The following is a 57,019-nucleotide window of genomic DNA, read 5'->3' as shown; positions in this document are numbered from 1 at the left end:
GGCCGGTCCCGCCAGCAGGACGCACAGCACGTCCACCATGACGACGAGGAACAGCGTGAAGCCGTAGCCGCCGATCACGTTGAACTGCGGGCTGCTGATCGCGGCGCCCATGTGCTCGAAGGTGAGGCCGCCGAGCGGGATCGAGAACGGGTTGTCGAGGATCTCCGCCTGCGACTTGAACGCGTTCACGACCAGCAGATAGATCGGCACGACCATCACGACGAACAGCACCCCGAGCAGCACCCAGCGCACCGGCGAGCGGCTCTCCTCGCGCTCGGTGCTCCCGCCGTCGTCCTGACCGGCGGGCCGGGCCTTCGGCCGCTTGCGGGCAGCCGTCTCGGGTTCTGCCTCTAGTACCACCACCACCGGCTCCTCACCGACCTGTCGCTGCCTGGTCCTGGCGGTTGCGCAGCGCCGTCACGAAGAGGGCGAGCACGGCGGACACCACCATCAGGAACACGGCCTGTGCGGTCGCGTAGCCGACTTTGGTGCCCTCGAAGGACCGGGCGAGAATGAGATACGTGAACGTCTGCGTCGAGCCCGCGGGGCCGCCGCCGGTGAGGCTGACGACGATGTCGTAGGCCCGGATCAGCCCCACCAGGTTGAGCACCGTCGCCACCGTCACCACGGGCGCGATCATGGGGATCACGACCCGCAGGTTGATCTGCCGCCTGCTGGCGCCGTCGATCGCGGCGGCCTCGAGCAGTTCGGCCGGGACGGTCTGCAGCGCGGCCACGAACAGCACCACGTTGAACCCGAAGCCCGCCCACACGATGACCCCGATGAGGGAGATCACCGCGAACTTCTCGTCGAAGAGGAAGCCGACCGGCTCGACTCCGAACTTGGCGAGGGTGTTGTTGATGGCTCCGTTCGTCCCGAGGATCGCCGCCCACAGATAGCCGAGGATCAGTGCGCTGATCACGTGCGGGAAGTAGGCGACGGCCCGGAAGAAGGAGTTGGCGCGCGAGCGGGCCTTGAGCGCGAGCGCGTAGACCAGCCCGAGGCCCACCATCAGCACGGTGCCGGCCACGGCGATCAGGCCGGTCACGTACCAGGCGTCCGACGAACTCGGGTCGTCGAACAGGTGCTTGTAGTTGTCGAGTCCGATGAACGCGGCGGTCGAGAAGCCGTCCCAGTCGGTGAGGCTCAGATACACCGCCACGCCGACCGGCACGACCGTCATCACCGTGTAGAGCAGGACCGCGGGGCCCATCATCCCGAAGGAGAGCGCCGACTCACGCAGCCGGGCCCTGCGGCGCACGCGCCGCTGTGCGTCGGTCAGCCCTGCGAGTTCCACCACTTGTCCAATCCGTCGGCGACGTCCTTGGCGGACGCGCCCGTGTACAGGGACTGGACCTGCTTGTTCAGCTCGTCGCTGTACCCGGCGATCGGCTGGTTGGCACCCGACTTCACGATCACCGACGGTGTCTTGTCGAGGATCTTCTGCACGGAGGTGCCGAGGCTCGACATGGGGTACGTGAAGCCCGGGCGCAGATTGCCGTCCGAGGCCAGCTGGCTCTTGATGGCCTTGGGGTTCGTGGTCGCCCACTTCACGAAGTCGACGGCCTCGGCCTTGTGCGGCGACTTGTTCACCACGACGTACGGGTTGGAGATGTTGCCGAACTGGCCGGACGGGTAGGCCCCGTCGGTCGGCATGGAGAACACCCCGATGTTGTCGCTCTTCTTCGCGGCGTCGGCGGCGGGCACGAAGAACGAACCCATGATGTACATCGCCGACTTGCCGTTCAGGAAGGCGGTCTGGCCGTCCGCGTAGGTGACGCCGAGGGCGCTCTTCTCCAGGTAGCCCTTGTCGATCCAGCCCTTGTACCGCTTCAGGTAGTCGACGTACCCGCTGTCGGCGAAGGAGACCTTGCCCGCGGTGCGCCGGGCCGTCCACTCGGGGTCGTCGGTGAGGACGCCCGCGTCGGCCATCATCGAGAACTGCGAGCCGGTCACCCACTGGCCGGCCGTCTGCAGCGGCTTGAGGCCCGCGCTCTTCAGCATGCCCATGGCCGCCGTGAAGTCGTCCATGGTGCGGATCGTGGTGGCGTCGAGTCCGGCCTTCTCGAAGGCGGCCTTGTCGTAGAAGACCAGCGACTGTATCTGCTCGCCCACACCGGCCACGTACCGCTTGCCGTCCACGGCGTACTGGTCGGCGAGCGGGGTCTTGGCCGTCCACGCCTCGTCGCTCAGGTCGGCGAAGAGCGAGGCGGTGTCGGCGGTCGGCACGATCTGCTGGGCGACGTCCGGCGGGTCGCCCGCCGCGAGGTCCTGCCGCAGCTTCGCGTCGGCCGAGATGGTGCCGGTCAGTTCGAGCTTGACCGTCACCCCGGGATGCGCCTTCTCGTACCCGGCGAAGAGGTCGTTCCAGTACTTCTCCGTCAGGTTCGGCGTGATGTTCACGATGACGCGGAGGGTCGTGCCCCCCGCGGCCTGGTCGGATCCGCCGCCACAGGCGACGGCCGACGCCATCACCAGGGGAGCCACGGCGAGTCCGCAGGCACGGCGCCACATTGTTCTCATCGGGACACGCTCCGTTGCGTAGTCGTGAATAATCGATAGGTGGTGTGCAGTCGCAGGCTTCCCGGTGGAGCAGGGGATGGGAGGTGGCCCGAGGGTGGGGGAAGACGGGGACGGTGCCCGCGTCTCAGCGACTATCGTCTATCGATTGCTGATGCTAGGACGGGCACTTCGGTAGTTCAAGGGTGCTGCAGCAACCAACCACCGTACGCAGAGCCCGCCTTGGCTCCCCGGGGTGCGCACGGTCAGCGTGAGGCGGGTCAGCGACGTCCCCCAACTCCTGCTCAGCAGCGGGTCGTCGAGCCTTCTGCGCTCGACGGTGGCGGTGGCCGCGCCGGGTTCCCAGCGCATCTCCAGGCCGCGCCCGCCGTCCGGAGCGGTCACCGTGGCCCAGCCGTCCCCGGCCTCGACGTGCCCGGCCAGGACGTGCCGCAGCGCCACCTCGGGCGGCCCGTCCCGCCAGCGGTCCTCTACGCTCACGTACGCGGCCGGGGTGCCGCCGGACGTCCGCGTCAGGCCCGCCGTGCGGTCCCAGCGGGCGACCGTGCCCGGCGGATAGGCGGCGCTCAGCTCGGCGCTCAACCCGGCTCGCTCTGCGCTGAGTTCGACATCGACCTCGCCCGCCCGGAACGCGGCCCCCGGGACCTGCCCGACGCCGCCCGGCTCCGGCACGTTGTGCCAGGCGCTGGTGAAGGGCCAGGCCGCGTAGCGGTCCGGGCCGAAGGTCTGTGCCGTGTACGTGGGCCGGCCGACGTCGACCACCAGCGGCCGTCCGTCCACCGCCACCCAGTACGAGCCGACGTCCAGATGGTTGTGGTGCTCCCCGTTGTGGCCGGCCTTCACCGCCAGGGTGAGCCCGTCGGTGCTCCCGGCCGCCTCCCGGGCCACCAGGACCTGCAGCCGGGGCAGCCAGGTCTCACGGGCCGGCCAGGACGCCTCCGGCGCGGTCCCGGTCACCGCCCGGCACCACTCCGGATCGGCCAGCGCGGTCAGCGCCCGGCCCAGACCCGCCCGCGGGGGAGCGGCGCAGCCCTGGTGCCGTGCCCCCGCGAGCGCGTGCGCCACGGTGTCCGACTGCCCGAGCCGCCCACCCCAGCGGAACGGCACCTGCCAGGGCTGACGGGTGTCCAGCCGGGCGGGCGCGTCCCCGACGTTCACGTACCGGTCGGCGCCGAAGTGCATCCGGCGCGGATACTTCAACAGAGCGCCAAGGAGCGGAAGTTCACGGGCGTCGAGCGACGGCCCGCCGGCCTCGGCGAGCAGATCGAGGATCTCCAGGAGCCGGCAGGCGCCCGCCCACCAGTAGGAGATGCCCTCGTCGATGCCGCCGTCGTCGGGCAGCACGCGGACGTAGTGGTCCAGGCCCTCGACGATCAGGGTGACGAGCCGGGCGCGGCGCTCCGCGGCCCCGGCGCTGTCGCAGAGCAGCAGCGCGGCGGCCAGGACCGCCCCATGGATCCACGGATTCCAGTTGTTGGCGCCGCCGTCCACGCCCAGCCACGCCCAGTCCCTCCGGCGCTCGAACGGTCTCAGTAGCCGGTGGTCCACCTCCCGCCGCAGCCGCCGGCGCAGGCCCGGCGCGCGGCGGTCGAGGTGCGGGCCGAGCGCGTGGTCCGCCCAGGCGAAGAGCATGGCGACCTCGGCGGCGCCCAGGTCCGGGTACGGATCGTCGGGATCCGGCACGACCTCACCGCGGGCCGCCGCGAACCGCTCGTGCGGCGCCCAGCACCAGGTGCTCGCCTCGGCGAACGCCACGAGGCCGTCGACCGCCGCGTCCAGGCGCGGGCAGGCGCCGGGGTCCGGGTCGGCCGCGTCCGCCGACTCACCGGTCAGGACCGCGGCCAGACACAGCAGGGAGACCCGCTCCTGCAACCGCCAGGCCGCGTCCTCGTACGCGCCCCGGTCGCCGTCACGCAGCGCGCGGGCCCAGGCGCCGGCCGTGAGCCGGGGCGCCGGACGCCCCAACTCCTCCTCGGCGTCGCTCAGTACGCGCTCGCGCAGCGCGCCCGGCACGGCGTCCCACACATCGCGGCGGGTGACGTCCGGTACCGGAAGCCGCCCGGCAGGGTCGGTGAACGCCCCCGCCGGGAGGGGGAGCAGCCGCGCGCTCAGCGGGCCGGGTACGGGCTCACGCATCGCCGTCGCCGGCGGTCAGCTCCAGCTCGATGACCGGCAGGGGCACGTCCGGCCGGGCGATCGGCAGGGTCAGCGTCAGGGTGCCCGCCGGCTGGCTGTGCGGCGCCAGGTTGTTGTGCTCGGGCGGCGCCTGGTCGATCTCCTGGAAGCGGATCTCGGAGCCGTCGTGCAGGAACTGCGCGTACCGCACCCGCCCGGCGAGCCCCGGCAGATGGAGGTGTTTCAGCGGCCAGGCGAGCAGATGCAGATAGAGGTACCGGCCGCGCCGGGTGTACAGCGCGCCCGGCGGCGGCGCGTAGGCGCTCGGCCCGGCGCCGCGCACCGACCGGATGTTCAGCGCGCTCCACTCGGCGATGGCCCGCAGCGTGTCGCGGGCGCGCGGGTCCAGGGCGCCCCGGCCGGTCGGGCCGACGTTCAGCAGCAGATTGCCGCCGCACGCCACGGACTCCACCAGCATCCGCACCAGCAGCGCCGGGTCCTTGTAGTCGTGGTTGTCGCGGTCGTACCCCCACGAACCGTTGAGCGTGTGGCAGGCCTCCCAGAGCACCCGCTCGCCGTCGCGCTCCAGCGGCCGGTCCGGCTGGTACTGCTCGGGCGTCACGTAGTCGCCCGGGACGCCGAGCCGGTCGTTGACGAGGATGTCCGGCTGCAACTCACGGACCACCGACATCAGTTGCTCCGCTCCCCACGCGTCGGCCCCCTTCTCCGGATAGGTGAAGTCGAAGAACAGCAGGTCGATGTCGCCGTAGCCGGTGAGCAGTTCGCGTATCTGCCCCTCCATGTAGGAGCGGTATCGCGCCATGTCCCGCGGCTCCCGCTCGGCGTCCGTGCCGCGCAGCGGGTGGTGCTCGTCGACCGTGAAGTCCGGGTGGTGCCAGTCGAGCAGTGAGTAGTACAGGCCCACCCGCAGCCCCTCGGCGCGCATCGCGTCGACGAACTCCCGGACCAGGTCACGGCCGGTGGCCCGGACCGAGGTGTAGTCGGTGAGCGCCGAGTCGAACAGGCAGAAACCGTCGTGGTGCTTGGTGGTCAGCACCGCGTACCGCATGCCCGACTCCCGCGCCGCCCTGGCCAGTTCACGCGCGTCGAAGAGATCCGGGTCGAATCGGTCCAGGTAACGGTCGTACGCCTCCTGCGACATGGCCTCCCGGCTGCGCACCCATTCGTGCCGCGCGGCCATGCTGTACAGGCCGAAATGAACGAACAGACCGAACCGCGCCTCCTCGAACCACGCTGTACGGGACGGGAGTTGGGGCGGGTCGTTGAGGGGACCGGGCACGGCGGGCTCCTGACGCATGAGCGGGGTGAACAGCATTGACAGCACTAATCGATTGGCTGTTATCTACCATCGATAGGCGATGATGTCACTGGCGTTGCGTGCGACGAGCGCGCGGAGAGGCACGTGCATGCACCCGACTGGGGAGAACCACGGCGGCTACGAGTCGATGCGGGCGCCGGTCCACACCGCTTCCTACCCGCGGCCCACCGCACGGATGGTGGAGGCGCTGCGGGACGTGAGCGCGGCGACCGCCTGCGCGAAGCTGCACCAGATGGGCATCACCCGGACCTTCATCGACGGCCCCGTGCCGCTGCACCGCGAGCCGGACGTCAAGGTCACCGGCGGCGCCGTGACCCTGCAGTTCCTGCCGCAGCGCGAGGACGTCTTCAACGGCGCGGAGCAGGAGGACATCGAGCGCAAGACCCCGCTGTGGGGCGTCCTGGAGTCGGTGCGGCCCGGTGACGTACTGGTGATCTCGGCGCACGGCAGCCACTTCACCGGCTGCCTCGGCGACATGCTGGTGCGCTACTTCAAGCTGCGCGGCGGCGCCGGCATCGTCGTCGACGGGCGGGTGCGGGACGCCGCACGGATCAGGGCGCTCGGCGTCCCCGTCTGGTGCACCGGTGTCACCCCGCACTACGCCTCGCAGACCGAGCTGTTCCCCTCGGCGTTCAACGTGCCGGTGGGCGTGGGCGGTTCACTCGTCACGCCCGGCGACCTGATCGTCGCCGACGAGGACGGCGCGGTCGTCGTCCCGCAGGACAAGGCGGTGCCGCTCGCCGAGGACTCCCTGCTGCACCAGGACCGGGAGGCGTTCGCCCGGCTCCGCCTCGACCAGGGCGCACGGCTCTCCGACTACTACCCGCTCAGCGGCGACAGCCTGACGGAGTACCGCGCCTATGTGGCGAGCCGCGCCGCCGACTGACCGGTCTTCACATACCTATCACCCCGGGCACACGTGTCATTCTCGTAGGCGCGTGGGGTGACTCACACCTGTGTCGCCGGGTGTGTGCACACTGAACCGTTCGGCCGCCGCCCTGGCGTTCGTCGTGGTCCACCTGGTGCGCGGCCAGGACTCCGGGAAGGGCGCCGACAAGGCCGACCCGGCCACGCCGAGTCCCGAAGAAACGACCGATCCGCTGCAGGGGCTCGGGTGGTGGCCCCTGCACGGGTCGGGCACCGCGCGGGCCACCTCGCCGGGCGGCAGTCCGCTGCCCTCCGCCTCGGTGCCGAGCTGCAGCCCGGCCGCGACGACGAGATCGCCACCCCCGGCGACGCTCTTGAAGTCGGACCGGTCGCCGGAAGCGTGGTGGAGCGTCGCGGAGTTGCCGATCAGATCCGCGATGTTCTGGAGCTCCCTCGCCGTGTCCTTCAGGTCCTGCACGGGAACGCTGATGCGGCCCATCGGTCTCTCCTCTCCTGTTCCGCCGGTCCGGCCCCGCTCTCACGAGGGAGAGCGGGGCCGGACAGCGCGGGACACGTCAGCCGATGGCGCCGGAGGTCTGGTCGTCGGTGTCGACGAAGGCGTCGGCCCCTCCCGCATCTCGTCCGGGCTGATCTGGATGTTGCCGCCGGCCATCTCGGTTCCTTCTCTCGTCTCGGGTCGCCCGCGGCCACTGAACCGCGCACACCGGGCTCTACGGTGCGCCTGGTCAGGTGGTTCACGCCTGTTGCCGAACAGTGACGAAACCCGCTTCCGGTCCGTGGCGGGGGGCCGGCCGGCGGACGCAGCCCTCCGCGACGAGTGGAATAATGCGCGTATGCGTGCGTCCTTGCAGGTCACCGTCTACTGCGATCCGCAGCTGTCGACGATCGTCGTCGCCGGGGAGTGCGACGAGGACTCGGAGTACCTGCTCACGGACGCGCTCACGGAGGTCTTCGCGGTCGAACCTCGCGTCCTCGAGATCGACGTGAGCCGGGTGGAGTTCGGCGACTCCACCCTCCTGCACGCTCTGCTGCAGGCATGGCAGACGCAGACCGGCCGTCGACGTCGACTCGTTCTGCGCAGCCCGCTCGGCGACGCGGTCGACCGGTTGCTGACCCTCACCGGAACCATGGACATCTTCGCGTCCTGCGTCGAGGACGGGGAGGGGCCGGAGAGCGGTTCCCCGGGGGATCCCGGGGCGAATCTCGGAGGGCACGAACGTGCACGGTGAGGGATTTGCGCAGACCGGTGGCGCTCGTGGCCGACCGGGGCAGGAGAGCGGCATGAGGACAGAGCACGCCGGCAGCCTGGACGCCGTCCCTGCGGCTCCGCTCACCCTCTCCGGAGCGGAAGCGCGCGCCCTGGTCCGCCGCGCGGTCCTCAGCTGCCTGGACGGCGAGTCCCCGGAGACGCCCACGACGCGGCACCTGATGGCCGAGGCGCAACTGATCTGTTCCGAACTGGTGTCTAACGCGCACCGCCACGGCGGGGGTCTCTCCTGGTTCGAGGCACGTGCCCACGGCGGTCACGTCGTGATCGAGGTGGGCGACCGCAGTGCCCGTATGCCCCTGTCACCTCTGCGGGACGCCACGGTGCCGGGCGGCTTCGGCTGGGACCTGGTGCAGCGACTGGCCGAGCGGGTCGAGGTGACGATCCCGCCCGACGGAGCGGGGAAGATCATCCGGGCGGTCGTCCGCATCGCCTGACGCCGACGGCCGTTCGCGTCGGCGGTCAGAACTGCGGCGCGAGCGGCAGTGCCAGTGCGGCCGTGACCGTCTTGCCCCATGCGTCCGTGGTGACCTGGAGGCGCGTGCACAGGCGGTGCGCCATCTCCCAGCCGTAGCAGCCCGGCCGGCCCGCCTCGGGAGGCAGGGCGCGCGGACTCGTACCGCTGGCGTCGCTGACGCGCAGCTGAAGTTCCTTGCTGTTCAGGCGGATGCTGAAGCGGGTGACGCCTCCCGCGTGCCGGAGCGCGTTCGCCGTAAGCTCGCTGACCACCAGCAGGGCGTCGTCGCGCAGGCGCCGGGCCTGCGGCAGCGGAAGGCCGCCGCACACCTCCGTCAGCACCGAGCGGAGCTGAGATCTGGCGTCGGCGCTGCTGATGCCCCGCGTCTCCGTCGCGCTCGCGACGACCATGGCGACCTCGCTCTCTTCCCTACGGGCTCGGTGGCGGCCGGCGGCCCTCTGTCCCCACCCCTGCCCCGCATCGCCCGCCCCACACGGCCCGGGTGCTCCTGCGGCCGCGCGATGTGGCACCGGAATCCGTCATTCGCTCGTGTCATCGGCGCAAGTGCGGGCAAGGGCAGAACATGAACACGCACCCCGCCGCCCTCGAAGAGCAGCCGATGCCGATGGATGCCTTCTGGCTCCCGTCGCCGCTGCACGGCACCGACTGCATGTGGTGCGGCCTCGCGCGCGGAAGTGAGCAGCCTCATGGCGGGGCGCAGGGACCGTCGGTGTCCCAGGGGACCGAAGGCGGACAACCGATGCCCGGTGCCCCGGCCCACACGGGTGTGGAAAAGTACGAGTCATGACTTCAGGCAGAAGCGACACCCGCGTCGAGCAGCACGGAAGCGTCACCACGGTGGCGGTGTCCGGTGAGGCGGACCTGCACAACCTCGCAGAGGTCGTCGAGGCGTTCGCCCAGGCTCTGCACGACCCGCGGACCAAGGGCACCGTGATCGATCTGTCGGATCTCACGTTCGCCGACAGCGTGCTCCTCAACCAGCTCCTCAGGGCACAGGCCGACCACGGCGCCGAGGGCAGGCCGCTGCGTATCGCCGGCCCGCTGCACCCCGGCGTCGAGCGCCTGCTCCACATCACGGGGGCCGACGAGATCCTCGACGTCGCGGCGGACGTCGAGACCGCCCTGCGCGAACTCGGCGGGTAGCCGCGGGCGCGACCGAGCCCGCGGCAGTGCGGAGCCGCCCGTGTGCCGCCGTTCAAGGCGGGCAGGCGAAGCGGAAGCACGGCACGGACGGAACAGGGAGAACACGGCCGACACGGAGGAAAGGTGCTGGGGATGGCGAGCCCGCCCACACACGGGACCACGGATCTGACCTGCCCCGAAGCGCGCAGTCACGTCAGAGCGGTACTCAAGCCCTTGTCCGACACGCTCCCCGAGGCACAGGCCGCGCTGCTCCAGCAGGACGCCTGCCTGGTCACCAGCGAACTGGTCACCAACGCGATGCTGCACGGGGGCGGCGTCAGGGACTTCGACGCCGGTCTCCAGGGCCACGTACTGACCATCCGGGTCGGCGACCGCTCCACCACCCCGCCGACGCCGCGTTCCCCGGCGCCCGCGGTGCCCGGCGGACACGGCTGGCTCGTCATCCAGCGGCTCAGCACCGGTGTCACGGTCGAACCCGACGCACACGGCAAGACCGTCCGCGTCACCATCGACGCCTCCCGCATGTCTGCCTGAGCCCCCGCCGCACTCCGTGATCCGAGAGGCGTGCGGCAGCGGAACCCGGATGCGTGTCCGCGCCCCGAGGGGGTACCGAAGCAGCGTGCCGCAGCCCGGAGAGACCGTGGCCCACCTGCGGGACCGAAAAGGGAGGCTCGTATGTCCGCGTCGCTGTTGGAGACCGTCGATCTCGACGCACCCGTCGCCGTCGCCTGGGAACTGTGGAGCGACGTCTCCCGGTGGCCCGCCTTCCTGAGCCATGTCCGGCTCGTGGAACGGCTGGACGAGCGCCGGTTCGCCTGGCAGCTCGAACTGCCGGGCGCCGACAAGAACTTCGTCGCGGAACTGACCGAGGTCGTCGCGGAGGACCGGATCGCGTGGCGCACCGTCGAGGGCGTGGAGCACGCCGGGGTCGTCACCTTCCACCGGCTCAGCGCGACCACGAGCCGGGTCACGCTGCAGATCGAGTACGACCCCAAGGGGTTCCTGGAACGCCTCGGGGCGCTGACCAACCTCGACTCCACCCTGGCCAACTACGACCTCGGTGAGTTCCAGAAGCTGGCCGAGACGGCGGCGCGGGAACAGAAGTCCGGCTGAACCGGTATCCGGCGGAACCGGGGGCATCCGAGGTGTCTACGAAGGAGGCACCGATGAGCGCGGACGAGAGCGCGAGACGTGGGACGGCCCGGGAGGACACCCGGGAGGAGGCGCACGAGCGGGTCAACCGGCGCTGGGCCGAGGTGCTCCAGGAGACCCGCGTCGCGCAGACGGGGGTGCAGATCCTCTTCGGCTTCCTGCTGAGCGTGGCCTTCACCTCGCGCTTCGACCGCCTCGGCACCTTCGACACCAACGTCTACGTGGCGACCGTGCTGCTCGGAGCGGCCGCCACCGGAGCCCTGATAGCCCCGGTGGCGCTGCACCGGCTCCTGACCGGCGAGCGCATGAAGGACGACCTGGTGACGGTGGCCGGGCGCCTGATGGTGACCGGCCTGGTGCTCCTGTCGCTCACCATCAGCGGCACGGTGCTCCTGATACTCCACGTGGTGCTGCCGGACCTGCTCGCCGAGGTCTTCGCGGGAGCGATCCTCGTCTGGTTCGCCCTGTGCTGGTACGGCCTTCCCCTCTACCTCAAGAAGCGCTCCGCACGCCGTGCGCGCAGGACGCCGGAAGAGCCGCCCGGCGGGTAGGACGCATGTCCCCGGCCGCTGCGGACAGGCGATTCCTATGGACGCGACAGCGAAAAGCAGGAAGACGAGCCTCTGCGCGGCGGCCCTGATGACCGTCGGCGTCGTCGCCGTGACCGCGTGCGGCGCCGACGACGGCGGCGGGAAACAGGTCCACGCGACACCGCAGGGCCAGGCATCGGCCGCGACGACACGGTCCACCGCACCGTCGGCGGACGGGTCCGCCTCCGCGGCGGCCACCTCCGCCACCGGCACGACCAGGACGGACGCGCAGCCCGCCAGGGGCAGCGACTGCACCACCGACGACCTGAAGGTCGCGCTGAAGCCGACGGGACAGGAGATGAACAGCAAGTACTTCGACCTGACCCTGACCAACACCACGGACGGGACCTGCGCCCTGAAGGGCTACCCCGGCCTCTCGCTGACCGACGGCGCCGGCAAGCGCATCGGCAAGCCCGCCACGCGATCGAACAACGGCAGCGTGCGCGACGTCGTGCTCAAGGCGGGACAGGCCGCCCACGCGGTGGTGCAGACCCCCGACCGGGGAGTGACGGACGGCAAGTGCTGGGCCGTGCCCGCGCGCGTCAAGGTCTATCCGCCGAACAACACCGCGTCGCTGACCACGGCCGCTCCCCGCACGCTGGAGGTGTGCGGGAACACCTTCACCGTCGGGCCCTTCACCGCGCGGGCGCTCTGACCCGGAGGGCCGGCGCGTCCGTGCCTCCGGGTGAACGGGGCGGTCCCGGTGCCGCCGGAGCGCCACAGCCGGGTAGGGCAGATGAGTCACGACCTGAAAGGAGCTGGGACGCATGGCCTCCTGGGAGTACAAGGTGCTGAAGTACAAGCTGAGGATGAAGGGCTTCGACTACGAGCAGATCGAGCAGGACCTCAACGATCTCGGAGCCGAGGGCTGGGAGGCGTTCAGCACGATCGCGCCCAGCTACGGCACGGGCCAGGCCGTCGAGCTCGCCGTCGCGGTGAAGCGCCCCCGCCTGTGAGTGCGGCGACCCGCAGGGGCCGCCGGCTGCGCTTCGACGGCTGGATCGCGGGCGTCGGCACGGCCTCCGGCACCCGCCTGGTCGTCGGGTACTGGCCTCGGTCGCCCTGGGGCGCGTTCGCCGACGTGATGGCCGAACACCCCGACGGACAGCGCGAGTTGCTCGCCCCCACCCCTCGGGTCGCCGACTTCGTGGCGTCCACCTACACCTTCGACACCGTCACCCACTGCCCCGTGACGGTCACGCCGTCGGCCACCGCGTGGCGGGTGACCGCCGGGCCGCTGCGGCTGACCCTCACGCCGGGGCGCCGGGACCTCCTCGGCCACGTGCTGCGCACCGTCCCGCGCCGGGTCGCCGTCGAGCCGGCCTGGGCGGCCGCGTGCGACCTGCCCGCCCGGTGGCTGATGTCCGGCGTCCGGACGCGCGGCAGCGCCGGGGGAGGGCGGCGCGAGTGGTACGCGGCGCTCGACCACCACCGGGTCACCGCCGTCGACGCGACATGGGACGGCGCAGGCCTCGGGCCGCTGCGCGCGGTGGACCCTCCCGTCCGCTTCGGATTCGGGTCCGTGCCGCGCGGGCCGTCGCTCACCCGGGTCGTCTCCACCGTGGAACTGCCGCCCGAGCACCCTCCATCCGCGCAAAATCTCAACAGAAGTACGTAGATTGCTGATTCGGCGACGAAAACTCTTCGCTCTTCTCTTGTGGGAGCGGCCACGGCCGCCCTACTGTCACCGCACCCGTGAGAGAAACGAGGAACTGATGTCGTGGTACAGCACCCGCGCGGCCGCGGGACGGCTCGACGTCCCGCCGCGAAGACCCGCCAGGATCGCCACCGTGCTCGTCGCGGTGTCGGCCTCCCTCGGCCTCACGCTGGTCGGCACCGACGCCGTGGCCCGGCCGAGCAGCGACGCCCGGCCCGTCGTGACCCGCGCGGGCCTCGACCCCGCACTCGTCGCGGGCCGCGGCGCCGACGTGCCCTTCGCCGAACAGGAGGCGGAGAACGCCTCGACGAACGGCACGGTCATCGGCCCCGACCGCACCGCGTACACCCTCCCGTCCGAGGCGTCGGGACGCAGCGCCGTCAAACTCCGGCCGGGCCAGTACGTCGACTTCACCCTGCCGCGCACCGCCAACGCCGTCACGGTCCGCTACAGCATCCCGGACTCCGCGGGCGGGGGCGGCATCACCGCACCGCTGGACGTCTCGGTGAACGGTGCGCGGCGCGCCTCGATGACCCTCACCTCGCAGTACTCGTGGCTCTACAACCAGTACCCGTTCAGCAACGACCCGCAGGCGGACCTGCTCCACCCCGACTGGTGGATCACCGAGTGCCAGTGCGTGCCGAGCGCGACCACGCCCGCCCCGGCCGTCGACAAGCCGTTCCGGCCGAGCCACTTCTACGACGAGCAGCGGCTGAAGCTGGGCCGGACCTACCACGCGGGCGACACGGTGCGCCTGAGCGTGCCCGCCCGCACCCCGGCCGCCTGGACCGTGATCGACCTGCTCGACTCGGAACTCGTGGCCCCGCCGCGCGTCGTGCCCGTCGCCGCGAACGTGCTGGCCTTCGGCGCCGATCCGCTGGGCCGCCGCGACTCCGCCGACGCCCTGGACAAGGCCATCGCCTTCGCCCAGCGCAAGCACCTGAAGGTGTACGTCCCGCCGGGCACGTACAAGGTCGACCGGCACATCGTCGTGGACGACGTGACGATCGTCGGCGCGGGCAGCTGGTACACGGTCTTCAAGGGCCGTGAGGTCGCCCTGAGCACCCCGGCGCCGGACGGCTCGGTGCACACCGGGGTCGGCTTCTACGGCAAGGACGCGGCGGACGGCGGCAGCAGCGACGTCCACCTGTCGGGCTTCGCCGTCGAGGGAGACGTGCGCGAACGGATCGACACCGACCAGGTGAACGCCGTGGGCGGCGCGCTCAACGACTCCACCGTCTCGGGCCTGTACCTGCACCACACCAAGGTCGGCCTGTGGTTCGACGGCCCGATGCACGGGCTGCGCGTCACCGGCAACGTGATCGTCGACCAGATCGCGGACGGGCTCAACTTCCACACGGGCGTGACCGATTCCACGGTCTCCGACAACTTCGTGCGCAACACGGGCGACGACGCGCTCGCCATGTGGTCCGAGAAGACCGGCAACGCGCGCAACACCTTCGCCCGCAACACCGTCCAGACCCCCGTCCTCGCCAACGGCATCGCGATCTACGGCGGCACGGACAACACCGTCACCGGCAACCTGATCGCCGACCCGATCAGGGAGGGCAGCGCCATCCAGGTCGGCTCCCGCTTCGGTGCCGAACCGTTCACCGGACGGCTGGACATCACCGATAACACCACTGTGCGCGCAGGCACGTTCGAACTGAACTGGCGGATCGGGCTCGGCGCCATCTGGTTCTACGCGCTGGAGAAGGACATCGACGCGGACATCCGGGTCACCGGCGACCACTTCCTGGACAACACCTACAACGCGGTGATGTTCGTCTCCGACTTCCCGGTGAAGGACAAGTACAAGATCGAGGGCGTCCACTTCAAGGACATCCGCGTGGACGGCACCGGCACCTCGGTGCTCAGCGCCCGCGCGGCCGGCTCCGCCTCCTTCGAGAACGTCGACGCCCGCAACGTCGGCGCCGTCGGGATCAACAACTGCGGCTCCTTCAACTTCCCCTCGACCGGCTCGGAGTTCTCCGTCAAGGACCTCGGAGGCAACGACGGCGGCGGCACCACCGGCCCCTGGCTCGCCCCCTGGGAACTCCCCAACACCATCACCTGCGACGACCGTCCCCCGGTCGTCGCCCCGCCCGCACCCGGAGCGTGGTGACAGCACTCCGCCCCTCCCCGAGGCCCGACGAGCACCCTGCTCGTCGGGCCTCGGCCTTGTGCGCGCGACGACGAACGGCCGAAATCGGCGCCGTGCCCGAACGGACATCTGCGCGCCGCCTATCCCCGAATTCGGGCACGATGCCCCACCCCGGTGCGCCGAATTGAATGGGCAGAGAGCGTGATCATGCGGTTACCGAGCGTCATGACGCTATTACAGCGCCCCTTCTCCATCGGAATTCCAAGGCCGTCCGCCCTCGCCCTCCAAAGCGAACTGCTGATGAATTCCGGGCTTTTCCGGACCGCTCCGACCTCGTAGGAAGCATCATCGAAGGCCCCAAAGGGGCCTCGGTGAAGCCGACTTGTAAAATCTGCGCATCTTCTGAGGTTTTAGGCAGTCGGCTATTCCTAGGATGGCCGAGTGCCTCACCGCAGGCCCTTCCCGCACCGGTCTGCGTGAGGCACTAATCCCCCACCCATGAGCCGTTCAGGAGCAAGCATGCGCACCGCTCGGACCTCCTCATCCCTGCGCGAGGCCACCGTCGCGCCCCGAAGAACGCCGGCGCACCCGTCCGCCGGGCCCGCCTCGTCCACCGGCGTACCGCCCGCCGAGCCCCACCGCGCGCGGCTGCTGCGCTACGTGCTGCGGCTCACCTCGGGCGACGCCCACCGGGCCGAGGACATCGTGCAGGAGACCATGCTGCGGGCCTGGCTGTCCTGGGACCGCTGCACCCACCAGGACGACGAGCACCGCCAGGCATGGCTGTTCACCGTCGCGCGCAACCTCGCCGTCGACGCCCACCGCCGCGAGCGCTGCATACCGGTGGGGGCCGTGCCCGAACCGCTGCTCACCCGCCCCGCAGGCACGGACATCGCTGACAACGTGGTCAACCGTCACGTCATCGCCCAGGCCATGGCGCGGCTCTCGCTCGAACACCGCGAGGTACTGGCCCGGGTGCACCTCGGCGACGAGTCGGGCGAGGACACCGCACGGGCCCTCGGCGTGCCGAAGGGCACCGTCAAGTCCCGTACCCACTACGCGCTGCGGGCCCTGCGGCGGGAGGTCATGGCCGCGTGAGGAACGTCGACCCCTTCGCGTTCTTCCGCGCGCACCAGGACACGATCTACCGCTGGCTCGGCGTGGCCGGGGTGCTGCTGCTGATCTTCCTGCTGCTGCGGATCGTCGCCCGGCGCCTGGGCGGCTGGCGGCGCGCGTGGCACCGGGCCCGGCGCGAAGTCGCCGTGACCGCCTACGCTTTCGTGGCACCGGTCCGGACCTGGCTCGTCCACCGCCGGGACCGCGCGCTGCTGCGCCGCCTGCTGGGCGACCCGGTGACGTGGCGGGACGCCGAACGCGCCCTGACCGCGGCCCGCCTCGCCGCCGCACCGGCCCGTCCCTACGCCGTCCTGGTGGGGACGGATTCGGTCAGGGTGCTGCTCGCCGGACGGGACGTGCCGGACCCCACGGGCTGCTGGCACGAGGTCACGGACACGGCCGGAGAATGGCGGGCGAGCCGCGACGAACTGCCCCTGGTGACACCGGAGGCCGACGCCGTGCCCCCGCTGCTGATCGCGCTGGGCGCCACCGACACGCAGGCGGCGTTCCTGGACGCGGCGACCGGTCCTGCCTCGCTCTGCATCGAGGGCCATCCGCAGGCCGCGTCGCCGCTGCTGCAGGCCATCGCCGCACAGCTCGACGCCCGGCTGCCCGCCTCGCTCGTGGTCGTCGCCGAAGGCGTCCACCGCGACTTCGACGGCCCACCGGTGCGGGAGGCCTACCGCACGGCGGAGGAGGCGCTGCCGCGGCTCAACATCCCGCCCTTCCTGATCGCCACCGAACTGCCCGACCCGCTGCCCGCCGGCCTCGCCTCACCCCGCCCGCCGTGCCGCGTCGTGCTGCTGGGCGCCGGGCGCGGCCACACCCGGACACTGCTCACCGACCGCCACGGCCAGGTCCTGCTGACCGGCACACCGCTGCTGGTGCGGGCCAAGGCGCTGGGCCGGGCGCTGCCGAAGGTGCTGTGGCGGCTGCCCGCCGTCCTGCCGCCCGCGCCGATGGGCTCGCCCTCGCCCGAGCGGCAGAGCACCGACCTGTTCGAGGAGGAGCCCGCGGCGGCCTGGACGGCGGAGCCCGGCGCGAGCGTGCCCCCGCCGTGGGAGGCGCCCGCCGGTGTCCCCGCGCCCCAGGAGGCGGGCGCCGCGCGCCAGGCCCCGCTCCCGGCACCCGCACCGGTGCACTCGGCTTCTCCGCCGCGGCACAGCCCGGGCCGCTGACACCCGGCCCGGGCCCCGCTGTGCTTCCCCACCCGACCGCGACCCCGTTGGACCGATGTGAAACTCATAGTCACCACCGCCGACCCGACCGGCGGACGCGCGGACCACATGCTGGACGTGCCCGACGGCGCGACCGTCGGCGACCTCGGTGAGGCGCTCGGCGCCGAATCCCTCTACCTCGGCGAACGGCGCCTGATCCGCGAGGCGCCCCTCGCGGGCAGCGGCGTGCGCGACGGCTCCGTCCTGGGCGCCGGCGCGCCCGTGGCCGTCCCCAGCGCCACCCGGTCCTGGGAACCGCCGGACGCCGAACCGGTCATCGCCGAGGTCCGCCACGTCGGCGGCCCCGGCGCCGGCCGGGTGTGGCGGCTCGGCCCCGGCAGCCACGAGATCGGCACCGACCGCGGATGCGCGCTGCGGCTCTTCGGCGGCGACGCTCCGGAGAAGGGCGTGTGGATCACCGTCGCCACCGACGGCTCCGCCGCCTTCCGCCTCCCGAAGGACGCCGACCCGGACACCTGCGGGCTGCGCAGCCTCACGCCGCCCCCGCCCGTCGATCCCGAAACGGGCACGCCGCTCACCGCGGAGGAACCCGCCGGCCGGCAGGACGGCGGCCCCGGCGGCCACACCGACGAGCCCGCGCCCGCGGGACCCGACGGGCTTCCGAAGGAACCGGATCTCCTCCCGGTCTCCCAACTCCCGCCGCCGAGCGACGACTCGACGCAGTGGCCCGCCTACGCCGACCTCTCCCTCGGTGACCATCTGCTGCGCCTGGGCACGCCGTTCGAGCCGGACGCCGCCGTCAACCCGGCACCGGACGGCGTGGGCGTCGAGTACAACCGCCCGCCGCGCATCGCGCCCCACCTGGACCAGGAGTCCCTGACGATGCCGGGCCCGCCCGGCAAGCAGGGGCCGCGGCCGTTCCCGCTCCTCATGATGATGATGCCCCTGGTCATGGGCCTGGTCATGATGAGCCTGTTCCGGTCCTTCTACTTCGTCATCTTCATCTTCTTCACGCCGGTCATGGCGGTCGGCAACTGGGTCATCGGCCGCCGCACCGGACGCCGTCAACAGGCAGACGCGCTGCGGGTGTTCCGCTTCCGCCGGGCCGCGCTGGAGCGGGAGATGCGCCGCTCCACCGTCGACGAGCGCGAGGTGCGCGGGGAGACCTTCCCCGACCCCGCCGGGATCCTCCTGACGGCGGTCGGCCCGGGCCACCGGCTGTGGCAGCGCAGGCGGCGCGACCCGGACTGGCTGACCCTGCGCCTCGGCACCGTCACCCGGCCCTCCCTCAAGCGCATCCACGACCAGGCCCGCGACACCAACCACCGCGAGGTGCACTGGCGCCTCGCCGACGTGCCGTTCGGCGTCGAACTCGCGGACTTCGGCGTGGTCGGCGTCAGCGGCGGCTCGGGCACCCCGCGCACCGTCGCACGCTGGGCCGTCGCCCAGGCGGCAGCCCTGCACAGCCCCCGTGACCTGCGCATCGTCGTACTCACCACGGACGCGCACGCGGCGGACTGGGACTGGGTCCGCTGGCTGCCCCATCTGCGGCCCGCGCGCACCGAGGCCGCCGTCATCGCGCTCGGCAGCGACCCGGAGTCCACCGCGCACCGCGTCAGCGAGCTGGTCGGCGACGTCCAGGCACGGCTCGCGGCGGCGGCCTCACCGCTCGCCGACGCGCTGGCCCGCGAGCCCGACGTGCTGGTCGTGATGGACGGCGCGCGCCGACTGCGGGACGTGCCGGGCGTGGTGCAGGTCCTCACCCAGGGACCGCAGGTGCGGATCTTCAGCCTCTGCCTGGACGAGCGGGAGCGACTGCTGCCCGAGGAGTGCCACGTCGTCGTCACCACCTCCGGCAGCCGTCTCAGTGTCCGCGCCTCGGGGGTGCCCTCGGTCACCGACGTCCGCGCCGACCTGGTGGACACCGCGTGGTGCGAAGAAGTGGCCCGCGCGCTCTCCCCGGTCCGCGACGTGACCCTCGACAGCGACTCCGGGCTTCCCGACGGCGTGCGCCTGCTGCCGCTCCTCGACCTGGAGCCGCCGGAGGCCACCCGGCTGCTGCGCGCCTGGGCCCGCCACCCCTCGTCGACCACGTTCACGCTGGGCAGCGGCTACGAGGGGGCGCTCCGCGTCGACCTGGTCCGCGACGGTCCGCACGTGCTGATCGGCGGGACGACCGGCTCGGGCAAGTCCGAGCTGCTCCAGACGATGATCGCCTCGCTGGCCGCGGCCAACCGCCCGGACGAACTGGCCTTCGTCCTCGTCGACTACAAGGGCGGCAGCGCCTTCCGGGAGTGCGCGGAACTGCCGCACGCCCTCGGCATGATCACCGACCTGGACGGCCACCTGGTCCGGCGCGCGCTGTCGTCGCTGGACGCCGAACTCAAGCGCCGCGAGCGGCTGCTGGCACAGGTCGGGGCGAAGGACCACCCGGAGTACCGGGCCAAGCGCGCCCGCGATCCGCAGCTCGCCCCGCTGCCCCGGCTGCTGCTGGTCATCGACGAGTTCGCGACGCTGGTGCGCGAGCTGCCCGACTTCATCCCCGGCCTGGTGAGCCTCGCGCAGCGCGGCCGCTCCCTCGGCATCCACCTGGTGCTCGCCACCCAGCGGCCCAGCGGATCGGTGTCGAACGAGATCAGGGCCAACACCAACCTCCGGATCGCGCTGCGGGTCACCGACCGTTCGGAGAGCCAGGACATCATCAACGCCCCCGATGCCGCCGGCATCTCGGCCCACACCCCGGGCCGCGCCCTGCTGCGCAGGGGAGCGGGAGCGCCGACGCCGTTCCAGACCGCGTGGGTGGGCGCCGAGCGCCCCGGCGCGGAGGACGGCGAGGCCGACGTCGAACGCTCGCTCACCGTGCGCGGCACCGAGCTGAGCTGGGGCCGCCTCGGACGTCCGCCGCGCGAGGACGAGGAGGGCACGGGCGAGGAGCAGTTCGTCACCGAGGAACGCCCCACCGACCTGCGGGCATTGGTCGACGCCGCCGTCGAGGCGACCGGCCGGCTGGACGACTTCGAGCAGCAGCCCAGCCCGTGGCTCCCGTCCCTGGAGGACCGGCTGTCCCTGGACGAGCTGCCGCCTTCCGAGGAGCCGGGCGGCGACCTGCCGTTGGTCCCCTACGGTCTGCTCGACCTGCCCGCGTCGCAGGAACGCCGCCTGGGCGCCATCGACTTCGCCACGTTCGGGCACCTCTACGTCATCGGCTCACCGCGCTCGGGCCGCACCCAGATGCTGCGCACCGTCGCCGGTTCCGCGGCGAACGTGCTCTCCAGCGCCGACCTGCACCTCTACGGCATCGACGCGGCCGGTGGCGGACTCTCGGCACTGGAGACGCTTCCGCACTGCGGCGCGGTGGTCTCCCGGCACGACGCGGAGCGCCTGGAGCGCCTCATCGGGCGCCTCGGCGCCCAGCTGACGGCCCGTCAGCGTCTCATCGCCCAGGAGGGGTGCGCGAACATCACCGAGGTGCGGCGGCGGGTACCGGCCGACCGGCGTCCGGCGCACCTGCTGCTGATGATCGACGGCTGGGACGCCCTCAGCGGCATGCTCGACGACTACGACGGCGGCCGCCTCCACGACGAGGTGGTGCGGTTGCTGCGGGAGGGCGCCGCCGCCGGCATCCACGTGATCGCCACCTCCGAGCGGCTGCTGCTGGGCGGCCGCCTCGCGGCGCACAACGACCGCAGGCTGCTGCTCCGCCAGGCCGACCCGAGCGACTACAACATGGCGGGCATGCCCCGCAACCAGGCGCCCACCCACGTGCCGCCGGGCCGCGGCTGGCACGCACCCAGCGGTGTCGAGACCCAGGTGGCCCTGCTCGGCGCACCCGGCGAGGGCGAGTCGGCGGCCGACGTCGACCAGGCCTCGGCGCTGCGGACGATCGGCAAGGCGGCGACCGAGCGCGACCGGGCGGTGCCGACCGCGCGGCGCCCGTTCCGGGTGGCGGCGCTGCCCGGCGGCGTCACCTTCCAGTCGGCGATGGGCGCGGTGCCCGAGGCACGCCGGAAGCCGCTGCGCGCCCTGCTCGGCGTCGGCGGCGACGAGGCGGAGCCGCTGCTCGTGGACTTCGCCGAGGGCGGCGGCTCGTTCGTGGTGGCGGGCCCGCCGCGGACCGGGCGGTCCACCACGCTGCTGGCGATGAGCGTGTCGCTGCTGCTCTCCGGCACGGCGCTGATCATCCTCACGCCGCGGTCCTCGCCGCTGCGGGGCCTCGCCGACCACGACCTGGTCAACGTGCTGCCCGATCCCGACCCGTCGGCGGACGCCGTGAGCGCCGCGCTGAAGGAGGTCAGGGACCGGCCCGCGGTGGTCGTGGTGGACGACGCGGACCTGATGCTCAACTGCGCGGCCGACAAGGTGCTGCGCGAGGTGGCCAGTTCGGGCCGCGACCGGGGCCTCGGACTGCTGCTGTCCGGGCTGCCCGAGTCGATGTCGACGCTGGGCTGGGTGGGCGTGGCACGCCGGGCGCGTCAGGGGGTGCTGCTCGGCCCGAAGAGCATCGGCGAGGGCGATCTGATCGGCGTACGGCTCTCCGCGGAGCAGGTCCGGATGGCGCTCCCGGTGGGCCGGGGCTGGACGGCCGGCGACTCCGGGGGAGCGGTCGCGGTCCAGGTGCCGCTCACCACGCTGGGCGACTGACGGGCCCGCCCCGGCCGGGACGGGCGAAGGGGCCGGCACCCCTGACCGGGGTGCCGGCCCCTTCGCCTGCGGTCACTTGCCGGCGTTCTGCACCGAGGTCGTGATGTCGGTGTCCGCCTGCTGCAGGCCTTCGGCGATCTTCGAGAAGGTGTCGGCGAAGGACTGGATGCCCTGCGAGGACTCCTTCAGCTGGCGGCTGAAGTTGTCGTAGGAGTCCTGGAGCGCCTTGCTGGCCTTCTCCAGGACCAGGCCGTCCTGGAGAAGGCCGGAGACGGTCGTCTCCAGGTTGGCCAGCTCGTGCGAGATGTCGGCGAGCTTGTGGCTCATCGTGGAGGCGGTCGTCGCCACCTGGTCGTAATCGGCGTAGATGTCGGTGTTCGCCATGCTGCTCTGTCTCCGTCCTGCTGTGGGGTGGGCGGCGGGGTGGTGCGGTGGTGGTCGCGGCCTACTTGCTGCTGCTGGCGACCTTCTCGGCGATGTCCGCGTCCATCGACTCGAAGCTCGTCTTGATCTGACGGAACTGGTCGGCGAAGGACTTGATCGCGTTCATCGCGTCGGTGAGCTTGGTGTTGAAGTCGTTGTACTGGTCGGTGAGCTGGGGGCTGGACTTGCTCAGCACCAGGCCGTTGGTGAGGAGGTTCTCCACCTCCTGCTTCGCCTCGGTCATGCGCGGCACCAGCGTGGAGTCGACGCTGGTGTCGAGCACGCCGGAGACCCGCTCGATCTCGGGGTAGCTGAGGGCGATGTTGGCGGGCATGGGCCTACCTCTCCTGTGAGTTCCCGTGGGGTTGGGGTGTGCGGATGGTCAGTCGTCGTCCCCGCCGTCCTCTTCCACCCAGTCGGCGTCGGGGCCGCTGCGGGTGGAGACGGTGGTGTTGCCGTCGTCGTCGGTCTCCGTCATCGTTCCGGAGCCGTCGTCGTCGATGACGACCTTGGTGGTGGTCGTGGAGCCGTCGGCGTAGTCCGTGGTGATGGTGTAGTCGCGGGCGTCGAACTGGTCGCCCTCGGGACCGACCATCTTCGGCGCGCTGTCGTAGACGGTGGTCGAGGTGTACGACTGGCCGTCCGTGCTCGTGATCTTCTGGGTCTCCTTCATGACGTTGTTGTCGTCATCGAGTTCGACCGTCACGTCGACCTTGCCCTTGCTGTCCTCGTAGGAGTACGAGGTGGGCGGGGTCTCCGAGGGCTTCGGCGGCTCCTCACCGGGGTTGATCGGTGCCGTACCGGCCGCGTCGTCCGCCTTCCACGCGGCACAGAAGCCGGGAGCGTCCGGGCCGGTGCACACCATGCGGATCGAGTCGTCGGGGTGTTCCGCGAAGTAGTCGTCGGCGCCGATCTTCTCCAGGTAGGCGTCCCACTCGGACTTCTCCTGGACCCACTCGTCGTGGGCGGCCTTCTCGTTGCGCCAGTCGCTGAGCCCGATGCTCTGGCCCATGAGCCCCGCCGAACCGGCGAGTTGCGCGTCGGCGTCGAAGAAGGTGTTCGCGACCGAGGCGAACATGTCGGCCAGCTGGTTCAGCCCGTCCTTGGCGTCCTTGGTGCGGCTGGAGGAGCGCCGGTAGAAGAGGTTGAACGCGGTGGAGAGCCCGGCGTGGCCGAGCGTGCCGCGCCGGTCCGAGGCGGCCGCCTCGCCCAGGTCCTTGAACGCGCCCGTGGCGCCGCCGGAGTCGGCCTGGTCGGCCAGGGAGTGCATCTTCTGCTGGACCTGCTGCAGAAGCGAGTAGTCGATCGAGAAGTCCGCCACCTTGCCGCCTTCCCCTCGCGGAGCCTCACCGGTGCATGTCGCCCCGTCCACGCACCAGGAGGCCCGGCGGTTCACCCTCCCGCCCGACGGATTGCGCACGGCTCGCGAAAATTCCTCGCGCCGGGGTGAACCGCCGTCGCCCCCCGTGCGTGGTGAGGACAGCCAACCGAAGCGACCATGCCGGTGACGACCGAGGAGGAAGCGGCCGATGCCCCGCCCCGGAGACTGGAACGCCCTCCGCATGGACGCCGATCCCACGCCGGGAGACCCGGTGGGCATCGACGCGGTGATCGCCTCGCAGGGCGATCTGGTCGCGCTCGCCGACGTCATCGACAAGGGGCTCACGGAGGTCCGCGACACCAGCGGCGGCGCCTTCGTCGGCAAGACCGGCGACGCGCTGCGGAAGATCATCGACGATGACCTGCGCAAGTACGTGACGTCGTTCCGGCAGGCGCAGGAGGACGCCAGGAGCGCGCTGCGCACCTACGCCGGCGTGATGCGCGAGCAGCAGCGCAGGGCCGACGACGCGCTGACGCAGGCGGCGGCGCTCGCCGAGGACGACGACGCGGGCCGCGACGCGCACCGGGCCACCGCGGACGACGCGAAGGACATCCTGGAACAAGCCGCGCAGACGGCGGCGAGCGCGCTGGAGACGGCGGCGGAGTCCATCGCCTCGCCCATCGACGAGTGCGAGGAGATCTGGAAGGCGCTCGGCTGGCTGGCGCTGATCCTGGTGATCCCGGCGATCCTCGTGGGCGGCCCGGTGGCGCTGTTCGCCATCGCCCTCAACGTGGCGCTGCTGATCAAGACGGCGGTCGACTTCGCCAACGGCGACGCCAGCGTGACCGACCTGATCATGTCGATCCTCGGCGTCATCGCGCCCACCACCAAGGGCCTGAAGATCGGCACGCTCTGGGACGGCCTGAAGGGCCTCGGCACCAAGGGCTTCGCCGGGGGCAAGAACCTGCTGACGGGCGGGCCGAACGCGCTCGGCCTCTTCGGCCGCCTCACGCTCGGCATCGACGACTCCTTCAAGGCCACCAGCGTCTGGCTGAACGGGATGAAGGGCCTCAAGGGCTTCGGCGGCCTGCACTTCTCACCCGGACTGAACGGCCTGAACGGGCTCCGGGGGCTGAACGGGATCCGCTTCGACCCCGCGTCGCTCGGCAAGAGCTTCGGGTTCTTCCCTGCCGCGGTGGACCTGATGGTCATCAACATGGCGGGCGCGAAGTCCTTCTTCGGGCTGCGGGCCCTGGCCACCGGGATCAACGGCATCAAGGGCTTCGGCAGCGGCATGGCCAACGGGCTGAGCGGGCTGAAGGGCCTGCGCCTCTTCCTGCCGGTCGCCGCGGACGAGATGGGCGGCGGCCTGGCGCTGGCGATGAAGATCGGCTTCATCGACCGCGGCATCTTCGGCATGTACCGCTACGGCGCCTTCGTCAACGGCGAGTTCATCGGGGCGGCCAGCAAGGTCTCCGGTGGGGTGGCCTCGGGGTTCACGCTCTTCACACCCGGTACGGCGCTCACCAGCCTGCCGCACATCGGCCTGGGCGGCATGGCCACCCCGCCCACCCGTGCCGCGGCCGACATCGGTGTGAACGTCGGCGGAGTCGGCCTGCACGGTGTGGACCTGCCGTCGATGAACCTGGTGCCGAGCGGGGGCCTGCCGGGCTTCGGCGGTGCCGCCGACATCCCGATGCCGGTGGCGGTCAACTTCGGTTCGCTGCCGCAGTTCGGCGTCTCCTTCGACCTGGCCCCACCCTCCGTCGGTACGAAGATCGTCGACATCCCCTCGGTGGGGGCGCTCGGAGTGTCCGGCGGCGGGCTGAACGTACCGCTGCCGACACTCGGCCCGGTGCAGAGCATCGGCGCCGCCCCGAACGTCTCCGGTCTCACGCCGGGGGCGGCGGCGCCGGGCATCGGCGCGGTGAGCGTCCCGGCGGTGTCGATGCCGGGGCTGGGCACGGCGGCCGCTCCGGGCATCGGGGCCGTGAGCGTCCCGGCGGTGTCGATGCCGCAGGTCGGGGCCGTCGCGGGGCTCGGCTCGGTGCCGCACGTCGGGGCCGTGGCGGGCGGCGTGCAGCTGCCCTCGCTCGGCGCGATCACCCCGGCGCACTCGGTGGCGTTCGGGGGCGACATGGTCCCCGGCGGCCTGTCGGCGAACGTGCCGAACGTGGCACCGGCGATCACCTCGCTGAACGCCCCGGCGTTGCACATGAGTTCGACGAACCTCACCCACGTGGACCTGCCCTCGCTGGGGTCGCAGATCACGGACCTGCCGAGCGCGACGGGCCTGGTGGGCCGGGAGAGCCTGACCGTACCGACCGGTGGCCTCAACGCGGCCACGACGCAGATCTCCATGCCCGCGCTCTCCCATCTCGCGCCGGGCGCGGCCCAGTTGCAGGTGCCGCCGGTCACCGCCGTCAGCACGAGCGGCCTCGGCGGCGCACCGTCGGTGAACCTCGCGCCCCAGACGGCACCGGCGGTGAACATCGCGAACCTGGCGCCGCCGAGCGTGACGGGCGCGGCGATCAGCCCGCCCGCGGTGAACACGTCGGCGGTGTCGGTTCCTTCGGTGGGCGGGGTCGGCGCGTCCGGTGTGGGGCACGTCGCCTCGCCGAGCGTGACGGGCGCGGCGGTCACTCCGCCTGCGGTCAACACCTCGTCGGTGTCCGTCCCTTCGGTGGGTGGGGTGAACTCATCAGGTGTGGGGCACATCGCCTCGCCGAGCGTCACGGGCGCGGCTGTCACCCCGCCCGCCGTCAACACCTCGGCGGTGTCGGTCCCTTCGGTCGGCGGGGTGGGTGCGTCCGGTGTCGGGCATGTCGCGTCCCCGAGCGTGACCGGCGCGGGCGTCACCCCGCCGGCCGCGAACACGGCAGGCGGCGTCGGCCACCTCGACACGCCGTCGTTCAACGGCGCGGCCCCGGGCGCGGCCGACCTCAAGACGCCCGCCGGTGAGCTGCACGCTCCGGGCGGCCAGACCGCCGGCCTCCACACATCGCCGGTGACGAACGGCTCGGCGGCGCACACCGTCGACGTGCCCTCGGTGGACGCGCACGGCGCCGCCGGAATCCCGGCGGTCACGCCGACGCCCGTCCCGGCCACGGTCGCGCAGACGACACCCCCGGTGACGGTCCCCGCCACGTCCGGCATCCCGTCCGGCACGCACGTCGAGGTACCCCCGGCGGCCCAGCCGACGGGCGCCGCCGCGCTCGGCAAGGCCGCGCCGCCCGCCCTCGACGGCAGCAACGTGTCCCTCGCGGGCCTCAACGCCCTCTTCCGCGGCGACGACGTGGCGCTGACACCGCCCGCCACACCGCACACGGACACCCTCGGCACCGGCGCCCCGCACGCGACGGGCGACCTCACCCAGCACGCCCCGGGCCCGCTGGACGCCCCGGCCGGGTTCGGCGCGGGGAAGTCCCTCTTCCACCAGGACATCCGGGTGGGCATGGTCCAGGTCTCGTACGACCTCCAGCACACGTTCACCAACATCCCGCACCTGCCCGGTGTGCGCGTCGACGTCACGCCCGCCTCGGGAGACGGCCGGCTCGTCGACGTCACGGTCCGCGGCAACGGCTCCACCGAGGTGCGCACGTCCTCCTTCACCCAGGGGGACCAGCGGATCCTGCGCCTCGAGTACGACCTCCCGCACGGCGACGGCATCCGGCGCCTCGACTACGCCCTCGACGCGGGGCAGGGGCACCGGCTGCTCACCGAGGAGGTCATCGACGTACAGGTGACCGGCGGTTCGGGAACGGTCTCCATAGAGATGGTGCCCGGCGGATCCGGCGGCCTCACGGGGCTCGGGTCCTCGGCCGGGCACGCCGTCGTGCCCGCGCTGCCCGCGCCCGCCCCGCTCACCGTGCACGTCCCGGGCCTGACGGGCGTCAGCCTCCAGGTGACCGGCGCGGCGGACGGGGCGCGGCCGACGGTCACCGTCACCGGCGCCCCCACCGGGCACCCCGTCACGGCCTGGACGGAGCAGGGCACGGACGGCCTGACCCGGCTGCACGCCGAGTGGACCCGCGGAGTGCGCTCGTACCGCTCCGACTTCACCTTCGACGGCACCGGCTACCACTTCACCGGCGGCGAGCAGACGTTCGCGCTGCGCGGCGGCCACTTCGGCGACTCGACGGTGGTGCTGCGGCTCGACGCGCACAACGCGCCGCTCTCCGTCCGCCACCTCGGCGCCGACGGTCTCCCGCTCGGCGGCGGCCCCGTCCGCCTGGTCGACAACGGCCTCCACGTGCCCACCCCGAACGGCTTCCAGACGCACAGCCCCACCACCGGCCTGCCCACCCACGACGGCCTGCGACTGCAGGGCACCGCCGCCCAGGCCGCGAACCTGCACATCGTCGGAGCGCACGGCGGCGGCGCGCCGCTGACCCTGACCGACGACATGGGCGCGCCCGTCGGCGGCACGGTCACCGCACCGGCCGACGGCCACGGCGTCTACCACGTCACCCGCACCGGGACCGGCAGTCTGGTGGACGTCCACGGAGCCGACGGCACCTTCTCCCACCAGGCGCTCCCCGTGACCGGCGGTGGCCTCGGCGGCGCGTTCGTCCGCCCGGCCGACGGGCCGCACGGAGTCCCCGCGCTCGTCCACTCCGACGGCACGCCGTTCGACGGCGCCTCGGTGACCGCCCTCGACGGCGGCGGCTACCGCGTCCAGCACGGCGGCCAGAACCTCGTGGTCGACGCGGGCGGCGTCCACACCCACGACGCGGTGTCGCTCACCGGACCCGGCGGACAGCAGCTCTTCGCCCACGTACCGGTCGGCGGACACCACCCGGTGGCGCACCCGTTCACCGCCACCGGCACCCCCGTGCCCGCCACCGGACTCGTCCGGCACGGCGACACCCTGCACCTCTCGCAGGCGGACGCCACCGTCAGGGTGCACGACGTCCGCGGCGGCGACCCGCTCTTCACCGGCCTCCCGGTCCACGGCGGAGGGCTCGGCGGCGCCCTCGTCCGCTTCGGCGACGACGGCCTGCCCACGGGCCTGGTGCGGCCCGACGCCACCCCGGTGCACGGCGCGGGCGTCACCGCGCTGACCGGCGGCGGCTTCCGTGTCGAGGACGGCGCGGTCCACATCGCCGTCGACGCCCGGGGCGCCGTGACCCACCACGTGGTCACCCTCCGCGGCCCGCACGGCGCGGGCGCCGACACCTTCGCCTTCACCCGTGCCGACGGCACCCTCGAACCGCACCCCAGGACCGGCCTCGGCACGGACGTCGCCGGACACGGCGTCGTCCGCACGCCGACCGGCACCTTCCACGTCACCGACGCCCGCGGCGACATACGCGTCCACGGCGCCAACGGCGCCCACTCCTTCGACGCCACCGCGCTCCACGTCCCGGGCCTCAACGGCAGGTTGGTCGGTACGGTGCCGGGCACGGCCGGACCGCAGCTGCTCGACGGGACGCTGGCGCCCGTCGCGGGCGGCCGGGTGGTGCCGCAGACGGGGAACGCGGCGGGCGGCTTCCGCGTGCAGGACGGCGCCCACCACGTCCTCGTGGACCCGGCCGGCGACCTGACGCACCAGGTGGTGCGCCTCGGCCGCGACGACCGGCTCGCGATGGTGCCGACCGGTGCCGGGCCCCACGCGCTCCGCGGCCCCGACGGCGCTCCCGTGGCGGGCACCACCCTGGCGCCGCTGCCGAACAACGAACTGCTCGTCACCGACGCCACCACGGTCACCGTCCATGCCGCCGACGGCACCGCCGGCCTCGGCGCCGTACGCCTCGCCGACGGCAACGGCGTCCGCGGCGCCGAGCACCTGCAGAACATCGGCAACAACGCCCCCCGCCTCCTGGACACCCACCTCCAGCCGCTCGCCGGCCACACCGTGGACACGCTGCACGGCGGCGGCTTCCGCGTCACCGCGCCCGGCGGGGACGTCCGGCTCTTCGGCGCGGGCGGCGACCTGCGCGCCACGATCCGCCCGGCGGACGGCAACGGCCTCGGGCCGCACGTCACCGACGGCGTCCGCGGCACCACCTACGACCTCGCGCAACTCTCCGACGTGCGCATCGGCACCCCGAACGCCTCCCGCTACCTGGTGACCACCGACGGACCGCCGCGCGTGGTGGACGGCAACCTCCAGCAGGTGCCCGGCGTCCAGGTCGTCGCGCACGGCACCGAGTTCCGCGTCACCGACGGACTCGGCGCGCGCGGCGGCGAGTTCCGTACGTACGAGGCGGGCGGCAGGCTCTCCGGCGAGCGGCTCGTGCCGTTCCACAAGGGCGCGGCGCAGCCGGGCCGGCACTACGACCTGACCTACCCCGCGGACGGCACGGCCGGCACCTGGCGGCTGGTGAAGCAGGGCCCGGGCGGCGCGCCCCTGCCGCACGACGACCGCGCGTGGTTCGGCAGCGGCACCGTCGAGACCAAGGGCCTGGACAACGGCCGCGTCCGGCTCGTCAGCCACTCCGGCAACGAGGTCTACGAGCGTCGGCCCCTGCACGGCGGCCACACCCTGTACGCCTTCCACGGCACCGGCGAGGCGGGCGACTTCTCGCGGGCCGGCCAGCGCGGCACCTGGGCCGAGGTCGACGCGGGCGGCACGGTCGTGCGGCACGGCACCCGGCACTGGGGCGAGAGCGGCCGCAGCTGGTTCGACGTGCGCAGCGTGGGCGGACTCGACGTCCGGGTCCGGCACTTCCAGCTCAACCCCGACGGCGGCCACGTCCTCGGCACGCTCGACAACCACCCCGCCACCCAGTCCCTGGCCACCGGTACCTGGCACCGCTACGACGAGGACTTCCAGCACCTCGCGCAGGGCACCCGCGACTGGGGCCCGGGCCGCGGCTTCACCGACCGGATGCCGGACCCGAACAACGCGGGCCGCACGCTCGTCGTGCACGAGAAGTTCGGCCGCTTCCAGGCCGGTCCGCACGACGTGCGCCGGTACTTCCAGCTGGAGATGAACGCCGACGGCACGCCGAAGACCAGTTGGGTCACGCACTCGCCGCAGGCCAAGGAGACCGGCGCGGGCAAGGACCTGGCGGACGGCTCGACGCTGGAGGTGCGCCGCCTCGCCGAGCAGCGCCCGCCCGTCAACTTCCGCCGCTTCATGACCTTCGACTACCGCACCAACCAGCTGGAGCACGCCGCGCCCTGGCTGGCCGGAGACAGCAGGCTCCAGGTCGCCCGGTGGACGCAGACCCCGGCCGGCGGCGGGGCGCCCGTCAGCGGCATCCGCTTCACCGCGATGGACTCGACCGTCACCGACATCGCCACCACCCCGGGCGCGGCGCACGTCGGCGAAGTGGTCCGCGAGACGCGCAAGCTGGGCAGCGGCAACGAGCTGAAGACCGGCGACGTGGCGCTGCCCACCACCGCGGCCCACGCGGCCGGCGTCCCACCGCAGCCGAACCACCTGCCGTGGTCGGAGGGCGACGGCAAACTCCAGGGCACCCGCACCTACGACGCCACCGAGTTCCAGGTGACACCGGGCAACGGCGGCCGTACGACGCTGTGGCAGGACCAGTTCCACCCCACCCGGCAGGACGGGGACTGGTACACCTCGGGCGGCGGTGGCTGGCACGTGGCGCGCACCGGCCTGGACGACGGCTCCATGGTCGAGTTCCGTCCCCGTCCCGCGGTGCGGCCCGACGGCGCTGCCGGCAGCGGCGACCGGGACTTCCGCGTGCAGGTCCACTCCGGCACCGGCGACTGGACCCGCTTCGACCACCAGGGCTTCGTCCTGTCCCGCTCCGACACCTGGCCCACGCCGGGCGGCGGCACCGTCCGGGTCACGGGGACCGGCCACGCCGACGGCACCCGCTTCACCTGGACCGACACCCACGGCAACACCGGCACCCGCTACACCGCGCAGAGCCGGGACGTGGACCGGTGGGGCTGGGACAAGGAGTCGTACCAGGACTTCGACGGCGACCTGCTGGTGCGCGAGCACCGCATCCTCTCCGACGGCGACGTCGTGGACGCCTGGCGCGTCTCGCGGGACCCGAACGGCGTCGAGGTGTGGAACTGGAACAAGATCGACCGGCACGGCAACATCAAGGACTTCGGCACCGGACAGGGCGACCGGGTCCGCACCTGGTTCGACGGCAGCACGGCCCTGACCGCGTGGAAGCCGGGGGCGCGCTGGGAGGACAGCGTCCCCAGCCTGGGACAGAACATCCAGGTGATCCCGGTCAAGCAGACCACCGGCGCCGTCCGCTCCTTCTTCACCGACCAGCCCTTCCGCGTACGCGAGTACACCGCGAACCCCGGGGACGCCTTCGACGCGCACGTGTGGAAGGAGTTCGACACCGGTGTGGCGGTGCGCGAGAAGAAGCTGCTGACCGACAACACGTACCTGGAGAGCGAGGAGTGGGGCAAGCACTGGCGTCAGTACGCCAACGACGGCACCACCCTCCTCAACGAGCGCTCCCTGTCGGGATACGTCTGGCGCACCGACGCCTTCGGCCGGCAGTCGATGCTCGGCCGCTACACCCCCGACTGGGTCCACACACCGGTCGGACGGGAGACGAACTTCACCGGACTCGCCGCCGAGTACCGGGGCTTCAGCCGGATGCTGCGCGAGCCCAACCGCTGGAAGTTCGGCCCCTCGGTCGCCGGCGAGTCCACCTACGCGCCGTTCGTCAGCAAGGCGTTCCAGCAACTGGCCGTCGAGATGGGCCAGGAATGGATCGTCGACTTCGTCCTCAACCTCGCCGTCTACGGCATCGCGTCGGCCGCCACGGGGGAGCCGTTCACGCCGATGGACGTGGCCAAGGCCGCGTTCGGCGCGACCATCTCGGCGGGCAGCAAGGGCGTGTTCACCACCGGACATCTGATCGCCGGGCGCGGCGGCGCCTGGAAGAACGGCCTCTCCAACGTCGACGCGGGCAACCCCTACGGCCGCCGCCCCAACGACGACAGCTGGGCGTCGGAATGGGCCGGCAACGAGAAGGTGATGCGCTGGCGGTCCGGCATCTACGACTTCGCCAACAGCTCGATCAGCGGCGCGGTCGGGGCCTTCGCGAGCGGCGCCGCGACCGCCGCCGTCTTCGGTGTGAAGGACGCCAACGGCAACACGGTGTACCTCAGCGGCGCCGACGCGGCCGCGTACGGCGGGGCCGGCGCGCTCGGCGGATTCATCGGCGGGTCGACGATCGGCGCGGCCCGCACCCTGATGCAGAACAACATCGCCGGCCGCTGGTACCACCGGCAGGGCGTCATGGACATCTTCGTGATGCCGGCGATCGGCAAGATGATCGACAAGTCCTTCTCCACGTTCTTCTTCGGCGCCCAGGTGCGCGACTGGCTCGGTATCACCGCGCCCGCGCCCGCGGCTCCGGCGGAGACGGGCGGGGACGGCGGAGGAACCACATGAACCAGCAACCGGTGATCAGAGTCGGCCCCCGCGGCCGGGGCAGCCACCGCACCCTCGCCGACGCGCTCGCCGCCGCCCCGTCCGGCGCCGTGGTGGCGATCGCGCCCGGCGAGTACGAGGAGGAGCTGCACCTGCGGCGCCGGGTCACCCTCCTCCCCGAATCGGGCCACGGCTCGGTGGTGCTGCGGCCGCCCGCCGGCGGCGCGGTCACCGTCGCCGCCCCCGACTGCGCGCTGCGCGGCCTGGTGGTGCGCGGCGCCGACCCGACGCAGGTCCTGCTGCGGGTGGCGGAGGCCTCCGCGCTGGCGCTGGAGGACTGCGAGGTGGCCCACGGCCGGGTGGAGGTGCTCGGCTCGACCAGACCCGCGGCCTCCCCGGCGCCGAGCGGCTTCCCCGAGCTGCCCGAGGACATGGGCCCGCTGCTCGACGACCCGACCTCCGGCGGGGTGCTGTGGCTCCGGCGCGTCCGGCTGCACGGGGCGCACCACGCGGCCCTGCACGTCCGCGGGGACGCCCGGGCGCACGCCGAGGACACCGTGATCGAGTCCGTCCAGGGCATCGGGGCGGTGCTCTCGGACGCGGCGACGCTCACCGCGGAGCGGCTCCGGATCCGCGACCACTCCGGTTCCTCCGTGCGGACCCGCGGCGCGGCGCGGCTGCTCGTCCGCGACGGCCTCCTGACGGGCGCGGGCCGCAACGGCCTGCTGGCCCAGGACCGTTCGGTCGCCCTGCTGGAGGACTGCCGGGTCGTGACACCGGCCCGCGCGGGCGTGTACGCGGAGCACGGGGCAGTGGTCGAACTGCGGGACTGCCGGGTCGTCGACGCGGGCGAGGACGCGCTGGTCGCGGCCGGTGAGGCGCGCCTGCGCGCGGACTCCTGCCGCCTCACGGGCGCGAGCGGCGCGGGCGTCACCGGCGGCGAGCGGTCCACCGTGGAGCTGAGCGGCGGCACCGTCGCCGACTGCGCGGCGGGCGCGGTACGGCTCGGCGGCGAGTCCCGGGCCCGGATCACCGGCAGCAGGCTGCGCGGCGGCGGGGCCCATCTGCTGACGGTGGCACAGTCGGCGCGGGCCGACGTCGACACCTGCGCCCTGGTGGACGCAAGGATGGACGGGATCCACACCTCGGGCGACAGCGGCCTCTGCGTGCGCGACTCGACCGTGACGGGCGGCGAGGCAGGGCTGCGGCTCACCTCCACCGCGCCGTGCGAGGTACGGGGAACACGGCTGGCCGGGCAGAGCGGTGACGGCGTGGTGGTGGCGTCCGGCGCCGTCGTGGAGCTGGACCGCGTCGACGTGGTGTCGGCCGGCGGCGCGGGCGTCACGGTGGACGGCGGGGCGCGGCTGACCATGGACGGCGGCTCGGTGGCCGACGCCGCGGGCAGCGGCATCGTCGTCCGCGACGGCGCCGAGCCGGAGGTCCGCGGGGTACGGGTGTCGGGCGCGGGCAAGAACGGCGTGCTGTTCGGCGCCGGTTCGGGCGGCACCCTCACCGACTGCGACCTGTCGGGCAGCGGTTTCCCCGCCGTGCACGTCGGCGCGGGGGCCGGTCCGACGCTGCGCCGCTGCCGGATCCTGGACTGCGCGCGGGACGTGGGGCTCGGCGACGGCGCGGCGCCCGTCTTCGAGGAGTGCGTCGCCGTGGACGTCACCGCTCCGGTGCTCCCGACGAACCTCATCGGCGCGGGCGGCGCGGCTCCGGTCCCGTCCGCCCCGGGCGTTCCGGCCGCACCCGCGGGCGGTGTACCGGCGGCCCCGGGCGGGACCGAGCCGTCCCTGGAGGGCGAGCCGGAGCCCGAGCCCGAGACGCTCGCCGACCTGCTGGCCGAACTCGACGAGCTGGTGGGCCTCGACGGCGTGAAACGCGACGTCAGCGGCATGGTGAAGCTGATGCAGACCGTGCGGATGCGACAGGAGGCGGGGCTGCCCGCGCCGCCGCTCAGCCGCCACCTGGTGTTCGCCGGCAACCCGGGCACCGGCAAGACGACGGTGGCGCGGCTCTACGGCCGGCTGCTGAAGGCCCTGGGCCTGCTCGGCCACGGCCACCTGGTGGAGGTGGACCGTTCCGCGCTGGTCGGCGAGTACGTGGGCCACACCGGCCCGAAGACGACGGAGGCGTTCCTGCGGGCGCGGGGCGGGGTGCTCTTCATCGACGAGGCGTACGCGCTGGTGCCGGCCGCCGTGGGCAACGACTTCGGGCACGAGGCCATCGCGACGCTGGTGAAGCTGATGGAGGACCACCGGGACGAGGTCGTCGTCATCGCGGCCGGCTACCCCGCCGACATGAACCGCTTCATCTCCTCCAACCCGGGCCTGGCCTCCCGGTTCACCCGCACCCTGCTGTTCGCCGACTACACCTCCCAGGAAGTCGTCTCCATCGTGGAGCACCAGGCGCAGCGCCACCGCTACGAGCTGAGCGAGGGCGCCCGCAAGGCGCTGTCGACGCACATCGAGTCCATCCCGCGGGACGCGGCGTTCGGCAACGGCCGCACCGCGCGCCAGCTGTTCCAGCAGATGACCGAGCGGCAGGCACTGCGCATGGCCGAGCTGGTCGACCCCGGCACGGCCCAGCTGATGGTCCTGGAGGAGGCCGACCTGCCCGTCTCCGGCGCGCTCCGCTGACCCCCGTTCCCCGGCGTCGCCGCGCCACCCCCGCCCCCTCGTCCGTCCGATCGCAGCCACCGCCGGAGGTCCCGTGCCACCGCCCCGTTTCTCCCAGACGTACACCCGCAAGCCGTCCCGTGTACGGATCGGGCTGATGCCCGGCCGCCGCGTCTTCGTGACGGTGGGTTCGGTCGCCGCCGTCACCGGCGCGGTCCTCGGCGGCACCGCACTCGCCCACGGGCTCTCCTCGGAGCCGGACCCCCCGCGGGCGGTGGTCCCCGCCCCGCCGTCCGCCTCCGCGTCGGAGAGTCCGACCTCGGCGCCGTCGCCCGACGGCTCGCGGAGCGCGACGGCCGGGACGAAGAGCGACGAGGAGCACAAGAAGAAGCCGGCGCCCACCGTCACCGTCCACGACGGCGGCGCCCCCGCGGTCGCTGCCAAGCCGACGGCCGGATCGGGGAGTTCGGAGGAGAAGAGCGGCAACTCCTCGTCGGACACCGCCAAGAAGGCTCCCGTGCCGCAGAAACTGACCGGACCCAGGGGACCGGTCAAGGGCCTCGCCGGCAAGTGCGCCCAGCGCGCGGCCCAGGGCCTGCAACTGCGCGCCTGCGACGGCGGCGCCGACCAGGTCTGGTTCTTCGCCTCCGACGGCACCCTCCGCAACCAGGGCAAGTGCCTGTCGACGGCGGGCAACTCGACCAAGGACGGGGCCCGCCTGGTGATGGTGGGCTGCGACACCTCACCCGTGCGCCAGTGGCGGATCTCGCCCAACGCGGACGTCGTCAACGTGGCGGCCGACAAATGCCTGGACGTCGCCAACGCCGCCACCGCGGACGGCACGCCTCTCCAGATCGCCTGGTGCTCGGGCAACACGGCACAGAAGTGGCAGACGCCCTGAGCCGGCCGGGTACTTCGCACGGGCGCGTGAGCCGCCCTCAGCCGTCGGAGGGGCGGGTCGCGTGCCGCCGCAGCCCCTCCCGATCGAGGATCAGCACCCGGCCCCGGGATGAGATCGTGCCGAGCAGGCTCAGCTTCTGCAACCGGACGACGCACCGGGTCGCGGCATCCCGGCCCATCCCCGTCCAGTTGCCGAGGTCCTGACGCGTCACACCCGTGATCTGCACGCCCCCGTCGTGGGGCACCCCTTCCGCGTCGGCGAGCCGCAGCAGCAGGCGGGCGATCCGGATGTCGGGCGAGGCCGAGGCGAGGGCGATCTGCTGCTGGTCCGACTCCTTCAGCCTTCCGCTCACCGAGGTCAGCAGCTTGCGCATGATGCCGGGATGCTGCGTGAGCATCTCCTCGAACGCCTCGCGCGCGTACCAGCGGACGTAGGTCTCGGTCAGCGCCCGCACCGTCCCGTTCCGCGAGCCGCCGTCCAGCACCGCCATCTCGCCGATCAGATCCCCGTCGCCACGCGTGGCCAGATACGTGGTGTGCCCGTGCCCGCTGTCCCAGAGGACCCGGCACCGGCCGGTGATGATCAGCGCGGCCCGGTCCGGCCGGTCGTCGCCCTGCCGCAGAATCTGGTCGCCGGGCCGGTAGGGCCGCTGTGGTTCGCGGCCGCCCTTGCGCATGATCTCGCGTTCGTCCGCATCGAGGGTGTTCCAGAACGCCACGTTCGTCACGGTCCGAAGTCTGGCCGGTACGGGGCGAGTTCTCCTGTCGCTGTGCAACATCTGCTGCGGAACGACCGTCTTTCCACTGCTGTCATGTGGGCGTTGAGCACATGAGCAGACAGGTGTGACAGATGTCCGGACAGCACGACCCCTCGCGGAACCCCGACGACCGCCGGCGCCAGGACGCGCGCGCCGACGGGGTCAACCTCAACGCGGGCGGCGACAACATCGTCAGCAACGCCACCATCGCGGGCGGCGACATCATCATCAACAAGGTCAGGAAGTGGGCCTTGGCGAACCCCCTGATGGCGACCGGCGCCGGCCTGGCGCTCGTCGTGAGCGTCTTCTGGGGCGGCTCCGCCGTGATCGGGGGCGACGGCCACGACGCTGTCGACACCTCCGTCGTCAGCGAGGCGGGCCTCACCGGGGCGCGCCACACCCTGGAGCAGGTCAGGACCGCCGAACGCGTCGCCGACACCGCCGCCTGGTGCGAGCTCGTGCAGCCGAACGACTCGGGCTGCGCCGAGTCCATGTCCTCGTCTTTCGCGGCCAAGTCGGACGCGTACCGCGAGCAGGTCGGCGACGTCGGCCTGGGCGAGCCCGAGAAGACCGGCGACGGCGCGCGCATGCAGCTCCGCTGGCAGGACAAGGACCAGGGCTCTGTCGGGCTGACCTGGGCCGGTGGCCGCTGGCAGCTCGTCGCCAACGAGTACGCGCTGCTCAAGGTCTGCAAGGCCGGGCTCTTCCTGTCCCTGGTGGACACCCGCAACCAGCAGGCGAAGTGCGCCTCCTTCTCCCTCCCGTCCGTGTGACGACCGCCGGAGCCCGGCCCCGACCCACCCCGCAGAGAGGCGGCACCGACGTGCCCGACCACCCCGAACACACCCAGCTCCTCCTCGCCGACATCAAGGGGTTCAGCACCCGCAGCGACCGTGAGCAACTGCGCAGCCGCGCGGACCTCAACAGCGAACTCCGCGCCGCGTTCACCGAGGAGCTCTGGCGGCACTGCGCCCACGAGGACCGGGGCGACGCCGTCCTGGTCGTGATGAGACATCCCGTGCTGACCCACGCCCTCCTCGCCGAGGTGCTGCCCCGGCTGGAACGGCAGCTCGGGCAGCGCCGCCGCAGTGATCCCCTGCTCCGGCTGCGGATGGCGGTCCACGCGGGTTCCGTCCACACCGACCCGCACGGTTACGCCGGCAACGCCGTCAATCACGTCTTCCGGCTCTGCGAGGGCGAACCGCTGCGCCGGGCGCTGGACGAGGCCACGTCCGACACCGCGCTGCTGATCTCGGACGTGGTGCGCGACTCCGCCGTGCGCGCCGGTCTGCCGGGCGTCGACCCGGCGACGTTCCACTCCGTGCCCGTCCAGGTCAAGGAGACGAGCACCCGCGCCTGGCTGCACGTCGCCGGCGACGACCTGTGCGCCCGGCGCATCGCCGACGCCGCGACCGCGCGGGAACGGGACGGCGAGGGCGCCCGCGGTGTGTCCATGACCGCGGGCCGCGACAACCGCGTGCAGAACTCGGTGATCAGCGGCGGCGACACCCACCTGGACACACCGCGCGCGCCGTGGTGGCGCGGCGGCCGGTGACGGTCGCCGACGCCCCGCGGAACCCGAGACGACCAGCGATGACCAGTGACGACCAGCGACAACGGATGAGGACGACCCGCATGACGCACCACCCGACATCGCGCCTCCGGCGCACCGCCCTGGCCACCGTGGCATCCGGCCTGCTCGTGCTGACCGCCGCTTCCTGCGCCTCGGGCCCGACCGACCGCAAGGAGGTCTGCGAGGCCTACGACAGCCTGAGCGGCCGGGTCGTGGGGATCGGCGGGGTGATCGGCAACCCCGTCTTCTGGGCGGCCGGCACCCTCGCCGACAAGGCCGACCGCTACGAGGGCCCCGAAGACCTGTCGGCCGACGCGGGGCAGCTCGACGACATCTCCGACTCCGACGAGACCGACATGAACGAACTCACCAACGCCACCAGCCAGACCGCCGCCTTGTGCGGCCACCCATTGGGCCTGGGCAGGACGGTCCCCACGGGATGACCCGCGCAGAGTCCGACTACACGCCGACCCTTTCGGAGACCTGACCTGCCGGACGGTGACTTCCAAGGACGACCGCCGACCACGGCGCCTTCACCTGCGATCCCCTCCTCCGGTTCCAGCAGGGTGCCCGGAGCGCAAGATCCGTAAGGCCCACGCCCTTCGCAAGGTTGCGGTAGTTTTCATGTCACCTATCGAAAGGTTCGGCATGCCTCCCCGAGCGGATCAGCAGCGGCGCGCGACCCTGACATCGGTGGCACAGGCCGCCGGAGTGTCGGTCCCCACGGTGTCCAAGGTGGTGAACGGCCGCGTCGACGTGGCTCCCGAGACCCGGGAGCGGGTGGAGCGGCTTCTCGTGGAGCACGGTTATGTCGCGCGCGGCCCCGGCGGACGTCAGGCCGTCCCGCAGCCCCGGGTGCTGGACCTGACCTTCGACGAACTGCGCAACCCCAACAACCTGGAGATCGCCCGCGGCGTGACCGAGGAGGCACAGCTCACCGGGATCGACGTCGTGGTGAGCACCGTGCCGGACGACCCGCTGGGCGCCCACTGGGCACGTCGGGTGGTCGCCTCCGGCCGGCACGGGCTGGTGCTCGTCACGTCCCAGCTCTCCGCGCAGCAGCAGCGCCACCTGACCAGGGCTGCGATGCCGCTGGTACTGATCGATCCGGTGAACGTCCCCGCCGACCTGGTGCCCAGTATCGGCGCCACGAATTTCAGCGGAGGGATGGCGGCCACCGAGCATCTGCTCTCGCTGGGGCACCGGCGGATCGGGATGATCGGCGGCCGCCCGGACGCGGTGTGCAGCCAGGCGCGGGTCGCGGGCCACTTCTCCGCTCTGGCCACCGCCGGGATCGAAGCTGATCCCGCTCTGCTGCGGCACGGCTTCTTCCGCTTCGAGCCGGCCGTGCGGGCGGCCCTGGAACTCCTGGACCTTCCGGAGCCGCCCACCGCCGTCTTCGCCGCCAGCGACGGCCAGGCCCTGGGAGTGGTGGAGGCGGCCCGTACCAGGGGCCTCCGCGTCCCCGAGGATCTCAGCGTGATCGGCTTCGACGACGCCCTGGCCTCCCAGTACACGTCCCCGCCGTTGACGACCATCCGCCAGCCGTTCGCCGACATGGGCCGTGCGGCAGTCCGCTCCCTGCTGCGACTTGCCGCGCACCAGCCCTTGGACAGCCACCGTGTCGAGCTCGCCACGAGCCTCGTCGTCCGGGAGTCCACGGCCCCGCTGCGCGAGTGAACGGGCATCCTCGATGCCGCCCTCGACGTCTTCGCCCGCTCGGGATTCCGGGGCGGCTCGCTCAGTGAGGTCGCCGAACGGGTCGAAATGAGCCGGGCCGGGCTGCTCCACCACTTCGACAGCAAGAGCGCGTTGCTCACCGCCGTCCGGTCAGCCGGCCGCGAACCGGTGCCGCTGGGCCCGGCGTTCGGCCTGCCTGTCCGGGTCGGTCACCGGCGCGGCCAGCAGCAGCTTGCGCGTGTACGGGTGGTCGGGGTCGGACGTGACCTTGGCGCCGGGACCCTGCTCGACGATCCCGCCGCCGTGGAACACGGCGACCCGGTGGCTCAGATGACGTACCACCGACAGGTCGTGCGAGATGAACAGATAGGCGACACCCGTGCGTTCCTGGATCTCCAGGAGCAGGTCCAGGACCCGGCGCTGGGTGGAGAGGTCCAGCGCGGACACCGGCTCGTCGCAGACGATCAGCCGCGGGTCCTCAGCCCGAAGCTGAGGCTCTCATGACCGCATCCACCGGAACGCTCGTCCCGGCGGCGCTGATCGCGGGCGCGGTCGCCTGCGACCCGGAGCTGCCTCGTCACGCCCGGTCAGAAGCGGCCACAGGTAGTCGTTCCAGGCCCACACGGTGGTGGTGAGCCCGATGGTGATCAGCGGTCCGCGGCTCATGGGCATGACGATCTTCCAGAAGACGCCCCAGGCGCCCACACCGTCGAGCACGGCCGCCTGCGCGGCCGGCGCATGGGGTACGTCCCGCAGGAGCCGGGTGTGAACCTCTCCCCGACCGCGACGATCGGCAGCCAGGGTCGAGTCCGTTGCGGCCCGCGGCGTCGACGGTGGCCCTGGCGATCGCCCCTCGGCATCTTCCAGCAGCAGTCCCCCAACACCCAGCCCGACCCTGCGCGACATCGACATCGACGTGCTGCCCGGCGAGACCGTCGGCGTGGTCGGCGAGTCCGGTGCACGTCGAGAAGCGGGGTGGTGATCACCGGCTCGTCTCCTTTCCGGCGGCCGCGCCCGCCGGGGCGGGCGCCCCGGACAGCGGCGCCCGCGCTCGGGATCCAGGCGATCTTCCAGGATCCCTACCGGTCGCTGAACCCGGCCTCGCTCCCGGTGCACACCCTCACCGGCGCCGACGCGCCGCTGGACAATCCGCTCAAGGGATTCGCCCGCTTCTACCAGCCCGGGGGCGATCAGAACTCGGGCTACCCGCACTCCCTGACCTGGAGCTACTTCGGCCTGTCCGAGGTCATGAACGACGCCTCGGACTGCGGGCACTTCGACTGGAGCGTCCTGGACAAGGCCTTCGACGAGACGGCCTCGTACGGCAATCAGGCCGCCATCCGTTTCTACATCGAGTATCCGGGCGGCACCGGCAGCCATCCGGCCAACGCGATCCCTCCGTGCTTCGCCGGGCACGTCGACAACCGCACCAACGCGTACTGGAACACCACCAGCCCCGACTACGACAGCCCGCATCTGCTGACCGCGCTCAAGAACTTCATCGCCGCGTACGGCGAGCGCTACGACGGCGACGCGCGGATCGGCTTCATCCACATGGGACTTGTCGGTCTCTGGGGCGAGTGGCACACCTGGCCGTACGACACGGACACCTCGAGCGACTCGTACCCGGACTACATGCCCACCGACGCGCACGGCGCCGAGATCATCAAGGCCTACAACAGTGCCTTCACGCACACGAAGATCGAGGTCAGATACCCGGAGTCGGCCGGAGGCGCCGCCGATGCGCTGCCGGCGGTCGGCTACCACGACGACTCGTTCTGCTACCGCGAAGGCAGCCCGCTCGCCGGAGTCACGCTGCCGGCATCGATGGGCGGAGCCTCGTACGCGCAACTGCAGAAAGCCGTCGAACGGGGCGTGGAGAACCGCTGGACCACGGCCTCCATGGGCGGTGAAGTGCGGCCCGAGATCCAGCCCACCGCCTTCGCCTCCTGGCCCGGCGGTTCCGGAGCGGTCGACAACATGAAGGCCTGCCTCGAACTCGAGCACACCACCTGGAAGATCAACGAAGGCAGCGCCGCCTACTCACCGACCGACCCCAAGGTCGCCGCCGCGGTCCGGCTCATGGGCTACAACCTGGGTGTCGACCGCGCGTACTTCCACGACACCGCGCAGGGCAGCACCAAGGTCGGCGTACGGATCAGCAACACCGGAGTCGCCCCGTTCTACTACCCGTGGAAGGTCAGCCTCGGCCTCAAGAACTCCTCCGGCGACGTCGTCAAGAGCTGGGAGACGCCATGGGACCTGCGCAAGGTCATGCCACAGAAGATCCGGGCCTTCCCCGACTGGGGCGTGGGCTCCGACCCCACCTACCTCGACTACGGCTACGCCCAGTACTTCGACGCGAACGTCGACCTCTCCGGCGTCGCCTCGGGTGACTACCAGCTCGTCATGAAGGCCAAGAACCCCCTGGAGGACGTCAGTTCCCAGGCGAAGAAGCTGCGCTTCGCGAACGCCGGACAGAAGGCGGACGGCTGGCTCGACCTCGGGGCCATGGCCGTCGGCTCCGGCGGCACCTCCGATCCCGTCGGCTACGAGGCCGAGGCCGCAGGCAACTCCCTCACCGGGACCGCAGTGGTCGCCGCCTGCGCCGGCTGCTCGGGCGGCGCGAAGGTCGGCTACCTCGGCAACGGCGCCACCCTCACGTTCAAAGGCGTCGACGGAGGCAGCGGCGGCACCAGGTCACTGACCCTCCACTACGCGACCGCCGTGTCCCGCTCGGCGACCGTCCAGGTGAACGGAGGCACGCCGCGCACGGTCGTCTTCGCTCCCACCTCCGACTGGACGACACCGGGTACGACAACGCTGAGTGTCGATCTCAAGGCGGGTACAGGGAACACCGTCACCCTCGCCAATCCTTCGGGATGGGCTCCGGACATCGATCGGATCACTGTGTCCTGAGTGGGGTGTCGAGGCCGGGAGACATCACCCCGGCCTCGACACGTGCGTCCGGCTTGGGGATGGTGGCGGCGGTGGGACTGGCCAGGCCTGACGGCGGCGTCCACATACCGGGTTCTGAAGAGGACCAGGGCGTTGAGGGCGAGCCGAGGGTGCCGATCTGGTCTTCCATGCCGTCCTGGTAGCGCTGGTAGAGCTGCCTGGCGCGGCCGTGGAAGCTCTTCCTCGCGAGCGCGTGGCGCAGGATATGCAGGGTCTTGGCGATCCGCCCGTGGTGCGCGATCGCGTCGTCGAGCGGGATGAGGTCGATGCGGCCGCGGGCCGCGTCCTGGAAGGCGCCGTAGCCGGCGGCGCGGTCGCTGTGCGTGCCGGCGGCAATATGATCTCCAACTCGATCGTGAGGCAGCGGGCCCGAAGCTACGGTGCCGTGATGAGCAATGACTTCCTTCTCGGCCGCGCCGTTCGTCTCACCCCGCTGTCCGTCGACCACGCCGAAGCGCTCTTTCCCTCCGCGTCGGATCCCGAGGTCTGGCAGTGGATGCCCCGACCCCGGCCCGGCTCCCTCGGAGAGATGCAGGCAATGATCAGCCACATGCTGGCGGACCGAGCCCGGCGGTGCTTCGCGGTCCAGCGGCTGAGCGACGAGGCGGTGATCGGTTCGACCAGTCTGTATGAGCTCGACCTGGCTGAGAGCCGCGCGGAGATTGGTGCGACCTGGTTCGATCGTTCGTGCTGGGGCGGCCCCTACAACGCCGAGTCGAAGCTGCTGCTTTTCGGGTACGCCTTCGACGATCTGGGCCTTGCCCGAATCGCCCTGCGCACCGACAACCTCAACGTGCGGTCTCAGCAGGCCCTGACACGGCTGGGTCTCGCCTATGAGGGCACGCTGCGCAGCCACATGGTGCGCCAGGACGGCACGCGCCGCGATTCGCTGTACTACAGCGTGCTCGCGGATGAGTGGCCCGCTCTGCGCGACGAGCTGCTCACCCGGGTCATGGCCAAAACCACTGTCTGATCGTGCGCTGCCGTCGCGGAGCGAGGGGATCACCTCCGAGGCGAGCGACCATGCGGCAGGACACCCATCTCCTTTCCGAGAGCTTGCGAAGCCCTCAAGCAACGGTTCTCGGTGCTCGTGGACTCTGTGGAGAGAGGAGGTGAGCCATGAGAGACAGGGCAAGAGCGGCAACAGACGCTGGTGCGGGAGCCGAGAACTTCCCGGCGTTCGTCGTCGGACGGTGGCCCCGGCTGATGCGGACCGCGTATCTCCTGACCGGAGAGCAGCACGCAGCGGAAGAACTTGTGCAGGGTTTTCTGGAACGGACGTTCGTGGCCTGGCGGAAAGCGTCGATCACATCGCACAGGCCGTCGAGCGGTCGGATCTGGTGGCCGCGCTGGCCCAACTGCCCCTCCGGCAGAGGGAGGCCGTCGTGTTGCGGTACTGGGAGGACCTGAGCGAGACGCAGACCGCCGCCGCGATGGGGTGTTCGGTGGGCACGGTGAAGAGCAACGCGGCCAGAGGGATAGCCCGGCTTCGGGCCGCCATCGGGCCGATCCGGACCAGAACCGACGCAACTCCCGTGACGCACGAAGGGCGGACGTCATGACAGAGACAGGCACCGACATCTCCGAACTGCTCGCCGACGCCGCGCAGGGCGCTCACATCAAGCAGGCGCCCGTCGACGCGATCGTGGCGGGTGGCAAACGGCGCAGGAGCAGGCGCCGGGTGGCCGGAGCGGTGATGGCGCTCGCCTTGGTGTGTACGGGCGGGATCGCGGCGTCGTCCTTGTGGGGGGCGGGAGCCGGCGGTGCACCGGCCGCGAGGACACAGCAGGCCGCGCCCCGCCCCATGACCGAGGTGATCGCGAGCGGGCAGGTCGAGGGAAAGCCCTGGACCCTCAGTGTCGATGTGTGGAAACGAGCCGCCGACGCCAAAGAGGCGGGCCGGACGTGGAACGCGATGGAGGAGGTCGAATACCCTGACGCACAGCGTGCGGGCGGTGCAGGGGGGCCTCAACTCAGGCGCACGGGATGGTTCTTCGCCAACCTGAAGGTCGGTGAGAGGCGCTCCTTCGTGGATGACGGAGCGCTGAACGCGGCCGGGGACCGCAAGGTCGAGGCCGGCTGGGTCAAACTCACCCCGACCGGCTCCAGCTGGTTCGTCTTCGGGCGGACCGCGCCCGGAGTCCACGCCGTCACGTGCACCTGGGCCGACGGTCACAAGGCCGCACCCCGGCTGCGGACGATCGCTGGAAGCGACAGCCGGTTCTTCGCGGTCGGCGCCCCGGCCCCGGATCCGACGTCCGGCCCTCCTCGGTGCACGGCGGCGGACTGATCTGCTGCATACGCGCGTGCCTGGTGGTGAACGGCACCGAGGAGAGCGGGAGTTGACTAGTGCTCGCTCACTTCGCCCATCGTCATGCCGGCCGGGTGCGCCGGGACGGCCGCCAGCCGGGGCCGGGCACCGCTGCCCGCAGCTGGCGCGTGTACTCCTCGCCCGGGTCGGTCAGCAGGCGGCCGGTGGGCCCCTGCTCGACGACCCGGCCGCCGCACATGACCAACGCCCGATCGCTGATCTGGTGGACGACCGCGAGGTCGTGGGAGATGAACACGTAGGAGATGTCGCGCTGTTCGCGGATGTCCGCCAGCAGGTTCAGGATCTGGGCCTGGATCGACACGTCCAACGCGGCGACGGCCTCGTCCAGGACGAGGACGCGCGGTTCGACGGCGAGGGCGCGGGCCAGTGCGACGCGCTGACGCTGCCCGCCGGACAGCTGGGCCGGCCGCATCGGCAGGTGCCGCTCCGCCAGTCCCACCGAGTCGAGGAGTTCCACCACTCGCCGGCGACGCTCGGCCGCCTCCATCGGGAAGTGCAGGGCCAGCGCGGTCTCGACGACGTCACCGACGCTCTGCAGCCGGTCGAGGGAGGAGTACGGGTCCTGGAAGACGATCTGGATCTCCCGGGCCCGTCGGCGCCGCTCGCGCGAGGACAGCCGACCGCGCGCAGGGCGCGGGCGCCCGCACACCGTCAGCTCGCCCGCGTCCCGGTTCTCCAGGCCGAGAAGCATCCTGGCCACCGTGGTCTTGCCCGACCCCGACTCGCCCACCACGGCCAGGCACTCGCCCGCCGCGAGGGTGAACGAAACGTCGTCCACGGCGACGGCGTCCCCATAGGTCTTGCGCAGCCCGACCGCCTCCAGGACCGGCGGTGTCGGCGTCCCCTTCTCCGTCGCCTCGCGCGGGGCGGGCACCGTCAGGTCTTTCCGGTCGTTCACCATGCCGCGATCTCCTCGGCCCGCAGGCACGCCACTCGCGCGCCGTCCGTCAATTCCCTGTTCTGCGGCTGCTGTTGTTCGCACTCGGGGGCCGCGTGCGGGCAGCGGGGCGCGAACGAGCAGCCTGTGCCCGCCTGGCGTGCCTCGAACGCCGCCACCGGACGGCCCGGGATCACGGGCAATCTGTGCATCCGCTCGTCGAGGCCGGGCCGGGACCTCAACAGGCCGGCCGAGTAGGGATGCCGAGGGTGTTCGGTCAACGCGTGCGCGGCCTGGGTCTCCACCGTGCGGCCCGCGTACATGACGGCGAGACGGTCGCAGGTGGCCGCAGCCAGTTCCAGGTCGTGGGTGATGAGGAGCAGCGCCGTACCGCGCTCGCGGCGGGCCTCGTCCAGGATCGCCATGACGTCGGACTGGGCGGTGACGTCCAGGGCGGTGGTGGGTTCGTCGGCCAGTACGAGGTCGGGTTCCGCGGCCAGGACCGAGGCGATCATGACGCGTTGCAGCAGGCCGCCGGAGAGTTCGTGCGGGTACTGGCGCAGCCGCCGGGCTCCGTCGGGGATGCCGACGTCGGCGAGGAGGCCGGTCACCCGTCGCTCGGCCTCCCGGCGTGGCACTCCGCGTTCGGTGACCAGGGCCTCGGTCAGGAAGTCGCCGATGCTGTGCACGGGGTTGATGTGGGCGCGCGGGTCCTGGAAGACCATGGCGATGCGGCGCGAGCGCAGGGCACGCAGTTCGCGACGGCTGAGGGTGTCGACCGGTCGGCCGTCGAAGACGATGTGTCCGTGGGTGCGGGCGCCGGGCGGGGTGAGGCCGATGACGGCGCGCGCGGTCATGGACTTGCCCGAGCCGGACTCGCCGACCAGTCCGACCGCCTCGCCGCGGCGCAGGACGAGGTCGACCCCGTCGACGAGCACGCGGCGTTCTGGCTCCTGCGCGTCGGCACGGTCGCGGCGGGAGCGGTGGGCGGGGCCGGTGCCGGGGACGTCGAGGCCGAAGCCGCGCAGCGCCAGCAGCTGACCGTCGCCGGCGTCCGGGGAAGTCGCGGGGGCAGGGAGGCTCGTCATCGGTTCTTCTCCATCCGGTCGCCGAGGAGGTTGACCGCGCACACCACGAGGGCGATCGCGGCACCGGCGGCGACGGCCTCGATCGCGTTCCCGCGCATCGCGCTGTCCAGCCCGGACTTGACCATCAGTCCCCAGTCGGCGGTCGGTGGCTGAACCCCCAGGCCGAGGAAAGAGATCGCCGCCAGGTCGATCACGGCGTAGCCGAGCGCGGACACCGACTGGGCCACGACGAGGGGCCGCAGGTTGGGCAGCAGATGGCGCAGACAGATGGCCAGCGCCGGCCGGCCCTGCACCCAGGCCGCCGCGATGTAGGGCAGCGCCCGCTCGCGCAGTGCGGCGCTGCGCACCACACGGGCCACGTACGGGGTGTAGGCGACGGTGAGTCCGACCACCACCGGGGTCAGTCCCGGTCCCATCACCGCGACCGCGACCAGTGCGAACACGATGCCGGGTACGGCGAACAGCACGTCGAGGACGCGGGAGACGGCGGTGTCGACCCAGCCGCCGCACCAGGCCGCGGTGATGGCGAGGGCCGTGCCGATCACCGCGGACACGGTGATGACGAGGACCGGTCCGAGGAGAGTGGGCCGCGCACCCCAGATCAGCCGGGAGAGCACGTCGCGGCCCAGGGCGTCGCCGCCCAGCCAGTGGCCGGGAGTGGCGTAGCCGAGCGTGTTGAACAGGTCCGGCAGGTCGGGGTCGTAGGGCGCGATCAGAGGTGCCGCGAGGGTGAGGCAGACGACGATGGCCAGGAGGAGGGCGGCGGCCCTGGCGAGGGGGTCGCGCGGCACCGCTCTGCGGGCCGCGAGGAGCACGGTGGTCATCGGGCCATCCGGGGGTCGAGGACGGAGTAGAGGAGGTCGACGACGAGGTTGACGACGACGAAGGAGGCGACCAGGACCAGGACGACGGCCTGGACGACGGCGAAGTCGCGCTGCATGATCGCGCGGACGAACAGCGAGCCGATGCCGTCGAGCGCGAACACGTTCTCCACGACGACCGCTCCCGCGAGCAGGCCGGCGACGGTGAGGCCGACGACGGTGGTCACCGGCACGGCCGCGTTGCGCAGGACGTGGCGGCGCACGATCCGGGATTCGGCGAGGCCGCGGCTCCGGGCGGTGTCGACGTGTTCGCGGCCCATCTCCTCGCGCACGGAGGCGCGGGTGATGCGGGCCAGGTACGCGGCCGAACCGACGGCGAGGGTGAGGGCGGGCAGGGTGAGGTGGTGCAGTCGGTCGCCGAAGCCCTCGCCCGCGCCGAACACCGGGAACCAGCCGAGCCCCCGGGCGAACACGATGACCAGGACGACGCCGACGACGAACACCGGCGTGGCCAGGAACAGCGAGGAGACCCCGCTGACGAGGGCGTCGGTGCGTCCGCCGCGCAGTGCGGCCAGGCTGCCCGCGGCGAGTCCGCCGACCACGATCAGGACGGACGAGTAGCAGACCAGCCACAGCGTGGTGGCGATGCGGGTGGCGAGCAGCGCGGTGACGTCCTGCCGGTAGACCAGGGAGCGGCCCAGGTCGCCGCCGAGCGCGTCGCCGAGCCAGCGGACGTAGCGCACGAGGAACGGGTCGTCGAGGTGGTACTGGGCGCGGATCGTGGCGATCTGCTCCGGGGTCGCGGTCCGGTTGCCGAGCAGGAACGACATGGGTCCGCCGGGCACCAGGTACAGCAGTCCGTACACGAGGAAGGAGGCGACGAGCAGCACGGCGGCGAGGCCGATCAGTCGCAGCAGGACGAACTTGACGGTGGAGTTCATCGGGTTCAGCGTCCTCCCAGCCCGGTGGCCCAGGGGTAGTAGAGGTAGGGGAAGGACGGCACGGCGCCCGTCACCCGGTCGCTCATGTAGAGGATCACGGGCAGGTTGTTGAGCGGCATCCATGTCACGTCGTCGACGACACCGCGCTGGACCTGGGTGACGAGGCGGGCGCGGGCGGCGGGGTCCGCGGTCGCGCGGGCCTTGCGGAGGTCGGCGTCGACGCCCTGGAACCCGCTGAAGTTGTTGTCGCCGTTGCCCAGGAACACGGTGTACGCGTCGAGCGGGTCGGGCACGTTGCCGTACCAGGTCGACAGGAAGGCGTCGATGCCGCGGCGCGCCTTGGGGTCGTTGTAGAGGTTGCCGTACTGCTCGACGGGCACGACGCGGATCTCGATGTCGAGGCCGAGCTGCTTGCCGGTGGCCTTGATGAGGTTGCCGGTCTGTTCGTGGACGGCGGAGCTGCCCTGCACCGCGATGGTGATCTTCCCCTTCGCCGCGGCTCCGGCCCGGGCGACGAGGGCCTTGGCCTTGGTCACGTCGGCCTTGCCGTGGGGGAGCCGGTCGTAGGCGTCCTTGAAGGTCTGCTTCTCGTAGCCCCAGTACGCGGGGCCGGCCAAGGCACGTTCGGCGGGTGCGGTGCCCTGGAAGACGGCGGCGCCGAGCGCGCCGCGGTCCAGGGCGGTGGAGAGGGCCTGGCGCACCTCGCGGTTCGCGTACGGGCCCGTCCTCGTGGAGTCGAGCAGGGCCCAGTAGCTCAGGGAACGGCCGAGGGTGACGGTTCCGGTGGGCGAGGACTGGAGTTGGCCGATCGCGGCCGGCGGCAGGTAGAAGTACTGGCCGTCGACCTCGCCGGAGCGCAGCGCGTTGACGGCCGTGGTCTCGTCCGCGATGAAGCGGAACGTCAGCGACTTCGACACGGCGCGGTGGTCACGGTCCCAGTAGTGGTCGTTGCGGGTGATGGTGAGCGAGTCGCCGGAGCGCCAGCGCGTGAACTCGAAGGGGCCCGTGCACATCACGCCCTGCCTCGGCGTGCCGAAGTTCTCGCCGGTGCGCTCCATCTGCTCCTTCTGCTCGACCGCTCCGGCGGCGGTGGCCATCGCCTGGTTGAACAGGACGTCGGGCTTCTTGAGGGTGACGGTGACCTTCATCGGGCCGGTCACCCGGACGCTCTTCACGTTCTGGAAGTAGTCGCCCCACCAGGTGCCCAGCTTCGGATCGAGATGTCGGTCGAGGCTGGCGGCGACGTCCTGCGCGGTCAGCGGGCTGCCGTCCCAGAAGGTGACGTGGTCGCGGATGGTGTACACCCAGGTCGTGGGGGTGGGGTTGGCCGCCTTCGTCGCGAGACCGGGTTTGATCTTGAAGTCGGGGGTGAGGCGCAGCAGGCTCTCGCACAGGTTCGACAGAACCGTGTTCTCGGCGTAGTTGAACGATTTGATCGGGTCCAGGCCCTGCGGCTCGTAGGGCAGGTTCCAGGTGATGGAGTCGAGCGGCTTGGTCGCTCTCGGCGTCGACGTCTTCAGGTCGAGCGCGACCGCGGGGCGCAGACCGCCCGGCCCGCCGCCGCAGCCGGCCGACCCGGCCATGAGCGTCAGCGCGGCCGCCGCGGTCAGCAGTGGCCGCCTCAGCACGGTGCACCGGCCGCGCCGAGGAGCACGCCGTCGCGCGCGATGACCCGTCCGCCGCGGACGACCAGACGGGGCCGGGGCTTGCGCACCACGGCCTCGGCGACCGAGGGGGCGTCGACCAGGATGAAGTCCGCGGGACTGTCCGGCTCGAAGGTGATCCGGTCCAGACCCAGCAGGTCCGCTCCGCCATCGGCCACCAGGGCGTAGCAGGCGGCCAGTTCGCGGTCGGTACGGGCGTCGGTGCGGTAGGCCAGGAGGTGGGCCCGCTCCACCATCTCGGCGTCGCCGAACGGGGTCCACGGGTCGCACACCCCGTCCGAGCCGATCGCGACCCGTGCTCCGGCGCGTCCGAGGGCCTGGAAAGGGACCACGGGGTCGGCGCCCAGCGCGCACGTCGTGACGCCGACGCCTTCGGACGCCAGCAGTTCGGCGGTGCGGGCGAGTTCGGGGGCGTCGAGGTCGGCGAGGGCGAAGGCGTGACTGACGGTGACCCGGCCGCCGAGGCCGGCCGTCGCGGTCCGCCGGGCGATCTGCCGGATCTGCGCCAGGCCGGCCTCGCCCCGGTCGTGCAGGTGGATGTCCAGCTCGACCCCGCGCCGTTCGGCGATCCCGAAGAGCAGAGCGAGCTGTCCGTCGCCGTCGCCGTCGATGCCGACGGGATCGAGACCGCCCAGAACGTCCGCGCCCTCGTCGAGAGCCTTCTCCAGCAGGACGTCGGTGCCCGGCGTGGCGAGCACGCCCAGCTGGGGGAACGCCACGATCTGCGTGTCCAGCAGATCCGCCCGTGCCGCGGCCGCCGCCCGCACGCCGAGCACGTTGTCGAGGCCGTACTGCGGGGCGACGTCGACATGGGCGCGCACGGCGCGGGTGCCGTGCGCGATCGCGTGGTCGAGCAGGGCGCCCGCCCGCTCGGCGACCGGGCGCATCCCGGCGCGCACCGAGGCGTCGTACGCGATGAGCGCGGCCAGCGAGTCGGCGGGCTCCCGGCTGAGCCAAGGCTCGCCCCAGGTCGTCTTGTCGGGATGGATGTGGGCGTCCACGGGGGCGGGCAGCGCCAGCAGACCGGCTCCGTCGATCACTGCCTCCGCCTCTTCGGGGAGGCCTGGTTCCTGAGGGGCGCTGGGTACGAACCGCCCCCGCTCCATCACCAGATCTCGGGTCGCGCCCTCACCGGTGCGCACTCCCGTGACGCGCAGCCGCTGGTCGAGGTCCATCCAGTCATCTCCCCATGCATGATCGCCGAGTTGTCGAGCTGGCCGATAGAATTATCAGACATCTGATGTTTGGTGAAGGGGTCTCGCGAGGCCCGGAGTGCCGGGGCGGCTGCACGACGCATAATCACCTCGGGCGTCGGGGCGCGCCGCGGATCATGACGGACGGGAAGACATGAAGAGCGTGGGACGCAAGTCCTTGGTGGATGCGGTCATCGACGAGCTGCGTCGGGAGATCACCAGCGGACGCTGGCCGGTGGGCGAGAAGATTCCCCCCGAGAGCTCACTCGTCCGGACTCTCGGCGTCAGCCGCCTTTCCGTTCGCGAAGCGGTCCGCGCACTCGTGCACGCGGGCCTGCTCGCCACCCGGCAGGGCGACGGCACCTACGTGACCGCGTCCGACGAGGCGAGCGTCGCGCTGACCCGCATGCTCGCGGACGTGGCCGACCGTGACGTCGAGGAGGTCCGCCAGGGCCTCGATCTGGTCGCCGCGCGCCTGGCCGCGCGGCGCCGCACACCGGCCGATCTGGAGGAGCTGCGCGCCACTGCCGAGCGTCGTCGACTCCACTACGAAGCAGAGGAGTTGAAGGAGTTCGTGGACGCCGACATCGACTTCCACCTGTGCGTGGCCCGAGCGGGTCACAACCCGCTCCTCCTCGACCTCTACACGACGCTCAGCACCGCGCTGCGCGACACGATCCTGGCCGACGACATGCGCCATTCGACCACGGACGCGCACCAGGCCCTGCTGGAGGCCATCGAGGCGGCCGACCCGGTGGCCGCCGACGCCGCCGCGCAGGCGATCCTGGACGTGTGACGGCTGCGCGCCGATGCGCCGCGCGGTCCCGCGGCGCTGTCGACGCCCGAAGCCGACCGGCCGCCCACCAGCACGCGCTGTCGTACGTCGACGACGTGTCTGCCGCGGGCTCCGCACGCCAAGGGCGCGGCACGGGAACGGGCGTTGAGTCTCACGATGCGTGATGGCGTGACGCCAGCAGGGTTGGGAACCTGAAGGCTTTGCGGAGTCGAATCGCGGGAGGCGCTGTGGCGGTCGGACGGGTCCGGTTGACGGGACCGGCTACGGCTGCCTACGGGCTGAGCACTTTGGTCCGGCCGGCTGTGCTGGCCAAGCCCTGCGGTCTGACCGAACCGGACAGCTCGGTATCCGCCCCCATTGGTCTGCTGGTGCGCGCCACGGGCGCCCGGGACACCGCGATCGGCACCACCATGATGCTGGCCACCGGCCCCCGACGAACGGAACCCGGGGGCGAGCACGCAGGTGCAGTGCTGCTCGCCGGCCCGCGCACAGAAGATCCGCACCCACCGCACAGCTCTTTCACGCCGTAGGGAACGATGGGGGACATGACTGACCAGCACTCCTTCCGAACCCCGGTCGCAGCGAGCGGCCCCTCAGGGAAGCTGTGGCTCCTGGTCCTCACCGGAGATGTCGACCCGGAAGACGCGGACGAGATGGAGGCGGTGTTCGCTCGCGCGGAGCGCGAGGCTGCCGGCCTGCTGTTCACGGTGGACGTCAGCCGACTGCGATTCTGTGACTCCTCCCTGCTGAACCTGCTCCTGCTCACGGCCCGCCGGCGCACCGTCGTCCTGGCGGGCGAGAACGACTTCATGCGGCGCATGCTGGAGGTGACGGGTGTCGGGAGTGCCTTCACCGTCGTCGCAGGCGTTGATGCCGCGCGCGTCCTGGCAGCTCAGCCCGGTCCGGTGTGACAGACAGTCTGTGATGTGGTGTGTGAGGCGGCGGGGGCAGGGCACGCGAACGGGACACACCGGACGCGAAGGGCGCTACATGTTCACCACGGACTCGACGCGCGCGTCCATCGCGCAGACGCGTCAGCAGGTGGTGGAGCAGCTGATCGCGAACGGCGTCACAGTGGATCTGGACGCGGTCCAGCTGGTCGTCAGTGAGCTGGTGACCAATGCCGTCCGGCACACTCCGGGCGGATCGTGGTCCCTCAGCGTCACCGTCGACGGCGACCAGCTCTCCATCGAGATCTCCGACACCAGCACGGCACTGCCCCAGAAACGCACAGGGGACTTGAAGGACGGTCGCGGGGGACTGGGGCTCCCTCTGGTGCAATCCCTGTGCGACCGCATGCAGACCACCGTCACCGGCACCGGCAAGACCATCACGGCTCACTGGACGACCGGATAGGGGTCCTGCCGCAGGCGGTCCACGGGGGCCCTCGTACCTGTGCACTGCCCTGTATGCGGCCTCAGGGGAACGTCACCTTGGCCAGCTCTTCGGACACCTCCCACACGCGGCGAGCCTCCTCGGGGTCGGTGAGGCGGGAGTAGAGCTTCTGCTCGGCAGGCGGGCCGCCCAGATGGCCCGGTCCGCTCGGCCCGTAGAAGCCGCCGCCCCGAGCCGCGGAGTCCGTCGCGGCGAGAAGGGCGGGAAGCCCGGCGCTCTCGGGCGTGCCGAGAAGAATGCCGCGGGCGGACAGAGCACGGATCAGGCGGACACCGAGGGTGTCGCGGTCGCGGCCCAGTTCCGGGCGTGCGGCGAGCAGGCTGGTCGGGGCGACGCCGGGGTGGGAGAGGTTGCTGGTGATGCCCCAGCCGGCGGCCCGGCTGCGCCGGTCGAGTTCGAGCCCGAACAGGCCCAGGGCGATCTTCGACTGGCTGTAGGCGTGCTGCCCCTTGTAGGAGCGTTCCCAGTTCAGGTCCTGCCAGTTGATGGAATTGCGGTTCGCGGAGACGCTGATCTGCGAGGTCACCCTGGCGTGCCCGGCCCGCAGCAGGGGCAGCAGGTGGGCCACCAGGGCGACGTGGCCGAGGTGGTTGGTCCCGAACTGCAGCTCGATGCCGTCGGCGGTGGTCTGCCGGTCCGGCGGGGTCATCACGCCGGCGTTGTTGACGAGGAGATGGATCGGCTGTCCTTCGCCGCGCAGCGTCTCGCCGAGCGCGGCGACGGAGTCGAGGGACGACAGGTCCAGTGCGCGCAGGTCCGCTCGCGCGCCGGGAACGGCAGCGCGCAGGGTGGTGAGCGCGGCCTCGCCCTTTCGGGGGTTGCGGACGGGCAGCAGCACCTCGGCCCCGGCCGCGGCCAGACGGGTGGCGATCGTGAGGCCGATGCCGTCGCTGGCTCCGGTGACGACCGCCCGCTTGCCGGACAGGTCCGCGACGGTGAAGTCGATGGGGGTGCGTGACATGTTTCTCTCCTGGTCGTGCGGGGGTTGCTCCCAGCGTCCCGCGGAAACCGTCCGCGTATTCAGGGCCTGTTGATCCCCCCTTGACCGGGTGAGGGCCGGACGGAGGAAGCGAGCGTAAAGGGGGATCGGCGGGCCGTGGCTGAGGGGGAGCGCCGGAGGTAGACAGGGAGCAATCAGTCAGGGAGGTACGGAATGGCGATCGACCGGGCAGGGATGGCGGAGTTCCTGCGGCGGCGCAGGCAGGCGCTGCAGCCCGAAGACGTCGGCCTGCCGCACGGGGTGCGGCGCAGGACGAGCGGTCTGCGGCGTGAGGAGGTCGCCGCGTTGTGCCACATGTCGGTCGACTACTACGCGCGTCTGGAACGGCAGCGCGGCCCTCAGCCGTCGGGGCAGATGGTCGCCTCGATCGCGCAGGGCCTCCATCTGTCCCTCGACGAACGCGACCACCTCTTCCGGCTGGCCGGGCACACTCCGCCCGCGCGCGGCACGTTCGGTGATCACGTCAGCCCAGGGCTCCTGCGCATGCTCGACCGCCTGAACGACACACCTGCCGAGATCGTCACCGAGCTGGGTGAGACCCTGCGCCAGTCCCCGATGGGGGTGGCGCTCACCGGAGACACCACCGTGTACACCGGCCCGGCCCGCAGCATGGGCTACCGCTGGTTCACCGATCCCGCCGCACGGCGCTTCTACGCCCAGCAGGATCACGAGTTCCTCTCCCGCATGTTCGCCTCCGGCCTGCGCGAGGCGGTCACTCTGCGGGGACCGGGTTCCCGCGCCGCCGACTATGCCGAGCTGCTGTACGCGGAGAACGAGGAGTTCCGTGCGGTCTGGGACGAGCACGAGGTCGGCATCCGCCCGCAAGATGTGAAGCGCCTCGTCCACCCCGAGCTCGGAGCGCTGGAACTGACCTGCCAGACACTGGTGGACCCCGGCCAGTCCCACTTCCTGCTCGTGTACACGGCGGTGCCCGGAAGCGAGAGCTACGAGAAGCTGAGGCTGCTGTCCGCCGTGGGCGCCGGATGGACAGGAAACGGACAACCAGCCCCTCGACCACACTCCCCGACACCGTAGAGACGGTCCCAAGGTCTTGCGGGACCCCCCCTAGGGCGTGTGTCGAAAGTCCTGCCTGCCCCGCGGTGTCTGGCACGCACGCTCGCGGCGTTGCCGAAACGCCCGCATAGCTCCGCTATGAGGG

The 57,019-nt window shown here is 72.0% G+C and carries 47 protein-coding genes and 4 pseudogenes (1 of these 51 cut by a window edge); 30 read left to right on the top strand and 21 right to left on the bottom strand.

Annotation, left to right across the window (positions count from 1 at the left end):
- The 5 genes from ABT127_RS21620 to ABT127_RS21600 all read right to left on the bottom strand — a co-directional run.
- Positions 1-363, bottom strand: partial view of a carbohydrate ABC transporter permease gene (locus ABT127_RS21620; RefSeq protein WP_351452368.1) — the 5' portion only. 561 nt of this gene lie to the left of the window's left edge; the window shows 363 of its 924 coding nt (coding positions 1-363); it begins with the start codon at positions 361-363; the stop codon falls past the left edge of the window.
- Between the two features lie 10 nt (positions 364-373).
- Positions 374-1,300 (bottom strand): carbohydrate ABC transporter permease, encoded by a 927-nt coding sequence (locus ABT127_RS21615; RefSeq protein ID WP_351452365.1) that lies wholly within the window; start codon positions 1,298-1,300, stop codon positions 374-376.
- Positions 1,279-2,523, bottom strand: coding sequence for an ABC transporter substrate-binding protein (locus tag ABT127_RS21610; protein WP_351452363.1), 1,245 nt, complete (start codon positions 2,521-2,523; stop codon positions 1,279-1,281). The genes ABT127_RS21615 and ABT127_RS21610 overlap by 22 nt, the downstream gene beginning before the upstream one ends.
- A 138-nt stretch (positions 2,524-2,661) precedes the next feature.
- The gene (locus ABT127_RS21605) at positions 2,662-4,656 is read right to left on the bottom strand and encodes a heparinase II/III domain-containing protein (RefSeq protein ID WP_351452360.1); all 1,995 of its coding nucleotides are present in this window, start codon (positions 4,654-4,656) and stop codon (positions 2,662-2,664) included.
- The gene (locus ABT127_RS21600) at positions 4,649-5,935 is read right to left on the bottom strand and encodes an alpha-L-fucosidase (protein ID WP_351452358.1); all 1,287 of its coding nucleotides are present in this window, start codon (positions 5,933-5,935) and stop codon (positions 4,649-4,651) included. Before ABT127_RS21600 ends, ABT127_RS21605 begins: the two co-directional genes overlap by 8 nt.
- 127 nt (positions 5,936-6,062) lie before the next feature.
- On the opposite strand from ABT127_RS21600, the gene ABT127_RS21595 reads away from it, so the two are divergent.
- The gene (locus ABT127_RS21595; protein ID WP_351452356.1) at positions 6,063-6,860 is read left to right on the top strand and encodes an RraA family protein; all 798 of its coding nucleotides are present in this window, start codon (positions 6,063-6,065) and stop codon (positions 6,858-6,860) included.
- A gap of 36 nt (positions 6,861-6,896) precedes the next feature.
- Here ABT127_RS21595 and ABT127_RS21590 read toward each other — a convergent pair whose 3' ends face one another.
- On the bottom strand, positions 6,897-7,340 hold the full coding sequence (locus tag ABT127_RS21590; protein WP_351452354.1) for a hypothetical protein: 444 nt from the start codon (positions 7,338-7,340) through the stop codon (positions 6,897-6,899).
- Between the two features lie 355 nt (positions 7,341-7,695).
- On the opposite strand from ABT127_RS21590, the gene ABT127_RS21585 reads away from it, so the two are divergent.
- Positions 7,696-8,091: an STAS domain-containing protein gene (locus tag ABT127_RS21585; protein ID WP_351452351.1), complete on the top strand. Its 396-nt coding sequence runs from the start codon at positions 7,696-7,698 to the stop codon at positions 8,089-8,091.
- A 52-nt stretch (positions 8,092-8,143) separates the two neighbouring features.
- Complete coding sequence (locus ABT127_RS21580) at positions 8,144-8,566, top strand: ATP-binding protein (RefSeq protein ID WP_351452348.1); 423 nt, start codon at positions 8,144-8,146, stop codon at positions 8,564-8,566.
- 25 nt (positions 8,567-8,591) lie between these two features.
- Here ABT127_RS21580 and ABT127_RS21575 read toward each other — a convergent pair whose 3' ends face one another.
- On the bottom strand, positions 8,592-8,996 hold the full coding sequence (locus ABT127_RS21575; RefSeq protein ID WP_351452345.1) for an ATP-binding protein: 405 nt from the start codon (positions 8,994-8,996) through the stop codon (positions 8,592-8,594).
- 394 nt (positions 8,997-9,390) lie between these two features.
- On the opposite strand from ABT127_RS21575, the gene ABT127_RS21570 reads away from it, so the two are divergent.
- The 11 genes from ABT127_RS21570 to ABT127_RS21520 all read left to right on the top strand — a co-directional run bounded on the left by ABT127_RS21570 (position 9,391) and on the right by ABT127_RS21520 (position 22,188).
- On the top strand, positions 9,391-9,750 hold the full coding sequence (locus ABT127_RS21570; RefSeq protein ID WP_351452343.1) for an STAS domain-containing protein: 360 nt from the start codon (positions 9,391-9,393) through the stop codon (positions 9,748-9,750).
- Positions 9,751-9,882: 132 nt separating this feature from the next.
- Positions 9,883-10,284, top strand: a complete 402-nt coding sequence (locus ABT127_RS21565; RefSeq protein ID WP_351452340.1) for an ATP-binding protein — start codon at positions 9,883-9,885, stop codon at positions 10,282-10,284.
- A gap of 141 nt (positions 10,285-10,425) precedes the next feature.
- A complete protein-coding gene (locus ABT127_RS21560; RefSeq protein ID WP_351452337.1) occupies positions 10,426-10,863 on the top strand; it encodes an SRPBCC family protein in 438 nt (145 codons plus the stop codon).
- Between the two features lie 53 nt (positions 10,864-10,916).
- Positions 10,917-11,453: a DUF6328 family protein gene (locus ABT127_RS21555; protein WP_351452334.1), complete on the top strand. Its 537-nt coding sequence runs from the start codon at positions 10,917-10,919 to the stop codon at positions 11,451-11,453.
- Between the two features lie 37 nt (positions 11,454-11,490).
- Entirely contained in the window at positions 11,491-12,147 is a 657-nt protein-coding gene (locus ABT127_RS21550) for a DUF4232 domain-containing protein (RefSeq protein WP_351452332.1), read from the top strand.
- A gap of 112 nt (positions 12,148-12,259) precedes the next feature.
- Complete coding sequence (locus ABT127_RS21545; protein ID WP_351452329.1) at positions 12,260-12,448, top strand: DUF4177 domain-containing protein; 189 nt, start codon at positions 12,260-12,262, stop codon at positions 12,446-12,448.
- Positions 12,445-13,110 (top strand): hypothetical protein, encoded by a 666-nt coding sequence (locus tag ABT127_RS21540; protein WP_351452327.1) that lies wholly within the window; start codon positions 12,445-12,447, stop codon positions 13,108-13,110. The genes ABT127_RS21545 and ABT127_RS21540 overlap by 4 nt, the downstream gene beginning before the upstream one ends.
- Before the next feature lie 97 nt (positions 13,111-13,207).
- Positions 13,208-15,274, top strand: a complete 2,067-nt coding sequence (locus tag ABT127_RS21535; protein ID WP_351452325.1) for a glycosyl hydrolase family 28-related protein — start codon at positions 13,208-13,210, stop codon at positions 15,272-15,274.
- Between the two features lie 498 nt (positions 15,275-15,772).
- Positions 15,773-16,351, top strand: coding sequence for a sigma-70 family RNA polymerase sigma factor (locus tag ABT127_RS21530; RefSeq protein ID WP_351452322.1), 579 nt, complete (start codon positions 15,773-15,775; stop codon positions 16,349-16,351).
- On the top strand, positions 16,348-17,547 hold the full coding sequence (locus ABT127_RS21525) for a hypothetical protein (RefSeq protein ID WP_351452320.1): 1,200 nt from the start codon (positions 16,348-16,350) through the stop codon (positions 17,545-17,547). Before ABT127_RS21530 ends, ABT127_RS21525 begins: the two co-directional genes overlap by 4 nt.
- 57 nt (positions 17,548-17,604) lie before the next feature.
- Positions 17,605-22,188 carry an FtsK/SpoIIIE domain-containing protein gene (locus ABT127_RS21520; protein ID WP_351452318.1) on the top strand — a complete coding sequence of 1,528 codons (4,584 nt, stop codon included), beginning with the start codon at positions 17,605-17,607 and terminating at the stop codon, positions 22,186-22,188.
- A gap of 72 nt (positions 22,189-22,260) precedes the next feature.
- Here ABT127_RS21520 and ABT127_RS21515 read toward each other — a convergent pair whose 3' ends face one another.
- From ABT127_RS21515 to ABT127_RS21505, 3 genes are all read right to left on the bottom strand, one after another.
- Positions 22,261-22,572, bottom strand: a complete 312-nt coding sequence (locus ABT127_RS21515; RefSeq protein WP_351452315.1) for a WXG100 family type VII secretion target — start codon at positions 22,570-22,572, stop codon at positions 22,261-22,263.
- Between the two features lie 61 nt (positions 22,573-22,633).
- Positions 22,634-22,945, bottom strand: coding sequence for a hypothetical protein (locus ABT127_RS21510; protein ID WP_351452313.1), 312 nt, complete (start codon positions 22,943-22,945; stop codon positions 22,634-22,636).
- A gap of 48 nt (positions 22,946-22,993) precedes the next feature.
- Positions 22,994-23,932 carry a serine/arginine repetitive matrix protein 2 gene (locus tag ABT127_RS21505; RefSeq protein ID WP_351452311.1) on the bottom strand — a complete coding sequence of 313 codons (939 nt, stop codon included), beginning with the start codon at positions 23,930-23,932 and terminating at the stop codon, positions 22,994-22,996.
- Positions 23,933-24,140: 208 nt separating this feature from the next.
- Between ABT127_RS21505 and ABT127_RS21500 the strand changes: the two genes are divergently transcribed.
- The 3 genes from ABT127_RS21500 (at position 24,141) to ABT127_RS21490 (ending at position 36,785) form a co-directional block, all read left to right on the top strand.
- The gene (locus ABT127_RS21500) at positions 24,141-33,284 is read left to right on the top strand and encodes a hypothetical protein (protein ID WP_351452309.1); all 9,144 of its coding nucleotides are present in this window, start codon (positions 24,141-24,143) and stop codon (positions 33,282-33,284) included.
- Entirely contained in the window at positions 33,281-35,905 is a 2,625-nt protein-coding gene (locus tag ABT127_RS21495; RefSeq protein ID WP_351452307.1) for a right-handed parallel beta-helix repeat-containing protein, read from the top strand. The genes ABT127_RS21500 and ABT127_RS21495 overlap by 4 nt, the downstream gene beginning before the upstream one ends.
- A gap of 73 nt (positions 35,906-35,978) precedes the next feature.
- On the top strand, positions 35,979-36,785 hold the full coding sequence (locus tag ABT127_RS21490) for a ricin-type beta-trefoil lectin domain protein (RefSeq protein WP_351452304.1): 807 nt from the start codon (positions 35,979-35,981) through the stop codon (positions 36,783-36,785).
- Positions 36,786-36,822: 37 nt separating this feature from the next.
- Here ABT127_RS21490 and ABT127_RS21485 read toward each other — a convergent pair whose 3' ends face one another.
- Positions 36,823-37,512 carry a Crp/Fnr family transcriptional regulator gene (locus ABT127_RS21485; RefSeq protein WP_351452301.1) on the bottom strand — a complete coding sequence of 230 codons (690 nt, stop codon included), beginning with the start codon at positions 37,510-37,512 and terminating at the stop codon, positions 36,823-36,825.
- A gap of 122 nt (positions 37,513-37,634) precedes the next feature.
- On the opposite strand from ABT127_RS21485, the gene ABT127_RS21480 reads away from it, so the two are divergent.
- The 5 genes and pseudogenes from ABT127_RS21480 to ABT127_RS21460 form a co-directional block, all read left to right on the top strand.
- Positions 37,635-38,315: a hypothetical protein gene (locus ABT127_RS21480; RefSeq protein ID WP_351452299.1), complete on the top strand. Its 681-nt coding sequence runs from the start codon at positions 37,635-37,637 to the stop codon at positions 38,313-38,315.
- A gap of 50 nt (positions 38,316-38,365) precedes the next feature.
- Entirely contained in the window at positions 38,366-39,097 is a 732-nt protein-coding gene (locus ABT127_RS21475; protein ID WP_351452297.1) for a nucleotidyl cyclase domain-containing protein, read from the top strand.
- Positions 39,098-39,177: 80 nt separating this feature from the next.
- Positions 39,178-39,558 carry a molybdenum ABC transporter substrate-binding protein gene (locus ABT127_RS21470; RefSeq protein WP_351452294.1) on the top strand — a complete coding sequence of 127 codons (381 nt, stop codon included), beginning with the start codon at positions 39,178-39,180 and terminating at the stop codon, positions 39,556-39,558.
- A 205-nt stretch (positions 39,559-39,763) separates the two neighbouring features.
- Positions 39,764-40,795 carry a LacI family DNA-binding transcriptional regulator gene (locus ABT127_RS21465; protein ID WP_351452292.1) on the top strand — a complete coding sequence of 344 codons (1,032 nt, stop codon included), beginning with the start codon at positions 39,764-39,766 and terminating at the stop codon, positions 40,793-40,795.
- A 6-nt stretch (positions 40,796-40,801) separates the two neighbouring features.
- A pseudogene (locus tag ABT127_RS21460) lies at positions 40,802-40,930 on the top strand (helix-turn-helix domain-containing protein); the annotation flags it as partial.
- A gap of 15 nt (positions 40,931-40,945) precedes the next feature.
- On the opposite strand, the pseudogene ABT127_RS21455 reads toward ABT127_RS21460, so the two are convergent.
- Both ABT127_RS21455 and ABT127_RS21450 read right to left on the bottom strand, forming a co-directional pair.
- A pseudogene (locus ABT127_RS21455) lies at positions 40,946-41,272 on the bottom strand (ABC transporter ATP-binding protein); the annotation flags it as partial.
- 21 nt (positions 41,273-41,293) lie between these two features.
- Positions 41,294-41,701: an ABC transporter permease subunit gene (locus ABT127_RS21450; protein ID WP_351452739.1), complete on the bottom strand. Its 408-nt coding sequence runs from the start codon at positions 41,699-41,701 to the stop codon at positions 41,294-41,296.
- Positions 41,702-41,773: 72 nt separating this feature from the next.
- Between ABT127_RS21450 and ABT127_RS21445 the strand changes: the two genes are divergently transcribed.
- Positions 41,774-43,714 carry a DUF4832 domain-containing protein gene (locus ABT127_RS21445; RefSeq protein ID WP_351452290.1) on the top strand — a complete coding sequence of 647 codons (1,941 nt, stop codon included), beginning with the start codon at positions 41,774-41,776 and terminating at the stop codon, positions 43,712-43,714.
- Positions 43,715-43,803: 89 nt separating this feature from the next.
- On the opposite strand, the pseudogene ABT127_RS21440 reads toward ABT127_RS21445, so the two are convergent.
- A pseudogene (locus tag ABT127_RS21440) lies at positions 43,804-44,069 on the bottom strand (hypothetical protein); the annotation flags it as partial.
- On the opposite strand from ABT127_RS21440, the gene ABT127_RS21435 reads away from it, so the two are divergent.
- The 3 genes and pseudogenes from ABT127_RS21435 to ABT127_RS21425 all read left to right on the top strand — a co-directional run bounded on the left by ABT127_RS21435 (position 43,959) and on the right by ABT127_RS21425 (position 46,043).
- Positions 43,959-44,726 carry a GNAT family N-acetyltransferase gene (locus ABT127_RS21435; RefSeq protein WP_351452736.1) on the top strand — a complete coding sequence of 256 codons (768 nt, stop codon included), beginning with the start codon at positions 43,959-43,961 and terminating at the stop codon, positions 44,724-44,726. The pseudogene ABT127_RS21440 and the gene ABT127_RS21435 sit on opposite strands and share 111 nt — an antisense overlap.
- A 146-nt stretch (positions 44,727-44,872) precedes the next feature.
- A pseudogene (locus tag ABT127_RS21430) lies at positions 44,873-45,315 on the top strand (sigma-70 family RNA polymerase sigma factor).
- Entirely contained in the window at positions 45,312-46,043 is a 732-nt protein-coding gene (locus ABT127_RS21425; RefSeq protein WP_351452287.1) for a hypothetical protein, read from the top strand. The pseudogene ABT127_RS21430 and the gene ABT127_RS21425 overlap by 4 nt, the downstream one beginning before the upstream one ends.
- Positions 46,044-46,125: 82 nt before the next feature.
- Here ABT127_RS21425 and ABT127_RS21420 read toward each other — a convergent pair whose 3' ends face one another.
- Genes ABT127_RS21420 through ABT127_RS21395 form a run of 6 tightly spaced genes read right to left on the bottom strand, consistent with a single transcriptional unit; the run spans position 46,126 to position 52,651 of the window.
- Complete coding sequence (locus ABT127_RS21420) at positions 46,126-46,986, bottom strand: ABC transporter ATP-binding protein (protein WP_351452285.1); 861 nt, start codon at positions 46,984-46,986, stop codon at positions 46,126-46,128.
- Positions 46,980-48,050, bottom strand: a complete 1,071-nt coding sequence (locus ABT127_RS21415; RefSeq protein WP_351452282.1) for an ABC transporter ATP-binding protein — start codon at positions 48,048-48,050, stop codon at positions 46,980-46,982. Before ABT127_RS21415 ends, ABT127_RS21420 begins: the two co-directional genes overlap by 7 nt.
- Entirely contained in the window at positions 48,047-48,874 is an 828-nt protein-coding gene (locus tag ABT127_RS21410; RefSeq protein ID WP_351452279.1) for an ABC transporter permease, read from the bottom strand. The genes ABT127_RS21415 and ABT127_RS21410 overlap by 4 nt, the downstream gene beginning before the upstream one ends.
- Positions 48,871-49,812 (bottom strand): ABC transporter permease, encoded by a 942-nt coding sequence (locus tag ABT127_RS21405; protein WP_351452276.1) that lies wholly within the window; start codon positions 49,810-49,812, stop codon positions 48,871-48,873. Before ABT127_RS21405 ends, ABT127_RS21410 begins: the two co-directional genes overlap by 4 nt.
- A gap of 5 nt (positions 49,813-49,817) precedes the next feature.
- Positions 49,818-51,440 (bottom strand): ABC transporter substrate-binding protein, encoded by a 1,623-nt coding sequence (locus tag ABT127_RS21400; RefSeq protein ID WP_351452273.1) that lies wholly within the window; start codon positions 51,438-51,440, stop codon positions 49,818-49,820.
- Complete coding sequence (locus tag ABT127_RS21395; RefSeq protein ID WP_351452270.1) at positions 51,434-52,651, bottom strand: amidohydrolase; 1,218 nt, start codon at positions 52,649-52,651, stop codon at positions 51,434-51,436. The genes ABT127_RS21400 and ABT127_RS21395 overlap by 7 nt, the downstream gene beginning before the upstream one ends.
- 172 nt (positions 52,652-52,823) lie before the next feature.
- On the opposite strand from ABT127_RS21395, the gene ABT127_RS21390 reads away from it, so the two are divergent.
- From ABT127_RS21390 to ABT127_RS21380, 3 genes are all read left to right on the top strand, one after another.
- Positions 52,824-53,465 carry a FadR/GntR family transcriptional regulator gene (locus tag ABT127_RS21390; protein WP_351452268.1) on the top strand — a complete coding sequence of 214 codons (642 nt, stop codon included), beginning with the start codon at positions 52,824-52,826 and terminating at the stop codon, positions 53,463-53,465.
- A 545-nt stretch (positions 53,466-54,010) separates the two neighbouring features.
- Positions 54,011-54,376, top strand: coding sequence for an STAS domain-containing protein (locus tag ABT127_RS21385; RefSeq protein ID WP_351452265.1), 366 nt, complete (start codon positions 54,011-54,013; stop codon positions 54,374-54,376).
- A 79-nt stretch (positions 54,377-54,455) separates the two neighbouring features.
- Positions 54,456-54,821 (top strand): ATP-binding protein, encoded by a 366-nt coding sequence (locus ABT127_RS21380; protein WP_351452263.1) that lies wholly within the window; start codon positions 54,456-54,458, stop codon positions 54,819-54,821.
- Between the two features lie 61 nt (positions 54,822-54,882).
- Here ABT127_RS21380 and ABT127_RS21375 read toward each other — a convergent pair whose 3' ends face one another.
- The gene (locus ABT127_RS21375; RefSeq protein WP_351452260.1) at positions 54,883-55,821 is read right to left on the bottom strand and encodes an SDR family oxidoreductase; all 939 of its coding nucleotides are present in this window, start codon (positions 55,819-55,821) and stop codon (positions 54,883-54,885) included.
- 192 nt (positions 55,822-56,013) lie between these two features.
- Here ABT127_RS21375 and ABT127_RS21370 point away from each other — a divergent pair, with 192 nt between their 5' ends.
- A complete protein-coding gene (locus ABT127_RS21370) occupies positions 56,014-56,895 on the top strand; it encodes a helix-turn-helix transcriptional regulator (RefSeq protein ID WP_351452257.1) in 882 nt (293 codons plus the stop codon).
- Positions 56,896-57,019 lie beyond the last annotated feature (124 nt).

This window comes from Streptomyces sp. NPDC001904, from assembly GCF_040297005.1.
Lineage (GTDB): Bacteria > Actinomycetota > Actinomycetes > Streptomycetales > Streptomycetaceae > Streptomyces.
Note: the sequence above shows the minus strand (reverse complement) of the source record. Positions and strands in the feature narration are given on the sequence as shown.

What these genes read in the sequence shown, in the direction of transcription:
- ABT127_RS21575 (WP_351452345.1), bottom strand. Translation starts at nt 8,996, where the DNA reads ATGGTCGTCGCGAGCGCGACGGAGACGCGGGGCATCAGCAGCGCCGAC.
- ABT127_RS21380 (WP_351452263.1), top strand. Translation starts at nt 54,456, where the DNA reads ATGTTCACCACGGACTCGACGCGCGCGTCCATCGCGCAGACGCGTCAG.
- ABT127_RS21500 (WP_351452309.1), top strand. Translation starts at nt 24,141, where the DNA reads ATGCCCCGCCCCGGAGACTGGAACGCCCTCCGCATGGACGCCGATCCC.
- ABT127_RS21450 (WP_351452739.1), bottom strand. Translation starts at nt 41,701, where the DNA reads ATGTCGCGCAGGGTCGGGCTGGGTGTTGGGGGACTGCTGCTGGAAGAT.
- ABT127_RS21595 (WP_351452356.1), top strand. Translation starts at nt 6,063, where the DNA reads ATGCACCCGACTGGGGAGAACCACGGCGGCTACGAGTCGATGCGGGCG.
- ABT127_RS21550 (WP_351452332.1), top strand. Translation starts at nt 11,491, where the DNA reads ATGGACGCGACAGCGAAAAGCAGGAAGACGAGCCTCTGCGCGGCGGCC.
- ABT127_RS21370 (WP_351452257.1), top strand. Translation starts at nt 56,014, where the DNA reads ATGGCGATCGACCGGGCAGGGATGGCGGAGTTCCTGCGGCGGCGCAGG.
- ABT127_RS21565 (WP_351452340.1), top strand. Translation starts at nt 9,883, where the DNA reads ATGGCGAGCCCGCCCACACACGGGACCACGGATCTGACCTGCCCCGAA.
- ABT127_RS21480 (WP_351452299.1), top strand. Translation starts at nt 37,635, where the DNA reads ATGTCCGGACAGCACGACCCCTCGCGGAACCCCGACGACCGCCGGCGC.
- ABT127_RS21530 (WP_351452322.1), top strand. Translation starts at nt 15,773, where the DNA reads ATGCGCACCGCTCGGACCTCCTCATCCCTGCGCGAGGCCACCGTCGCG.
- ABT127_RS21385 (WP_351452265.1), top strand. Translation starts at nt 54,011, where the DNA reads ATGACTGACCAGCACTCCTTCCGAACCCCGGTCGCAGCGAGCGGCCCC.
- ABT127_RS21395 (WP_351452270.1), bottom strand. Translation starts at nt 52,651, where the DNA reads ATGGACCTCGACCAGCGGCTGCGCGTCACGGGAGTGCGCACCGGTGAG.
- ABT127_RS21535 (WP_351452325.1), top strand. Translation starts at nt 13,208, where the DNA reads ATGTCGTGGTACAGCACCCGCGCGGCCGCGGGACGGCTCGACGTCCCG.
- ABT127_RS21425 (WP_351452287.1), top strand. Translation starts at nt 45,312, where the DNA reads ATGACAGAGACAGGCACCGACATCTCCGAACTGCTCGCCGACGCCGCG.
- ABT127_RS21515 (WP_351452315.1), bottom strand. Translation starts at nt 22,572, where the DNA reads ATGGCGAACACCGACATCTACGCCGATTACGACCAGGTGGCGACGACC.
- ABT127_RS21545 (WP_351452329.1), top strand. Translation starts at nt 12,260, where the DNA reads ATGGCCTCCTGGGAGTACAAGGTGCTGAAGTACAAGCTGAGGATGAAG.
- ABT127_RS21580 (WP_351452348.1), top strand. Translation starts at nt 8,144, where the DNA reads ATGAGGACAGAGCACGCCGGCAGCCTGGACGCCGTCCCTGCGGCTCCG.
- ABT127_RS21410 (WP_351452279.1), bottom strand. Translation starts at nt 48,874, where the DNA reads ATGACCACCGTGCTCCTCGCGGCCCGCAGAGCGGTGCCGCGCGACCCC.
- ABT127_RS21390 (WP_351452268.1), top strand. Translation starts at nt 52,824, where the DNA reads ATGAAGAGCGTGGGACGCAAGTCCTTGGTGGATGCGGTCATCGACGAG.
- ABT127_RS21605 (WP_351452360.1), bottom strand. Translation starts at nt 4,656, where the DNA reads ATGCGTGAGCCCGTACCCGGCCCGCTGAGCGCGCGGCTGCTCCCCCTC.
- ABT127_RS21560 (WP_351452337.1), top strand. Translation starts at nt 10,426, where the DNA reads ATGTCCGCGTCGCTGTTGGAGACCGTCGATCTCGACGCACCCGTCGCC.
- ABT127_RS21590 (WP_351452354.1), bottom strand. Translation starts at nt 7,340, where the DNA reads ATGGGCCGCATCAGCGTTCCCGTGCAGGACCTGAAGGACACGGCGAGG.
- ABT127_RS21435 (WP_351452736.1), top strand. Translation starts at nt 43,959, where the DNA reads ATGCAGGGTCTTGGCGATCCGCCCGTGGTGCGCGATCGCGTCGTCGAG.
- ABT127_RS21420 (WP_351452285.1), bottom strand. Translation starts at nt 46,986, where the DNA reads ATGGTGAACGACCGGAAAGACCTGACGGTGCCCGCCCCGCGCGAGGCG.
- ABT127_RS21610 (WP_351452363.1), bottom strand. Translation starts at nt 2,523, where the DNA reads ATGAGAACAATGTGGCGCCGTGCCTGCGGACTCGCCGTGGCTCCCCTG.
- ABT127_RS21415 (WP_351452282.1), bottom strand. Translation starts at nt 48,050, where the DNA reads ATGACGAGCCTCCCTGCCCCCGCGACTTCCCCGGACGCCGGCGACGGT.
- ABT127_RS21405 (WP_351452276.1), bottom strand. Translation starts at nt 49,812, where the DNA reads ATGAACTCCACCGTCAAGTTCGTCCTGCTGCGACTGATCGGCCTCGCC.
- ABT127_RS21495 (WP_351452307.1), top strand. Translation starts at nt 33,281, where the DNA reads ATGAACCAGCAACCGGTGATCAGAGTCGGCCCCCGCGGCCGGGGCAGC.
- ABT127_RS21470 (WP_351452294.1), top strand. Translation starts at nt 39,178, where the DNA reads ATGACGCACCACCCGACATCGCGCCTCCGGCGCACCGCCCTGGCCACC.
- ABT127_RS21510 (WP_351452313.1), bottom strand. Translation starts at nt 22,945, where the DNA reads ATGCCCGCCAACATCGCCCTCAGCTACCCCGAGATCGAGCGGGTCTCC.
- ABT127_RS21570 (WP_351452343.1), top strand. Translation starts at nt 9,391, where the DNA reads ATGACTTCAGGCAGAAGCGACACCCGCGTCGAGCAGCACGGAAGCGTC.
- ABT127_RS21585 (WP_351452351.1), top strand. Translation starts at nt 7,696, where the DNA reads ATGCGTGCGTCCTTGCAGGTCACCGTCTACTGCGATCCGCAGCTGTCG.
- ABT127_RS21375 (WP_351452260.1), bottom strand. Translation starts at nt 55,821, where the DNA reads ATGTCACGCACCCCCATCGACTTCACCGTCGCGGACCTGTCCGGCAAG.
- ABT127_RS21465 (WP_351452292.1), top strand. Translation starts at nt 39,764, where the DNA reads ATGCCTCCCCGAGCGGATCAGCAGCGGCGCGCGACCCTGACATCGGTG.
- ABT127_RS21555 (WP_351452334.1), top strand. Translation starts at nt 10,917, where the DNA reads ATGAGCGCGGACGAGAGCGCGAGACGTGGGACGGCCCGGGAGGACACC.